The organism is Marinimicrobium locisalis (assembly GCF_039822625.1).
Classification (GTDB): Bacteria; Pseudomonadota; Gammaproteobacteria; order Pseudomonadales; family Cellvibrionaceae; genus Marinimicrobium; species Marinimicrobium locisalis.
This window is the reverse complement of record NZ_JBDLLG010000033.1, coordinates 1-42,748: the sequence shown is the minus strand read 5'-3', so window position 1 is coordinate 42,748 and position 42,748 is coordinate 1. Positions and strand designations below refer to the sequence as shown.

Sequence of the window (42,748 nt, the reverse complement as noted above, 5' to 3'; positions counted from 1 at the left end):
CGAAATAGTCTCTACGTTTAGGCCGAAATTATACTGGATTTCCACAGGAATTTACGAAGAGCCTTATTCTTAGAAACTCATCTTCGGCTTCTTGCGCCACGTAAACATTGCGACCTGCTCCCGAAAAGGACGAGTAAATCAATGTATAACCTGTATAACCGCTCATTTTCTATTCCCTCTAGCTAGTTTTTACAACCCGAAAACTTCGACCCATAATTCTACGATACCGAGGTAGGATTTATATTCGGCGCGAGTTCCAATGGATAGCCACCATTTTTCTCCTCCTTAGATTCAGGGTAGACCCACGACTCCACACTTCGACTTTCAGAAAAGACATCCGAGGGGCCATAGTGCTTCTTAGCTTGCTCCCTTTGCTCTAAACTAGCATCTGACAGATTAAGCCTAACTGACGCCATTACTTCCTTGATAACACTTCGCGTCGCTTTGTTGCTTTCTTTAGCAGAGGCACTCCCAACGGCCCAAAACACCAAGGCCACATACTTCGTTCTATCTATGGGAGAGAAAAAACAAGAAAAGAAGGTGGACTCGCTATTTGATCGAGCAGAATCACCCGTTTTGTCAAACCAAACTTCGAAGTTAACCCAGTCATTTCCTTCGCTTTTATAAACACTCCAATTTACAGGGAATAGCTTAGCTTGTGTGGTACCACTTCCTGGCCCAAAGGAAAAGTACGCATCATAGATAAGCACCCTCTCTAAGTCCCTGTTACAAAAACAGTTCAGGCCTTTCTTGAGCTGGGAGGTATCGTTTACAGAAACAACGCAATCCAAGTTACCAATAGGCCTAGAGCGCCAAACCTCTCCATACATGCGCCACGATCGGTTTACAACGTATTTTACTCCAATACTCCCTTGCCCCTCGTCTCCCTGAGTTCCTTTCTCATCGTAATCATATATTCCGTTATCAAATATATTTATGTCGGGGCCGTCGTTTCTTTCCGTAAAGGGACAATCTTGTGGAGGAAGATCCAATTCCAAGCGCGTACCCGAAAGATCAAGTGAAAGGTGATCAAGACGGTCTAGGTTTTTGAAATAGGGGCGTTTTCGGGAGGCAAACAATCGCTTAATGGACACAAGTCACCGCCTTATCATCAAGTATCGGGGTATACCGCTTCGACGCATGAGCGCGATACCGCCGAGAGAAAACCGAAAGTGTACTACGCACCAAAGAGAAATGCGACAGAGGGGCCTTCCCCCTTCTCGGAGAGGCTGCGGGAGAGTCTATTTGTATCAGGATTCCAGACCCTGGCATAGTTTGATTCCTTGAATTCCCTGAGCGGACCCACGGCGGGATTAATGGGGCCATCTCTATTCGACCAGAGTGATGCTAGAGTTTTTCAGACGCCAAATCAATTATGAATGGAAAGTGGTAGTTTTCCGTGAACGGGTTCACACAGTTGACGCCAAAAATTACCTTTAAAATGGGGCCAATGACCCGCAAGAAGGACGACTCCTGAATGACGGAAGCCATCGTTCAATTAGATTACTGCCATGTGTCAAAAAAGGCCGGGCGCCTGCCTGTTTCGTTCCAAGTTGCTTTTCTAATGGATCGTGGGGTTAAAACGCAAGACGGGCGTTCCCTGCCCATTCTGCGCGTTACCTTAGGTGCATAACACTTCGGCCCTTTCTGGCGTTTTAGTAGGGGCAAGTTTCCCGATAGTCAGAGAAAACCCCGCTGACCAGTTCGTCTTCATGTTCGGCGCCGCATAGAAAAGGGCTGTAGCGTGTATCCTGGTCGAGGAAGCGCTTCATCCACGAGACGGCATACTTGCCCAACACGTTTTCGCCCGAATCGGAGAGCACGCAAAAGTGGCTGCCGTTGCTTACTTCCAGATAGGCTTTATCCAGACTTGATGGCAAGCTTTCGTAAAAGGCGAGTGCGTGGCGGCGAACCGAAGCGGTGGCGTCGTTCTCGCATCCAACAATTAGAGTGGGCACTTCCGTCGAGGAAAAACGGGAGCTGGAGTTCCAGGGGGCCAGCGGTACCGCTGCTTTAATTAGGGAGGGGTTGTCCTGGGCGGCAATCAAGGCGCCGCCGCCTCCCATGGAATGACCCATCACGCCCATTCGGTCAGCGTCGATCAGCCCTGCCAGAGGGCCCGCCCCTTGGTTCATATTGGCCACTTGGTTGAGTGCCGCCACTAGCTGCTCGGCACGCCGGTTGGGAGTATCGGAAGTACTCAGTGTATCAATGGTCACCGCGATAAACCCATGGGAGGCCAGAAGGTTACCCCACCAGCGAATGCTCGACTGCCGGGCGGTATAGCCGGGGGAGATGGCGATGACCGCGAAGGGCCCCTGAGCATTGTCTGGATAATATACAGTGGCTCCGCCAAAACCGGAGGCGGCAAAAGAGGAAATGCTTTCACTGCCGATGGAAAAGGGGCCCCGCTGCTGTTCCAGTAAAGCGTTCGTGGGGTCGGGGCCACGGGCATGCCCCTCTCCCCCGCTGCCATCGCCATTTCCATCATCGCCACCATCTCCGTTGTCACTGTCATCTCCGCCGCCGTTGTCGGGCTCTCCATCGTCGTCCCCACAAGTCGGTTCACAGTCGGGCGGCCCGACCTCCGCCCTCAGAAGAACGTTATCGATGGTGTAACGCTCGAAATAACGACCGGCTTCGACGGAGAAGCGGATATAAACATTGGGTTGATTCTCCGCATCAACGGGCAGCGCCAGCTCGGCTGAGCCATAGACGCTCTGCTCGGCACTGAGACGCATGAAGTTGTGACCATCCAGTGAGTAGGCCACCTCACCAAACTCACCCCGGTCCAAGCCGTAGGTAAAGTGATCAAACTGGAGGGTCAGGCCAGACAGGCCGTGGGTATCCAGCGGCCCCACCACCATGGACCCCGAATTACCGAAATAGCTACCACGTATGCGAGCTCCATACTCACTAAGCTCAACATAGCCTTCGGTCTCAAAAGCTCCGAAATTGTTTTCAAAGTCTTCCTCTAGAAGGACTTCATCGCTCAGTGCCTGAAAAGGCCAGAACAAGCCTCCCAGTAACATTGTCAAACCGAGTCGTTTTAATCCGTTGGTTAGTTTCATCAGTGCCTCCGTTGATAGTCAGTTTAGTTATTAGGACGCACTCCACTTGCGTTAATGTTGCAAAACGCGCCTAACATAAACAAATTGAACAAATATTTATGTGAAGCCATCTAGGTTTTGACGACATTTCGAAAAAAAAGACGCCAAACACTCGGGTCACACATCACGGAGGGGAGGCTTCCGAATAGGAGAACACTGGTACGGTGGCAGGTTTACAGGTGTTTAAAAAGGCCGGGCAGCCTCGGGGTTATACGGGGCTGCCCGGCGAGGGGCTCACGGTGGGGTCTGTGAGCCGGCATCGACAGAGGATCTAGTTTGCGGGTTCTGTCAGTACATCAATCAGTTCCGGTTCAATGATGCTGCCGTTATGGCGATCAAAGAGGGCAAAGCCGCCGTTACCGGCGTAGCCGTTATCCCAGTAAACCGGCACCATGTCGTGCTCGACGGCTGACTGGGTAATGTACTCGTTCCAGTAGCGACGGTATGCCTCGTGACCTTCCACGTTTTCCCGGGAAATCACCCCGTACTCACCGAGAATGACGCCAATGCCCTGATCAACAAACTGCGTCTGCATTTGCTCGAACTGAGAGTCCACATAGGACTCATTGGCCCAGGTTTCAGTGGCATTGGGGTCTGTGGCGATTGAGCCCCACTGGGTGATATCGCTGCTCTCATTCAGGGTAAAGTTGTAGGGGTCGTAGTAATGCACTTCCATCAACAAACGGTCCTCAACGGTATCGTCGGGAATCTCGGCAAAGTTCAAGGTGTGATCGATATTGGTGTTAAAACCCTGAACGACCAGGTAACGGTCGGCGTTGCCGCCGCCGGTGGCTCGCACGGCATCCACAAAGGTTTGGTTAAAGCTGTTTTGTACCGTGTAGTACTCTTCGGTGGGCGTACCGTAGTCCCCTTCCACCATCACTTCGTTGGTGCCGGCGAACAGCAACCGGTGATCATACCCCTGGAAGTGCTCAGCGATCTGAGTCCACATAATGGCCAAGCGGTTGTTCACATAGTCCTGCTCGGCGTAGGTGGGCTGCATCCAGCCATTGTCCCAGTGGATATTCATAATCACGTACATGTCCGCATCCAGGGCGTAGTTCACCACCTCTTCAACGCGCTCCATCCAGCTTTGCTCGATCACGAAGTTTTCAGCATCGGAAAACTTACTCCAGGCGACCGGGACGCGCAGCGTATCGAAACCGGCGGCTTTTACCGAGTCGATCAGTTCACGGGTAATCAGGGGGTTGCCCCAGGCGGTTTCTCCACCAACCGCTTCCAGAGAGTTACCGACGTTCCAACCCACACCCATTTCACCGGTCAACTCAACGGCGGTCAGGCCGCTGGGGACCGAGGCGGCGGAACTGGCGCTGCTGGATACACTGCTTGCACTGCTGGATACGCTACTGGCAACTCTGGAGCTGCTAACGGCGGAGCTGACGCTGCTAGAAGCACTGGAACAGCCCGCGCCCTCTTCAATGCCGTAAGGCGCCGGTTGGCTGCCGCAGGTAGCCGGGGACACACAGCTTTGCTGGTTTTCCCAGCCCCAGCCGGAGTCGGTTTGTTCACACAAAAGGTAGGAGCTTCCATACCAGTTGCAGCTATCACCACTGCTGCATTGGGCCACGGAACTGGCGGAGGAAGCGCTTGGTTCGGAGGAGCTGGATTCCGAGACGCTGGAAGAAGAGTCCGCCGCGCTGCTCGATTCTCCCGAGCTGGAGCTAGTCGCGGAGCCGCCGCAAATATCGCCCGTCACCGTCGGGGTTTCGGCGCCGTTGCTGGACTCAACCTGAAAACCAAAGGCCACGGTTTGCCCGGGCTGTACTGTGGCGTTCCAACCCATATCAGAGGCGGTATAAGGGTTGTCACCGCTGAGGCTGGCGTTCCAGCTGTTGGTTACCGTACTGTTGTCATAAGACCAGCTCACACTCCAGCCATCAATCGCGCTGGAACTGGTGTTGGTAATTTCAATGGCGGCGGTGGCACCACCACCCCAGTCATTCTCAATCAAGTACTCACAGCTGGCCGACTGAGCGCTGGCAAATGGCGTCGCCAACACACCGGCGCTCACTAAAAGCGCACTGCCGAGTTTTTTCAATGCGGAAATCGTCATGGAACGTCTCTCCTGTTATCGTTTTATTCAGGAAGTGAAGAACCGACTTCGCTGCCGCGAAGCAATTGACGCGCAAAATAAAAGGGGGCAGCGACTTGTCGATACAACTCATGGGCCCGCAACGTTGCTTACCACACTTTATTTTTAACCAGATGCAGGCCACTGGAGTATAACCAGTGTATTTTTAAATAAAATAACTTTTTTACTTTTGATCGAGAAATAAGTCACAGATTGGGGGATTGGCAGAAAATTAAACAAAAAGGGAGGGGTTAGGGGAGAAAACTCAAGCGTTTATATTTCGTTTCTAAATATAAACTATAACGGGTAATTATTATTTCTTATTTGGATGGACTTCGGACACCTCTGCCGTGACGTTGGCGGTGGGAACAAGCGGCAGGTCATTGACCTGCCGCTTCGGCTTCAAGACGATGCCTTCCACTTGATATTGCACCCCAGGCTCGGTTTCTGCTGATCGGCCGGCGGCTCCTTCCCCTGCGCCACCTGTTCGGCCGCAGCCAACAAATCGGCGCCGGTAACCGGGACGTCATTGCCGGGACGGCTCTCATCCAACTGCCCGCGATACATCAACCGGCGGTTGCGGTCAAACAGAAAAAAGTCCGGCGTACAGGCCGCATCAAAGGACTTGGCGACTTTCTGGCTCTCGTCGTACAGATAGGGAAACGCCAGCTTGTACTCTTTGGCAAAGAGCGCCATTTTATCCGGCGCATCGTCGGGGTATTCCTTTACATCGTTCGAGCTAATGGCGATGCAACGGATACCCATATCGTTAAGTTTGTCATTGAGCTCCTCTAAAAAGGGCGCGATATGCAGAACAAAGGGGCAGTGATTGCAAATAAACATCACCACCAACCCCTTCTCACCCATACGCTGGCTCAGTTTCCAGGTTTCACCGGCGGGGTCCGGCAGCACCGTATCCGGTAACTCGGTTCCTAGGGGCAACATGTTCGAGGGAGTGCGGGCCATTGAGGCATCCTCCTGTTTATGGGGCTTTCTCGGCGCTTCGGTTCAACGTCTAAGATAACGGCACCGGAGGTGGCAATAGCCTAGGTAGCCGTAAAAGCCCCGGTGAAACGAAAGGCTAAGCGTTAATTGTATACCTCGGGCAGGTCGCTGTTAAACAGGGTGAAGTCGTCCTGATAGAAAGCCCGAAAGTCTTCCAAGGTGCCTCTCTCGCGCTCGTGAGGCAGGGTAGTGGGCACCCAATAGTGCGGCTTACCGCCGTTGACGCCCTCGGGCGCGTTTCGCCAGACCAGCAGGTAAGCGATTTTCCGCGCCTGCTCGTCACTTTTCAGTGTCTGCAGCAGCTTGCGGTACCAGCAGTTGTCGTACTTACCGGCCTCCACATCCGGTGCGCGAATGCCAATTTCGGCGATGGCGGCCACCTTGCCCCGGGCCTCGGCCATGCGTACCACCAGGGCGGCGTTGTCACGGACGTTCCGAAACCAGTCGGCGTTATCGGCTACCGGACCGTAGGTGTCGAAGCCCAACACATCCACCCATTGGTCTCCCGGGTAACGTTCTTCGTAGGCCGCTTCAGTGGCAGGCCAGAAGGCGTTGGGAGAATAGGCGTAGAGGAAGTTGTCGACCCCCCGCACCTGGCGCAGATAATCGACGGTAAAGCGATAAAGGGCCTTGTATTGTTCAGGTGTGGATTGGTCCGCTCCCCACCAGAACCAGTTGCCGGTGTTTTCATGAAGCACCCGGTAAATAACAGGGACGGCGGTTCCGTCCTCGGCCTTCAGGTTCAGAGCCCACTGAGCCAACTGATCCAGATAGCCGGTATAGACCTCGTGCGCTTCTCCCCCGGGCAAAGCCGCCTCCACGGCTGGGGTGGTATCCCAAGAGGTGCCGGCGGGGAAAATACCTTTTTGATCTTCAGTCAGAGGGTTGTCCAGGTGCGTGCTGATGGTGATGATGCCGCCGCGCTCATAGGCTTTTATGGCCTGCTCGGTGATGTCCCCTTCTATCTTGGGCTCCACAATGGAGAGGGTGTCCCAGCCGTAAACGGCGGCGAAATCTCCCACCGAGTTGTAGGTATCGGACTGGGTACCATCGGTCGTTTCTATGGTGAGCCCCTGAGTGGTCTCATGCTGATGCCCGAAAAGAATACCTTCTCCCATCTGCTGGCGCAGAAAGTGGAACAATGCCCGGGTCTGCGGGCTAGCGGCGGAGTCGACCGGGGAGGGCTCTGCCGGGGCGGGCCCAGCACTGACGCAACCGCCGAGAAGCAGGCCAACCAAGGCGCCGATGGCGGCTTTTTGCATAATTTGCATTGAGGTACCTCGCCCAGGTTTGGCAGCTTAGCTTAGGAGGATAGATTCATCTCTGCCATTGCGCAGCCCCCGATTATGGCTGCCTCGGCTTCTCTGCGGCGGAGATCTATGGCAATTCTTTAGGGTAGCAGGTTCTAGCCGGGCGCTCGGACTGGCGGCTAGCGTCGCCGGAAGCGAGCATGCCCAATCGCTCTGACAATGTAAAGGCGACTCCCTATCGATCCAGCCCGCCAGCTTTATTTCATTATGACTATAACTCTGCTACTATTGCCCCTTGTCGTTAGCAGGCACTTACAGTTCGGCCACACTCCTGTTAGGTACGGTTTATATTTGCGGGAACAGGGGGTAAACTCCTAAAAGACCGCGTTATAAGCGGCGTCGGGTGTTTTTAATAAGCCCGGAATAACCAGTGACGGACGAAGGGCGTAAACACCGCTCTTTGAGCCGGTACGCAATAATCAACCTTGGCAGTAACAGAGCATGACTGTACCGAGTCAGGCTATTGTGCCGCCCGCTGTGTGCGCTGCCTAAACATCTACACAACCGACATCAGGGGGCTACCGGTCTCCCGTGACGGCCTTTGTGTGTTGAGAGGAAATGTGAGAATGACTTTTATCAACGACGATTTTTTGCTCGACACCGAGCAAGCCAAGGCGTTGTACCACGACTACGCCAAAGACATGCCCATCATCGATTACCACTGCCACCTTCCCCCGGAGCAGATCGGTGAAAACAAACAGTTTAAAAATCTGAGCGAAGTCTGGCTGGCGGGCGATCACTACAAGTGGCGAGCCATGCGCTCCGACGGCGTGAGCGAGAAATATTGCACGGGCGATGCCAGTGACTGGGAGAAATTCCAGGCGTGGGCGCAAACCGTGCCCAACACCCTGCGCAATCCCTTATACCACTGGACCCATCTGGAGCTGAAAAAGCCCTTTGGCATTACCGACAAGCTCCTCAGCGGCGACACCGCCCGCGAGGTCTGGGACCAGTGCAACGAGTTGCTGGCCACCCCCGAGTTCAGCGCCAAGGGGCTGATTACCCAGGCCAACGTGAAGGTCATTTGCACGACCGATGACCCGACACACGACCTGCGACACCACCGGGATATCGCCGCGGACAGCCACTTCAACACCAATGTGCTGCCCACTTGGCGCCCCGACAAGGCCATGGCGGCCGAGGATACCCAAGCCTACAACACGTACTTGGACCGCTTGGCGGAAGTCAGCGATACCGAAATCAGCAGCTATGACGACCTGATGTCGGCCTTGCAAAAGCGCCATGACTTCTTTCACGAGCAAGGCTGCCGTCTGTCGGATCACGGCCTGGAAACCGTGCATGCCGCGGATTACACCGAGGCGGAGATCAAGGCCATCTTTACCAAGGTTCGCGGTGGTACCGACCTATCAGAGAACGAGCTGGAGAAGTTCTACTCCGCCATGCTGGTGGAATTCGCCCGCCAGGACCACGAGAAAGGTTGGGTGCAGCAATACCACATCGGGGCTATTCGCAATAATAATCCGCGCTTGTTCCGCACCGTGGGCGCCGACGCCGGCTTTGACTCCATCGGCGACCACAACTATGCCAAGCCTTTGGCGAAGTTTCTGGGCCGGCTGGACAATGACGACCGCCTGGCCAAAACAATTCTGTACAACCTGAACCCGCGCGATAACGAAATGATCGGCACCATGATCGGTAACTTCCAAGACGGCTCCGCGCCGGGGAAGATGCAGTTCGGCAGTGGCTGGTGGTTTATGGATCAGCTCGATGGCATGAAGCGGCAAATGGAAGCGCTGAGCCAGTTGGGGCTCCTCAGCCGCTTTGTGGGCATGCTGACCGATAGCCGCAGCTTCCTGAGCTATTCCCGGCACGAATATTTCCGCCGGCTGCTGTGCCGCACGCTCGGCCACGACATTGTCAACGGGCTGGTACCCAATGATTTGCCGATGATCGGAGGCATGGTGCAGGACATTAGCTTCAACAACGCCCGGGATTACTTCCCGTTTGAAGTTCCGAAGTAAGCCGTCTTAGCCCTTCGGTGAGAAGCTTTAACGCCCGGCTCCGCGCCGGGCGTTCTGCTTCTCCAGCCTCGCCCGGTTTGTGACCACCCACCCATCTTAAGAGTGTGACTTGACAGCCCTAAAGCCGAAAGCGGAAGCTACAAAAACACTCTGACCCCCGTGGTAACCCCGTGAACAACAGCGACCTATTCGCCACTTTCCTATTTTCCCTGTCAGTGACCACTCCGATCTTTCTGATGGTGGCGCTCGGCTCGGTGTTGCGCCGCGTGGGCCTGATTGACGAGACCTTTATTAATACCGCCTCGCGTCTGGTTTTCTCCGTGGGGCTGCCCGTTCTTCTGTTTTTCAGCAATGCCACGGCGGATTTTGGCTCGGCCACCGACGGACGTATTCTTATTGCGGTGGTCGCCGGCGCAGTGCTGATTTTTGTGCTGAGTCTCGCCACCGCCGACTGGTTCGTGCGAGACAAGCGGGACCGAGGTGTTCTCACTCAGGCGGCTTTTCGCGGCAACCTGGTCATTATCGGCCTGGCCTATTGCGCTAACGCCTACGGGGAAAGCGGTGTTGCCATGGCGGCACTTCCCCTGGCAGTCACCATCGTCCTCTATAACGTCCTCTCCGTGGTGGCTCTCAACCGGGATCTGGACCAGGAGCGCGGCCTGCACGGGGTCTTTGTGGGCATCGTGCGCAACCCACTGATTATTGGCATTCTCGCGGGTCTGCTTTACGGGGCGGTGGCCCCACCGATTGCCGAGCCGATCCGTCGGGCAGGCAACTATTTGGGCGAGATGACCCTGCCGCTGGCGTTGCTGTGTGTCGGGGGCTCGCTGGATCTGAAGTCACTGGGGCAAATGGGCGGGGGGGCGCTCGCGGCCAACTGCTGGAAGCTGATTCTCTCCCCGCTGGTCGCGGTGGCACTGGCACTCGTGTTGGGGTTGGAAGGGGAAGCGGTGGCTGTGGTGTTCCTACTGGCGGCCTCGCCGACCGCCACGGCGAGTTTTGTCATGGTGCGTGCCATGGGCGGTAACGCCGCCCTGGCCGCCACCATGATCGTTCAAACCACCCTATTCGGGCTAATCACCGTCACGCTCGGACTCTGGCTGGTGGAAGCCTTCCTGCCGGCTCTTTGAGAACCGCCGGCTAGTTGTCGTCCTTAATCTGCTCCTGGATCTCATCGTACGTCTCGTGGCGAACATCCTCGCCTTTGACCAAGTAGACGACGTATTGAGCCAGATTGCGGGCGTGGTCACCAATGCGCTCCAGAGCCCGCAGGCTCCACATAATGTTCAACGCGCGGGTGATGGACCGAGGGTCCTCAATCATGAAAGTGATCATTTCACGCATGGCGGAGTTGTACTCCATATCCACCGTTTTGTCCGTTTGCACCACGCGCAGTGCCAGTTCCAGATCAAGACGAGCGAACGCGTCCAGCGCATCACTGAGCATGCGCGAGACGTGTCCGCCGATGTGCCGCACTTCCACGTAACCTCGAGGCGAGCCCGAGCCCTCGCCGCTTAACGCCAGAGCCTGACGGGCGATTTTACTGGCCTCGTCACCCACACGTTCCAGATCGGTAATCGCCTTGGTCACGGCAATGACCAGACGAAGATCACTTGCCGCCGGCTGGCGGCGGGCGAGAATACGAATGCACTCTTCGTCGATATCCAGCTCCATGTCATTGACCTCGTCATCGCCTCGAACCACCCGCTCGGCGGTTTCGGCGTCGACGTCAATCAGGGCCTGGATGGCATCGTTGACCTGGCGCTGCGCTAGCCCACCCATCTCGGAGAGCTTGGTTTTTATTTCGTCCAGCTCCTGATTGTATTGCTGCGAGATATGATGGGTGTGAGATTTAATATCCATAACCATAATGAGCGCCCCTCCTAGCCGTAACGGCCAGTGATGTAATCTTCAGTTTGCTTGTTGTTCGGATTGGTGAACAACGAGTCGGTATCCCCGTACTCAACCAGATCCCCCATATACATAAACGCAGTATAGTCCGACACTCGCGCGGCCTGCTGCATATTATGGGTAACTATAACAATGGTGTACTGATTCTTCAGCTCGTAAATCAGCTCTTCAATCTTGAGTGTTGAAATCGGGTCCAAGGCCGAAGCCGGCTCATCCAACAGAATCACTTCTGGTTCAATGGCGATGGCGCGCGCAATAACCAATCGCTGCTGCTGACCGCCGGACAGGCCAAAGGCATTGTCATGCAGGCGGTCTTTCACCTCCTCCCACAAGGCGGCGCCCCTCAGTGAGTTTTCCACCACTTCGTCCAGCACCCGACGAGACTTTACCCCCTGAAGTCGAAGACCGTAGGCCACGTTTTCATAGATAGACTTAGGGAAGGGGTTGGGTTTCTGGAACACCATGCCCACCTGCCGGCGCAGCTCGGCGACATCCACCTTTTTGTCATAGATATTCTTACCGTCCATCAGCAGCTCGCCCTCAATACGGCAGCTGTCCACCAGGTCGTTCATCCGATTGAAGCAACGCAGCAATGTAGACTTGCCACAGCCGGAAGGACCAATAAACGCCGTTACCTTCTTTTCCGGAATTTTCAAGTTGACGTTCTTCAGAGCCTGATCATTGCCGTAAAACAGTTTCAGGTTGTTGATCTGGAGTTTAATGGACTCGTCTTCCAGTGCCATGGGGGTACCCTGTATTTGCGGTCGGGGCGCGGCGGCCCCCGCTGCGTCAGCGGAGCGGCTCTGTGCCGATTCATCGTTTCGTTCAGTTGTCTGTTCTAGCATGGTTCGCTCCCGCTATCAATCCGAGGCGCTGCGGTATTTCTCCCGCAGGCTGTTGCGAATTTTGATCGCTGTCAGGTTCAACACAATAATCAATAGCACCAGCGTCAGCGCCGTGGCGTACACCAGCGGACGAGCGGCCTCTACGTTGGGGCTCTGAAAGCCTACATCGTAGATATGGAAGCCCAGGTGCATGATTTTCTGGTCCAGGTGCAAGTAGGGATAGTTGCCGTCAATCGGTAGGCTGGGCGCCAGCTTTACCACGCCCACCAACATCAGTGGTGCCACTTCCCCGGCGGCGCGGGCAATGGCGAGAATCAGCCCGGTCATCATGCCGGGTGTCGCCAGGGGCACCACCACCTTCCAAAGGGTTTCCGATTTGGTGGCCCCCAGCGCCAGGCTACCCTGGCGAATGGTGCTGGGAATCCGGGCCAACCCCTCCTCGGTGGAGACAATCACCACCGGAAGGGTCAGCAGCGCCAGTGTGAGCGACGCCCAAAATAGACCCGGCGTACCAAACGTCGGGGCCGGAAGAGAGGCGGGAAAGAACAGTTCATCGATATTCCCGCCGAGAAAGTAGACAAAGAAGCCCAGCCCGAAGACGCCATACACAATTGAGGGCACGCCGGCCAGGTTGTAAACCGAAATTCGTATCAGCTTCAGGAAAGTGCCCTGGTGGGCATACTCACGCAGATAAATGGCCGCAAGGACGCCCAGAGGCGTCACCATGATGGACATAACCAAAACCATGGTTACAGTCCCGAAAATAGCGGGGAAAATGCCACCCTCGGTATTCGCCTCTCTGGGTTCCTCGGTCAAAAACTCCCAGAAACGTTCCATGTAATGGCCGAGTTTGCCAAACAACCCCAACTGATTCGGACGGGTTACCCGAACAATGTTGTCAAGCCCAATGGTGCGCTCAGTGCCGTCCACGGTCACCACCTCGAAACTGTCGCGTTCAAGCTGCCGATAGAGGGCATCGCGCTCCTGTTTGATCTCGGCGTACTGGGCGTTGAGCACCTCCCGCTCCTCGGCGATACGCGCCTGCGCTTCGGCCAACTCCTGACCGGATACGCCTTCCAGCTCAAGACGTCGCTCCTCGAGCCGCAATCGCTCCAGTTCATGGTTAACCGCGCCAATTTCCGACTCTTCCATATGGTTGATTTTCGCGTGCAACTCTACGCTGCGGTCCACCCGTTGATGCAGCTCCTCCCAGAAGCGATCATCGCCCACACGAGCGACTTGTTCGCCCTGTTCATTGAGAGCGACCGGGAAGCCGTAAAAGTTACCCCACTCCCGCCTCTCAATCATCATGGCGTTATCCGGGTAGCTCCACGGGCCCATTCCCACATCCAGGTACCAACTGAAGTCGGCACCTAAGTCCCGGTTACCCTCTTTAATCAAGTAACGCGTCACCAATAACACGTCCTCATCGACGGCATAACCGTTGGTTCGCGCCACTTCTGCGGAAATAACTTCCTTGCGAACCATCTCGCCCAACACCGCTTCCGTCTCGCCGGACTCGTTAACGGAGGTGGTTTTTAGAATATCGGCCGGCCAAAAATGACCGAAGCCCCGCACGGCGATTAGGCCAAGCAGCCCCACCACCATAATCATACACAGGGCCACCGCGCCGCCATTCAGCCAGACCCAGGGGGCACCACTTTTAAACCACGCTTTCATCTATCAGGCTCCCGAATCGTTACAGATTGCTGTAGCGTTTGCGTAAACGCTGGCGAATGACTTCCGCAAGGGTGTTGACCAGGAAAGTCAGTGACAGAAGCACCAGGGCCGCCAGGAACAAAACCCTAAAGTGAGTACTGTCGATGGCGGTTTCCGGTAGCTCCACGGCGATATTGGCGGACAGGGTGCGCATGCCCTCAAAGATGTTGAAGTTCAAAACCGGACTGTTACCGGTCGCCATCAACACGATCATGGTCTCCCCCACGGCCCGGCCAAAGCCCATCATCACGGCGGAGAAAATCCCCGGACTGGCCGTCGGTAATACAACGCCAACAACCGTTTGCCAGCGCGTCGCCCCCAATGCCAGGGACCCCTGCGTCAGGTGACGCGGGACATTGAACACCGCATCTTCGGCAATGGAGAAGATCGTCGGGATCACCGCAAAGCCCATTGCCAACCCCACTACCAGTGCGTTCCGTTGGTCATAGTCAATGTTGTGGTTCGTCAGCCACTGGCGCATGCTGCCATCAAAGAACCACACCTCAATGTAGGGACTGAGCGCCACGCAGGCCCAACCGATCAAGATCAGGGGAACAACCAGAATAGCCGCTTCCCACCCCTCGGAAATACTATTACGAATAAACGAAGGTAAGGTGCTCCACATCAGGCCCACCGCTAACATGGTCACCGGCAACATGATCAAAATACTGAAGATAGCGGGAAGGTGATTTTCCAGAAACGGCGCCAACCAAAGGCCGGCAAGAAAACCGAGAATCACCGTGGGCAACGCTTCCATAATCTCAATGGTGGGCTTGACCACACCGCGCAGCTTGGGGGTCATAAAGTACGCGGTGTATACCGCGCCCATGACGCCCAAAGGAATGGCAAACAACATGGCGAAGAACGCCGCTTTGAGCGTGCCGATGGACAGCGGCACCAAGCTCATTTTGGGCTCGAAGGACTCCGAGGAACCCGAAGCCTGCCATACGTATTCCGGCTGCTGGCGCCCTTCATACCAGACTTTCTGCCACATGGAACTGAACGACACTTCCGGGTGTTTATTCCACACATCGGCAATATGCAGCCGCTGCTGGTCATCAAGCGCCAATAACCGGCCGTTAATGGGTGAAAGAGCCAGTTGTTCGATCGAGTTGTCCGCAACCGACTTGATCACCAGCGTATCGGATGAGGTACCGTAAAACAGGCCGACTTGGCCCTGCGAGTCGGCGGCGGCGAAACCCTTGCGGGTATATTCCGGCGCGATGGCGGTAACCGGTCCGGCGAGGGACTCGAAATCCCTGACCGGCTGGAGGTGAAAACGGTTGCTGTCATCGCGAATCAGGTACCACTGGCTGACGGAACCGCTCTCCGTGCCCACAATCACCGACAGCGTGCCCACCAGAAACTCCATGGAGGTGACCTGGCCACGTTCAGTGGGCACCGTTTCGAGCAAGTGGGCATTACTGGGCATTTCAACATTGTAGAAGTGCAGCTGCGCTTGGTCGTCCGCGACGACCAAGAACCGTCCGGAGTCGTCCACCAGCAGCTTCTGGACCTCCGCTCCGCCTGGCAGAGGGGGCAGAGTAAAGCGAGTCGCCTGTACCGAGCCACTGTCCCCAAAGAGGCTCTGACTCATACGAAAGCGCCCCAGCACCAAGCGCCGGTCCTCCGCAACGCCGGCCAGCATGATTCCCATGTCGGTGTTCTGCACACTGAGCTTGGTAACCGGCTGGCCGCTTTCAGCAAGCACCACCGGCTCTTCACCCAGGGGATACTCAAGCCCTGGCGTGACCAACCGCTGGTCACCGGGGTAGCTCAGCTCGTAGTCTTCCCGAACCACCGACGCCTGACCGTTGGAGAAGCCGTACGCCACCAACTTATCATTCGGCACACTGTGCCCGACCGCGCTGACGGTCAGGCTTTCCGAACCCGGCGCTTGGAACGAGGCCAGGACCTGACCCGAGTCCACATTGAAAAAATGAATATCTCCAGAGGCGCTGAAACTCGCGCCCATTTCCTCGTAGCGCTCAAGCACAAGATGGCGGACACGGTCGTCACCCTCGGAAATGTCGAACCGGTAGTCGGAGGTGACGTCAATGCTGCTGCCGCGCAGTAAGGGCGCCACTTCGGAGAAAAGGTATAAAAAGATCAACGCCAACGAGGCCACTACCATCATTCCCGCGGTACCAACACCGTAGCGGGACAAACCATCCTTGAACCGTCGAACTTTGCGCAGGCGGGCGCGTTGCTCGGCATTGGGCATCAAACTCTGGCGAGCGTGGGGGTTAGACTGTCGCTCTGACATAGTGCGTGAATCCTGGGCCGGAGAATCTCGGTCAAAGCTCTCAAAAGGAGGACTCTGACGAAAGCGCGTGCATCCTAACAAGGTAAGATGACATTTTTGTGACAACCATATGACAAAGGGGCATCCCGCCACGCGGTGATGCCCCTTCTTCTGTCCATCCAGCTCAATGGACGGCCAACAGCCCCTGCTGACCTATCCGTGCTGGGCTAGGGTTTTATAACCCCAGTTCCTTGTAGACCCGCTCCACTACCGTAGCGGGCAGCGGAATGTACCCATCCCGAACAACCACTTCCTGCCCCTGCTTGGAAAGCACCATCTTCAGGAACTCCGCCTGCATCGGATCCAAATCACGGTTGGGGTGCTTATTGACGTAGATATAGAGGAAACGAGAGAGCGGGTAGGAACCGTTTGAGGCGTTTTCCGAGGTGGGAGCGGCGAAATCCTGGCCTTCTTCACGTGCCAGGGGAACGGCGCGAACACTGGAGGTCTTGTAGCCGATGCCGGAGTAGCCGATGGCATTGCGGCTCTCGCTCACGCCCTGTACCACCGAGGCCGAACCGGGCTGCTCGTTGATGCCGGCTTTGTAATCACCGCCACACAAGGCATGTTCTTTAAAATAGCCGTAAGTGCCTGATACCGCGTTGCGGCTGTACAGAGCGATATCGCGGTTTTCCCAGTCCCCTTCCAGACCGACCTGGCCCCACCGGGTAATGTCTTCCGGATAGCCGCAGCGACGGGTTTCCGAGAACATCGCATCCACCTGCGGGAGGGTAAGACCTTTGATCGGGTTGTCTTTGTTCACATATACGGCCAGAACATCCACCGCCACTGGCACGGCAGTCGGCTTGTAGCCTTGAGCCTTCTCAAAGGAGCGAATTTCAGAGGATTTCATCTCGCGGCTCATGGGGCCGAAATTCGCCGTTCCCTGCGTCAGAGCGGGCGGAGCGGTTGAGGAACCCGCGCCCTGAATTTGAATGTTGACGTTCGGATAGAATTTGGCGAACTCCTCCGCCCAGAGCGTCATCAGGTTATTCAGGGTATCGGAGCCGATGCTGGTGACGTTGCCGGAAACGCCTGACACCGCCTCGTACTCCGGCAGGTTCGGGTCAACTTCGGTTTGTGCCTGGGTAGCGGCGGCACACACCATGGAGCCGGCCAGGGCCAGACCTTTGAAGAATGTAATGGCGTTCATAGAGCGCTCCTCTCAATCAGTGAATTGGGTCCCCCGATGTGGGTCATACCCCATCTGAAGCGGCACTCTACCGGCCTGACATGACAGTTCTGTGACAGCAGCGCCATAAATGTGTCAAAAGTTTGCAATAAATAACAAGCGGCGCCTCACAAAAAAAGCGGCCCTTGGGCCGCTTTTCTAGGTTCGTTTGTTACTGCCGATCAGCTGGTATAAACCGGGCCCACGCCTGAACTCCATACGATAACGGTGGAGACCATCACCACGACCGCCAATACCAGTCCAACGGTAATCACGGAGCTGGCATAGATGAAACCACGCTCTTTGGGGATATTCATTAAAATGGGGATGCCTTCGTAAATCAGGTATACCGAGTAGCAGGCCGCCAACACATACACCGAGACCACCAGCCAAAGCTGCGGATAGACCAAAACTACCCCTGCCAGCATCATCGGGATGGCCGAGTAAACCGCCAGTGCCGTGCCTTCAAAATGCCGCTGCTTGGCATCGTCCGCGACCCCAAAGCTTCGGGACATCCAGTTAATGTATTCGCCCAGCACGTAGATCGCCACCAGTTGGGCAATGTAAGTGGCGGCACACATTAAGAGCGCGCTCTGGCTGGTTAGGCGAACCATCCCGCCGTTACCCACACTCCAACCCACCTCGGTCACACCGAAATAGGCGGCAATGCAGGGAATCAGCGCCAGCAAAGGCACATGACGAAGGTAAACCGCCAGAAAAGATTCTTTGTCGCTGCGAATACGCTGCCACTCGCGATCGGGATTGGTGAAAATACCCAGGGTGTGTTGCAACATCGCCATACGATCGTACTCCTGTTACTAATTGTTATATACCCACAGTATCCAGGAGTGAGGAGGGAGCCGCAAATAAGTATTCGCAATAACTAAAAGCTGTTAATCGGCTTAAGTTATAAAGAAACCACTATTTGACGACTTTCAGATTGGGGCGTTTTGCACCTTCCTTTTGAGCCGGCTTCTTACCTGAGTCAGGGTCGGGTTTCGGCGGCTCGGGGTTGGGCTCGGGCTCAAAGACCATGCCCTGTCCATTCTCCCGCGCGTAGATACCCAGCACCGACCCGCAGGGAATGACCAAGTCCGTCGGAATACCGCCGAAACGGGCATTGAAGTTGATTTGCTCCAGCCCGATAAAGAGGTCTTTGACCGCCGTGGGGTTAATATTGAGGACGATCTGGCCCTCCTTATTGACGTGCTGTTGCGGCACCTCAACGCCCGGGCCCTGGGCGTCCACCAGGATGTAAGGGGTACAGCCGTTGTCGACGATCCACTCGTAGAGCGCGCGGATCATGTAGGGCCTGCTGGAGGTCATTGCCATAAGACGGTCTCCCCTCGTAACTGCGTGGGATTTCCCCAGGAATGCAAAGTGTGAATGTGAGGTTTAGCGGGCTTGCATGTCCCGTTCAACCTCGGTCAGGCTTTTGATAAAGCCGTCACGGGCGAATAGCCGCTTTTGGTAAACAAGCAGCGGCTGGGCCTGCCGACCTTTGCCAAGATCAATCTCAAGCATCGGCAAACGCCACAAAATGGGCGCCAGGCAACAGTCCACAATAGTGAACTCCTCGCTCATAAAGAACGGCATTTCCGCAAAAATGGGCGAAATCGCCAACAGGCTCTCCTTAAGCGCCTTGCGTGCCTTGGTCACCGTTTCCTTGCTCTTGCTGTAGAGTATGGTGTCTACCAATGGCGCCCAGTCGCGCTCCAGGCGATACATCCAGAGCCGGCTCTGAGCTCTAGCCACGGGGTACACCGGGAGCAAGGGCGGGTGCGGGAAGCGCTCATCCAAATACTCCATGATGACTTTGGACTCATACAGCGCCAGGTCACGGTCCACCAGCGTCGGCAGGGTATTGTAGGGGTTAAGCTCCGCCAGTTCCCGAGGCTTGTTTTTGGGGTCGACATCGATCACATCGGCCGACACCCCTTTTTCCGCGAGCACTATCCTTACCCGATGGCTGTAATGGTCACCGCCGTCGGAAAACAGAGTCATGGATGAGCGTTTAGTCACCACACCCATTGGCAAATACCTCCCCAGAGATCAAACCGGGGCGCCGGAAGGCGCCCCTTGATTACCCAGTCTAGTGAATTCCCTTCCAGTACTCGCGATTGAGCAGGTACACGAAAACAAACAACACTGACAGGAATAGCAGCACAAACACACCCATGCGCTCGCGTTCCATAGCCGCGGGCTCGCCCAGGTACTCCAGGAAGTTCACCAGATCATAGATCACCTGGTCGAATTCTTCCTCACTCATACTGCCTTCAATTTCCCCAGGCTCCAGACTACCACACTCTTCATCAATCACAGGGTTTCCCGCGCCATCGCGGACAATATGTCCATGGCTATCGCGCTTGGGGCCGGCGGCACACACCGGCAAACCCTGTAAATCAATCATCACATGGGGCATGCCCACATTTTCAAAGACGCGGTTGTTGACCCCGAAAGGACGGCTGTCGTCTTTATAGAAGTTGCGCAAGTAGGTGTAGAGCCACTCCGGGTTGCGCGAGCGGGCCACCAGCGTTAAATCCGGAGGCTGAACACCGAACCACTGCTTACCTTGCTCTTCGGTCATGGCCGTGGTCATCAGGTCACCGATGGCCTGGTCGCCAAAAATCAGCTGTTCCCTGGCAACCTCCTCGGGAATACCCAAATCGTCAGCCACCCGGCCGTAGCGGGAAAACTTGGCCGAATGACAACTCATGCAGTAGTTCACGAAATACTTGGCCCCGCGCTGGAGGGACTCTTTGTTGGAGAGATCCGGCTCCATCACGTCACAGGGGATGGAGCCACAGCCGCCACCCCCGGCGCCGACCGCTTTAATCGGCACTACCACCAGGATGGCAAACAACGCCAGTCCGCCCAGCACCAGCCGTAGCGGCAAGCCTTTGGACTGCACGCGCTCGGGCACGGGTTGCTCGCCATCGCGATCAGCCAGCCAAGGCAAGGCGACAAACACGCCGGCCAGCACCAGGCCAAACAGGCGCAGGAAGACCGGTACATCGCCCTCTTCCAGAATGCCGTTGAGCGTCATCGCCAAGAACATCAACGCAAATACCCAGCAAACGGCAAACGACAGGATTCGCGCCACCTGGCTGCGCTGCTCGGGCGGGCGGTTGCTGGTCCAAACCGGCATGGTCAGGAAGTAGGCAAAATAAAAGACGGTGCCAATTTGGGATAGAACCGTACGGCCCGCGGTCGGTGACTGAACCCCCAGATACCCCAACACCACGAACATGGCGGCAAATACCATCAACATTACCCGGGGAATGTGCCCCTTGTAACGCATGGACTTGGCGTTCGCCCGGTCCAACCAAGGCAGCACAAAGAGAATGGCAATAGCCGCGCCCATGGCTATAAGCCCGAGGAATTTCGCATTCAAGGGCCCGATTTCGATGGTGACCGCCCGCAAAATGGCATAAAACGGGGTGAAGTACCAAACCGGCGCAATGTGCTCGGGCGTCTTAAGGTTGTTCGCTTCCTCAAAGTTAGCGTACTCGAGGAAAAAGCCGCCCATCTCGGGCATAAAGAACATGACAAAGCAAAAGGCGAACAAAAAGACCGTCACACCCACCAGATCGTGCACGGTGTAGTAGGGGTGGAAGGGAACCCCGTCTTTGGGGATGCCGTTTTCGTCTTTGTTCTTCTTGATCTCGACCCCATCAGGGTTGTTGGAGCCCACTTCGTGCAACGCCAGAATGTGCAGGACCACCAGCCCCAACAACACGATGGGCAGCGCCACCACGTGCAGCGCGAAGAAGCGGTTTAGGGTAATACCGGAAATCAGGTAGTCACCGCGAATCCAGGTGACCAGTTCATCCCCAATGCCGGGAATTGCCCCGAATAGCGACACAATGACCTGAGCCCCCCAATAGGACATCTGTCCCCAAGGCAGCACATAGCCCATAAAGGCTTCGGCCATCAGGACCAGATAGATGGTCATGCCGAAAATCCACACCAGCTCGCGCGGCGCTTTATAGGAGCCGTACATCAACCCGCGGAACATATGCAGGTACACCACCACAAAAAAGGCAGAAGCGCCGGTGGAGTGCATATAGCGCAACAGCCAGCCGTACTCCACATCCCGCATGATGTACTCGACCGAGGCAAAGGCACCCTCGGCGGTCGGGGTGTAGTTCATGGTGAGCCAGATGCCAGTCACCAATTGGTTGACCAACACTAGAAGAGACAGTACCCCGAAGAAGTACCAAAAATTAAAATTCTTGGGCGCGTAGTACTTGCCCATGTGGGTATCCCAGGCGCGCTGCACCGGGAGGCGCTGATCGACCCACTGCCACATTCCAGTTAACCAGTTCATTCTTTTAAGCCTCCTGATCCTCGCCCACGACGAGCAGTGAGTCGCTCTCGTAACGATGCGGTGGTACTTCGAGGTTAGTCGGGGCGGGCACGCCCTGATAAACGCGGCCTGCCATATCGAATTTGGAGCCGTGGCAGGGGCAGAAGAAGCCCCCCTGCCAGCTCTCGCCACCGAGGTCGGCGCTACCGACTTCCGGGCGGAACAGAGGCGCGCAGCCCAGGTGGGTACAAAGGCCTAGAAGCACCAAGTATTCGGGCTTGATTGAGCGCGTTGGGTTTTGCGCGTACTCGGGCTGTTGAGGTTCCTCGGAGGCGGGGTCGCGCAGTTCATCCCGCACCTTTTTCAGGCCCTCGATGGCCTCCTCGGTGCGGCGAACGATATACACCGGCTTGCCCCGCCATTCGACGGTGATCATTTGCCCGGGCTCCATCTTGCCGATATTAGCCCGAACCGGTGCGCCGGCGGCTTTCGCCTTGGCGCTGGGGTTCCAGGACCCCACAAAAGGAACGGCGGCACCCACGACACCAACAGCACCCACCACTGAGGTGGCTGCTGTCAACACGCGGCGACGCGTTTTATTGACAACGTCATCGGTCATGACGATCTTCTCCCCTAACAGCTTCCGACGGCCAGTAAATCACTGAAATTCAACGATTTAGAATGATGTTATTGATACTCAAAAAGTGGCCAATCTTAAAGAAATTGCGCGCCGCTTACAAGAATAAGCCGCGCTCCGGCCTCCGGGCCAACACGCCAACGGTCGAGCGGACATAAAAAAACGCCCGGGCCAGCAGACGGCCTGGGCGTTTTCTCGCTCGGAGGTGCCGCGCCTCTTCCACAGACCGTGAAAGAGGCCACTCCCATTAACGCTTGGAGTATTGCGGACGCTTACGGGCTTTGCGCAGACCCACTTTCTTACGCTCAACGGCGCGAGAGTCACGAGTCACGTAGCCAGCTTCACGCAGGGAGCCGCGCAGCGCTTCATCGTATTGCATTAGAGCGCGAGTCAGCCCGTGACGAATGGCGCCGGCCTGACCGAAGCTACCACCCCCCTTGACGGTAACCTGCACATCGAAATTCTCGGTCATTTCCACGTTTTCCAGCGGTTGACGCACAATCATCTGTGCCACTTCGCGACCAAAATACTGGTTCAGCGGGCGGCCATTGACGGTGATAGTACCGCTACCCTGGGTAATAAATACCCGGGCGGTGGAGGTCTTGCGGCGACCGGTACCGTAATATTGAGTAACTGCCATAATCAGCTTCCCGGTTAGATAGTCAGTTCTTGAGGCTGCTGCGCGGTATGAGGATGCTCATTACCGGCGTAAACCTTGAGTTTTTTGAACATGGCGCGACCCAGCGGCCCGCGGGGCAACATACCCTTGACGGCGCTCTGAATGGTGCGCTCGGGGGCCTTGGCGATCAGCTTTTCGAAGCTGATGGACTTGATGCCGCCGATATAACCGGTGTGATGATAGTAGATCTTGTCTCTTGCCTTCTTACCGGTCACTCGAACTTTCTCAGCGTTGATCACGACAATGTAGTCGCCCGTGTCCACATGGGGGGTGTACTCGGGCTTGTGCTTGCCGCGCAGACGATGGGCAATCTCCGAGGCCATACGGCCCAGGGTTTTGCCTTCGGCGTCAACGACGAACCAGTCGCGAGAGACGGTTTCAGGTTTAGCACTGTAAGTCTTCATGTTATTTCCTGCCTCAGGAGGTGCTTCCCACAAAAAGAGCGCGAATACTATAGAATTCCCGCCCGGTTTTCAAGGGGATACCGGGGATTTTCACCTGTCGCCTCCCTTCGGATCGGAGGCTCCGTCGGAGCTTGTACGATGAGGAGGCCCCGTTGCGGTAAATAAAGACCGATCAAGGCTTGTGCGGCTGAGCCAAGTAGTCGTGGCTCTGCATTTCCAGCAGGCGGCTAATCGTCCGCTGGAACTCAAACGCCAGCCGGCCCTCGCGGTAAAGCGCGGTCAACGGTGTGGCTGCGGATATTACCAGTTTGACCCGCCGATCGTAAAACTCGTCCACAAGGCTGATAAAGCGCCGGGCCTGATCCTCATTGCCCCACCCCATTGCCGGTACATTGCTCAAAATGACGGCATGGTATTCCCGCGCGAGCTCGATATAATCATTCTGGGAGCGGGGACCATCGCACAGGGCGGTAAATTCGAACCAGGCCACATCCTCTCCCAGGTAGCGAGCCCGCAGGCGTCGCCCTTCCACCTCCAACACCTGATCCGCGCAGATTTCCCCCTCCGCCGGCACCAGACTTTTAAAGCTGGCCATCAAGCTCTCGTCCGCCGCTTCGTCCAGGGGCGTATGGTATAGCTCCGCCTGCTCCAGCGCCCGCAGCCGGAAATCATTGTCGCTGTCGAGCTCAATGACGCGGGCATGGCGCTTAATCTGGTCGATGGCGGGCAGGAAACGGGCACGCTGCAAACCGTCTTTATAGAGGCCATCGGGCTCTATATTAGACGTGGCGACCAAGGTAACCCCCCGGCGGAACAGGGCCTGCATTAAGGTCCCCAGAAGCATGGCGTCGGTGATGTCGGAGACAAAGAATTCGTCAAAGCACAGCACCCGGGCCTCATCGGCAATTTTGTCGGCCACCTGCTCCATGGGATTTTTCTGGCCGTCCAGTTGCCTGAGCTCGGCGTGAACCCGGCGCATAAACCGGTAAAAGTGCGCCCGCAGCTTGCACTCAAAAGGCAGACTTTCGTAAAAGGTGTCCATCAAATAGGTTTTGCCCCGGCCGACACCGCCCCATATATATAAGCCGGTCACCGGCGTTTTCGGCGCTCCGCGTAAGCGTCGCCACCAGGCGGCCAGCGCAGGCTCTCGCCGGGGCTCGGCCAACAAGCGCTCATACAGGGCCTGCAGCTCGGCCACCACGCGCATCTGGGCCGGGTCTCGGACAAAATCGGAACGCTCCAGGTCGCGCTGATATCGGGCTTCAGGGCCGACAGCGGTATCCAGCATCAGGAGGCCTCCAGTTGCTCGGGGATGACCCGCAACAGGTCGCGTTTGAGATCGGTCAAGCGGCCATGGAAGAAGTGGCCGGCCTCCTCGTACCGCAAGAGGCGCCGGGGCGAAACGAGGTGGTGTTCATACCATTCGAACACACCCTCGGGAAGAACCACATCGTCAGCACCGCCCTGAACCACGCAGACGGGGCAAGGGAAGCGCCCCTCCCGATCATAGTCATAACGCTCCACGGGGGGAGCGACCAGGGTGAGGTGATCCACACCCACCGACGCTCGGTAGAGCGCAGCGGCGGCCACCGCTGAGCCGAACGAGAAGCCGGCCAGCAGCTGCCTGGCGTCGGGACGCTGGTCCCGGGCCCAGGCCTGGACGGCGAGCAGGTCATCCACCTCTCCCACGGCCCGGTCATACCGGCCTTGGCTTTGCCCAACTCCACGAAAATTGAAGCGTACCGTATTGACCCCTAGCTCACCGTATACCCGGGCCAGAGTCGATACGACTTTGTTATCCATGGTGCCCCCATGCTGAGGATGGGGATGGCAAATCACCGCGATTCGCCCCGGGTCGGCCAGCACCCCATCGGGATCGCCTCCCCGGGCACGAGCTTCAATGGCTCCCGCAGGGCCATTGATGGTAATTGCGGTCTCGGTTTGCGAAAATACAGACACGGGCACCTCAGTTGCCAATACCGGCTTTGCACTGGCGGACAATGCCCACCGGCGGCGAGCCGGACGAAGAAGACTTAAACCCTTAAAAACTGTGCCGCTGGAAAAAAAGCGAAAACCACCGGGTGTAATGACGCCCCAAACGGCAAAAGGCCGTATAATAGCGCGAGCGCTCGTTAATTTGCAGGCCAACCCGTGATTGATTGAGCGATTGATCGAGCAATGAAGCGACTTACTTGGGCCATAGAACGGCATCCACCGAGAGGAGAAATTTGTGTTTTCATTCGGCACCCTGATCATCACCGCACTCCTTTGCCTTCTGGGCGGCGCCGCCCTGGGCGCAGTTCTGTTTAAACTGGTCAGCCCGAGCGGCCAGAATCGAGAACTGGAAGAACGGGTGCAGCGCGCCGAAAATGAGCTTAAGCAGTATCAGCAGGACGTTGCCGAGCATTTTGCCCAAACGTCCAGTCTGGTCAATAACTTGACCCAAAGCTACCGCGAGGTATACGAGCACTTGGCCAATAGCGCGCTCAAGCTCACCACCCCCGCGCTCAGTCGCCAAATTCTGGAGTCCGCCAACACCGAGCTACTCGGTAGCGAAAAAACCTACCTCAGCGAGGAGCACGTGGAGGTGCCCCGCGACTGGGCCCCCAAACAAGGCACCGGCCAACTCAGCGAAGAGTATGGCCTGCACGAAGACACCGAGCACCCTTCCCCCTACCATTTTGGGAGCACCACCGCCTATGTGGCAGAAGAGGACTCGAACCGGGAGGCCCCGGAGCCCGCACCGGCCCAGCGAAACCGCTGACCAGCCCCGAGCACCCCTGTCATGGAGGCAGGGGTTTGTCTGACAAGAACCGCCACCCCAAAACGCGGAGATAAAATAATGAGCGCAAGACGCCTGTTCCAGTCACTCGGCTGGCCGGTCGCTACCGGGCTCCTCATTGCACTCATTGCGCTAATGGCGTTCCCTGAGCTACGCCCTCCGAGCGGGTCAGAGCCACAACCACGGCCTCCCGTTCAAACACAGCAGATTACCTCCTACGCCGATGCGGTCGACCGGGCAGCGCCCGCCGTGGTAAGTATTTACACCCAGAAAATGCGGGAAGAGCAACGCCACCCGCTGGCGGACCACCCGTACTTCCGCCGTTTTTTCCGCAATTCCGACCGCCCCCAGCAGGAACGCATGCAGTCCGCCCTGGGCTCCGGTGTCATTGTCGATGAACGCGGCTACCTGCTGACCAACGAACATGTTATTGAAGATGCCGAAGAGATACTGATCGTGCTGTATGACGGCCGGGAAGTCCGGGGCGAGCTGGTAGGCACAGACCCCGAGAGCGACCTGGCGGTACTGAAGATCGAGATGGATGACCTCACCGCCATCGAAGTCCCGGAGCCCACACAGGCCCGAATCGGGGATGTGGTGCTGGCAATCGGCAACCCCTTCGGTATGGGCCAAACCGTCACTCAAGGCATTCTGAGTGCGACCGGGCGCTACAACCTCAACTTGAGCGAATATGAAAACTTTCTGCAAACCGACGCGGCGGTGAACGTGGGGAACTCTGGAGGAGCGCTGATCGACATCCACGGCCAGCTACTCGGTATTAATACCGCCATCCTGGGTGAAGGCAATACCAATGTGGGGATCAGCTTTGCCATTCCGGCGGACTCCGCCATGGACGCACTGCGCCAAATTATAGAGCACGGGCGAGTGGTGCGAGGTTGGTTAGGGCTCGCGGTACGGCCATTCACCAGGGGCGTTCAGAGCTCAAACGGCACAAAAAACAATGGCGTACTGGTGACCGAAGTCATGCCCAACAGCCCCGCGGAACGGGCCGGGCTCAGGCCCGGGGACATCCTCACCCATATTGATGATGAAAATGTCGGCAACGGCCGCCGGGGGATGGACAAGATAGCCGCCACTGCGCCGGGCAGTAAGGTCACCCTAAGCATTCGCCGCAACGGCGAGCCCATGACGCTGACCACCACAATTGCCGAGCGGCCGGTGCCGGCCAGTTAAGCGGTAGTTCCGCCCACAAAAAAGCCCGCATTTCGCGGGCTTTTTTGTGTTTGCCTTCTTCCCGTGTTGGCTTACGCTTTTGAGGTGGTGCCTCCGCAGGCGAAGTCAGTCCTCCCGGTAGCGGTACTCGGCGGAGCGAGCGTGGGCCTCCAACGCCTCCCCCCTGGCCAATACCGAGGCAGTGCGCGCCAGTCTCGAGGCGCCTTCGGGGGAGCAGTAAATAATGGAGCTTCGCTTCTGGAAATCGTACACCCCCAACGGCGAAGAGAACCGGGCCGTACCGGAGGTGGGCAGCACGTGGTTGGGGCCGGCGCAGTAGTCCCCGAGCGCCTCGGGGGTGTGGCGCCCCATAAAAATGGCACCGGCGTGCTCAACCTGCGGTAACAGGGCTTCGGGGTCCTCCACGGACAGTTCCAAGTGCTCCGGCGCCACACGGTTGCTGACCGCCAGAGCCTGGTTCATATCCGCCACTTTGATCAAAGCGCCACGGTTGGCCAGGGAGGTTCTGGCGATGCGCTCGCGCTGGAGCGTGGGCAACAGACGCTCCATGGCCGCCTCAACTTTATCCAGAAATTCGCCGTCGGGGCTGACTAGAATCGACTGGGCCTGCTCGTCGTGCTCGGCTTGGCTGAACAAGTCCATGGCAATCCAGTCGGGATCGGTTCTACCATCGCAGATCACCAAAATCTCCGACGGGCCGGCAATCATGTCAATATCCACCAAACCGAAGACAGCCCGCTTGGCGGTGGCCACATAAATGTTCCCGGGCCCCACGATTTTGTCGACCTTGGGCAGCGTTTCGGTCCCGTAAGCGAGCGCGGCCACCGCCTGAGCTCCACCAATGGTCACGACCTTATCCACCCCGGCAACGGCGGCGGCGGCAAGCACCATTTGATCCAGCTCGCCCTCGGGCGCCGGCACCACCATTACCAGTTCCATGACCCCGGCCACCTTCGCCGGGATAGCGTTCATCAATACCGAAGAGGGGTAAGAGGCTTTGCCTCCCGGCACATAGAGCCCCACTCTGGCCATGGCGGTCACCTTCTGCCCCAGACGAGTGCCATCTTCCTCGGTAAAATCCCAAGACGGCTGGCGCTGGTGTTCGTGGTAGGCGCGAATTCGCTCGGCCGCCATCTCCAGCGCCTCCCGTTGCTCGGCGGGAAGCCCCTCCAGGGCGGAGGTCAACTGCGCCTCGGGCACCATGAAGTCCGCCATCGTCTCCCCATCACGCCGATCCAGCTTATTGGTGTACTCCACCACGGCGGCATCGCCTCGGTGCTTCACCGCCTCGAGAATTTCCTCCACCACCTGTGCCACGCCGGCATCGGAGACGCTGTCCCAGGCGAGAAGAGCGTCCAGGTGCGCATCGAAATCGGCGTTGGCGGCGTCCAAACGGGCGATCAAGGGCGTTTTTTCAGACATGGTTCTTCTCACCTTCTAAGGCTATTGGGCTGGATGGTCGGGGCTTTTTTACTCGGCTTTCTTTATTCGGCCTTGCTGGAGCGCGCTGGCCGAAAGCGTGGCCTCGGCTCAGACGTTCTCGGGTTCACGCTGGGCATCCACGGCGGCACCGACCGCGTCGATAACCGACTGAATGATCACGTGCTTCATCTTCATGGACGCCTTGTTTACGATCAGCCGGGAACTGATATCCGCAATATGCTCTCGCGGCTCCAGACCATTGGCCCGCAGGGTATTTCCGGTGTCCACGATATCCACGATTTCGTCCGCCAGATTCATGATGGGCGCCAGCTCCATGGCACCATAGAGCTTGATGATATCGGTCTGGCGGCCACAGGTGGCGTAATATTGCTTGGCGACATTCACGTACTTGGTCGCGACCTTCAGGCGCCCCTGGCTCGGCGGCGACCCTTTGATGGCGGCGGTCATCAGCCTGCACCGGGCAATGTTAAGGTCGAGCGGCTCGTACAAGCCTTCGGCCCCATTTTCCATCAGGGTATCCTTGCCGGAAATGCCCATATCGGCCGCGCCAAACTGGACGTAGGTGGGTACATCCGCCCCGCGCAATACCAGCAGACGTACTCCCTCGCGGTTGGTTTCAAACACCAGCTTACGGCTTTTGTCGATATCTTCCGCCGGCTCAATGCCCGCCGCCGCCAACAGGGGCAACGTTTCTTTCAAAATCCGGCCCTTGGTCAGGGCAATGGTCAATGTCTGGCTCATGGCTCTCGTCTTACTTAATTGGCTTTCGGCGAACTCAGTTGGGCACCCGGCGAATGTTGGCGCCCAACATTTGCAGCTTTTCTTCGATGCACTCATAACCGCGATCGATGTGGTAAATGCGATCCACCAGCGTGGCACCTTCTGCCACCAAGCCGGCAATCACCAGGCTGGCAGAGGCCCGCAGGTCGGTGGCCATCACCGGGGCCCCTTTCAGCTTCTCCACGCCTTGGATCATGGCAGTGTTGCCTTCCAGGGTGATTTTGGCGCCCATGCGATTGAGTTCGTGTACTTGAATCAGCCGGTTTTCGAAAATGGTCTCGGTCACCGAGCTCGACCCTTCGGCCACCGCGTTCATGGCGGTAAATTGGGCCTGCATGTCGGTGGGAAAAGCCGGATAAGGCGCGGTACGCAAATTCACCGCCCGCGGGCGCTTGCCCTTCATATCCAGCTCAATCCAGCCTTCGCCATAGCTCAGATGGGCACCCGCTTCTTCGAGTTTGAGCAACACCGCCTCAAGAATGTCCGCCCGGGTGTCCTTTAGGCGCACCCGGCCGCGGGTGGTCGCTGCCGCCACCAGATAGGTACCGGTCTCAATCCGGTCCGGCATAACGCTGTAAGTACAGGGGTGCATCCGCTCCATACCGTGGATGGTCATCGTGGGCGTACCGATGCCCTCGATCTGCGCACCCATGGCAACCAGGCAGTTGGCCAAGTCCACCACCTCCGGTTCGCGGGCGGCATTTTCCAGCACGGTGGTGCCTTCAGCCAGCACCGCCGCCATCAGTAGGTTTTCGGTGCCCCCCACGGTGACGGTATCCATCAGAATATGCGCCCCTTTCAGGCGGCCGTTGCTGCGGGCGCGAATATAGCCCTCATCCACGTCGATCTCGGCCCCCATGGCCTCCAAGCCACGCAGGTGGATATCCACTGGCCGACTCCCGATGGCACAGCCCCCGGGGAAGGATACGTTGGCCTCCCCAAACCGGGCCAGCAGCGGTCCCAGAACCAGAATCGAGGCACGCATGGTTTTTACCAGCTCGTAGGGCGCGGTAAAGTCATCAATGCTGGTAGGGTCGATTTCGACGCTCATTTTCTCATCAATAGTGACCCCTACCCCCATGCAGCGAAGCAACGCCAGCATGGTGGTGATGTCGTTCAGGTGCGGCATATTGCACACCTTTACCGGGCCGTCGGCCAGCAGCGTTGCCGCCAGAATCGGCAGAGCCGAATTTTTGGAGCCGGAAATCCGAATCTCGCCATTGAGCGGTGGCCCGCTCTGAATCATCAGTTTATCCATAGATCGTCACTTGTGAGTCACCGGTCTGGGAGACGCGGATTTATTGCTGTTGCTGCCACTCTTCCGGCGTGAGGGTCTTCATATGGACCGCATGGATGGTCCCCTCGGCAATGCTTTCAGACAGGGCCGAGTACACCAATTGCTGCTTCTTCACGGTGCTCATATCGCGAAAGGCCGGGCTGACCACCACAAGGTTAATATGGCTGCCATCAACACCCACCTCTACCTCGCTGTCGGGAACCTGGGCTTCCACCAATGCTTTAATCTGTTCGGGTTGCATACACTATCCAAAATTGTAGGACGCCTCAGGTAGCTGTAAGGCGCCCGGAAAAATAACAGGGCGAAATCTTACCTGAATGCGGCCTCAGCCGCATCCCATAAACGGTGGCCCCCGAAAACAACAATGCCGCCACCTCTCGGCGACGGCATTGCGGGCTCGGCACTGGGCCGGTTACATCTCATCGAGCCAGTTGTCGATCACCTTATCGATGTCACCATCGTACTTCTTCGCGGCCTGGCCAAACTGGCTGCGGAAAGAGCGCCCCAGGTTGACCCCGTCGAGCACCAGGTTAATCAGCTTCCACTCACCCTGGCGATTCTGCGCCATGGTGTAGGACAGATTGTAGGTCGAGCCTTCGTGGGTCACCTTTTGGTCTACACTGACACGCCGTTTGTCTGAAACATCCTCATCCGGCGCTTCAATCTCGATATCACTATCGATGTAACTGGCAATCCCCTTGGCATAGGTGGTCACCAGTCCCTTCTTGAAGACGCCGACAAAGCGCTCAATCTGCTCCTCGGAGGCTTTTTTACGATGATCCCCCATCACGGCCTTGGCGATGAATTCAAAGTCCACCACCGGCTCCAGGGTCTTCTGAATGGCCTGATAATACGCTTGCGTATCCTCTTCACCGCCTTTGTATTCTTCGACAGTCTCAAACATAACCCCGGTGACTTCCTCCACCAGAGCGTGTGGCGTTTCCTTTTTTGGGTCCACGGACGATGCCGCCGTGACACCCGCTGACAGCAGGCTCAACCACACCAGCATTCCGACGGTACTGACCGCCGCTGACCACTTGCGTAAAATTGCCATACAAAGTTCCTTAAAAGCCTCATTACCAAACTGTTCACTGCATCGAGCCCTGAGCCTTGGCTCGGTCGCTGACAATGCAATGGATACACTATAACATTAGGGCGTACCCAAGACCTACTGGCCGAGCGTAAAAGAATGTTAGAGCGGGCCGCCGGTGTGCGGCTTCCCTCTTGACAAGCGCACCCCATTCAAACACCGAGCAGCACTTATGACGCAACTGTGGCTACCTTGCCTGGGCATAATTATCGGCTTTATCGGCCTCGTCTGGAGCGCCGACCGCTTTGTGGGCGGCAGTGCCGCTCTCGCCCACCGCCTGGGAGTCCCTAAGCTGCTGGTGGGGCTCACCATTGTCGCCTTCGGCACCTCGGCGCCGGAAATCGTGGTGTCCATCAGCGCCTCCCTTCGAAATGCCGGCGAACTGGCGGTGGGCAACGCCCTGGGTTCCAACCTCGCCAATATGGGGCTGGTGCTGGCCATCACCGCCCTTGTCGCGCCCCTTCCCATTCACAGACCGCTGCTAACCCGAGAAGTGCCCACCTTGCTGGTGATTACCGCCCTCGCCGGGGTGACATTGCGCGACGGTTACTTGGCTTTCTGGGAGGGCACCCTGCTGCTATTGCTGCTTCCAGCGGTGCTGATGCTAATGATCAAAACCAAACGCGAGACCGGCGCCGCGCTGGCCGAAGAGGTGCCCCGCTACGGCCTCAATCAGGCCGTTATGTGGTTTCTGGTGGGGCTGGCGGTGTTGGTGGGCAGCTCGGAGGTGTTGGTTTGGGGGGCCAGTGAACTGGCACTGGCGCTGGGGGTACCCCCACTGGTGGTGGGGTTGACCGTCATCGCCCTTGGCACCAGTTTGCCCGAGCTGGCGGCGTCCATTGTCAGCGCCCTCAAGGGGCACCTGGAATTGGCGCTGGGCAACATTATCGGCTCCAACCTGTTCAACCTCTTGGCCGTCATGGCCATCCCGGCGCTGATCCAGCAACCCCAAATGGAGGCCGCCGTCTTTGGCCGCGACTACCTCGCCATGGCGGCGGTCACGTTTATGCTCGCCGGAGCCATCGGCATCGATTACCTACTGCGCCATCGAACAACACGGGGCGAGGCACCCACCGCGGGCCGACTGGGCCGCCTCATCGGCACGCTCCTGCTGGCCAGTTATGGCGGCTATTACGTCTGGCTATTTACCTCACTGTGAGAATAGCGAGCCGAGCATTCGTCACAGCGCCACCCGAACCGTATAATGGCCGGCTTTAAACCCCAGAGCGAGCCCCCAGCGCATGAGCGACTTTGATTTCATTCACTCCGGACGCCGCACCATCGACATTGAGCAGCAAGCCGTCGGTGCCCTGCGGGAGCGAATCGACGAGCGCTTCACCCGGGCCTGCGAGGTACTGCTGGGCGTACCGGGGCGGGTGATCGTGACCGGCATGGGTAAGTCCGGGCACATTGGCAAGAAAATCGCGGCCACTCTGGCGAGCACCGGTACCCCGGCGTTTTTTGTTCACCCCGGGGAGGCGAGCCACGGTGACTTGGGGATGATTACCCGGGGCGATGCGGTCATCGCCATCTCCTACTCCGGCAATTCCGATGAAATTATCACCCTGCTGCCGCTGATCAAACGCCTGGGCATTCCGATCATCAGCATGACCGGCCGAGCACAGTCCCCATTGGCGGAAGAGGCCGAGGTTAACCTGGATATCAGTGTCGCCACCGAAGCCTGCCCCCTGGCGCTCGCGCCCACGGCCAGCACCACCGCCACGTTGGTCACCGGCGACGCGCTGGCGATCGCACTGCTGGAGGCGCGCGGCTTTACCGCCGAAGACTTCGCCTTTTCTCATCCCGGCGGCACCCTCGGGCGCAAGCTTCTGCTTCGGGCGGAGGACATCATGCACCGGGGCGCGGCCATACCTCGAGTGGCTGAGGGCGCCAGCCTCTCTCAGGCCTTGCTGGAAATGACCCAAAAAGGCTTCGGCATGACCACCATTGTGGATGAGGCGGAGCACTTGCTCGGCATCTATACCGACGGGGACCTGAGGCGCAGCATCGACCGGGGCGCGGATTTGATAGGTGCCCGAATCGGGGACTTAATGAACCGCACCCCCAAAACCATCGACGCCCACACCCTGGCCGCCGAGGCGCTCAAGATTATGGAAGACAAGAAAATCACCGCACTGATCGTGCTGGACGAACAAAAACGCCCGAACGGAGTCGTACACATGCACGACATTCTGCGGGCCGGTATTATTTGATTTAAGGTAACTTCCTGCACATGACAGATTCCAGCTTCGAGCAACGGGCTCGCAGAATCCAATGGCTGTTCCTGGACGTCGACGGTGTTCTCACCGACGGTCGCCTTTACTTTAGCGAGAATGGCGATGAGCTAAAAACCTTTAGCACGCTGGACGGCCTGGGCATCAAGCTGCTCCGTCGCAGCGGCGTTAAGGTCGGCATCCTCAGCGGTCGCAAGACCCGCCTGGTGGCCCGCCGGGCCAAGAGTCTGGGGCTAGACTTGGTCATTCAAGGCCGGGAAGACAAGTGGGAGGCTTTGAGCGAGTGGCGGCGCCAGTCTCCCGTGCCGCTGGAGGCGATTGCCTTTATGGGGGACGATTGGCCCGACTTAACCATTATGACCCGCGTGGGCCTGTCCCTGACCGTGGCCAACGCCCACCCCGCGGTGGTGGAACGCTCACACTGGCAGAGCACGCTGGGCGGGGGCAACGGTGCTGTACGCGAGGCCTGCGATCAACTGCTGCGCGCCCGCGGCGACTACGAACGTCTGTTAAGCGACTACATTGCCCCACCCGGCCAAGACACGGTGGGCGAAAGCGAGCCAAAGGAAACCTGATATGTGGAAACACCCGCTAACCTGGGTCGGCCTCTTCCTGCTAATTGCGGTGGTCGCCGTCTGGGACTACTCCCCGGAAGATCTCCTGCGCGAGAAAGAGACACAGCAGGAGCGCTTTCCCCAAGCCTATATGATTGACTCGCAAACCCGGCGGTACAACAAAGAAGGCGAACTTCACTACCGCATGTTGAGTGAGCGAGCGGATTTTTTTCAGTTCCTGCCCGAGCGCAGCAGCCCCCGGGACTATTCCCTAATTCAATCCCCGGAGGTCACCGTGCACGGGGAAGGTGAACATCCCTGGCGTCTGACCTCCCGAGTGGGGCGCAGCAATGCCACGGGCGATGAGCTACGTTTTAACGGCAATGTTCGCGCCTGGCAAAGCCAGCCCGGCGGCGAGCTCGTACTGACGACGCCGGAATTACTGGTGGAGCCAAACCGCCAATACGCGCACACGAGCAAAGCTGTTAAGATGCGCTCCCCGCGAGGCCAGCACGAGGCGATCGGAATGCGCGCGGACCTGAGTAAAGACCACATCGAACTGCTATCGGAGGTGCGGGGCACCTATGAACCAGAAACGGAGAATTAAGTGTCCGCGGGCAGCGGCCGGACTGACGCTCATCGCTTGCCTGGGGGCCTTTCTGGCACCCTCGGCACACGCCTTGCCCGAGGACCGGGAACAACCCATTTACATCGAATCCGATCGCGCCGAGCGCGATGGGCTCAACGGCGTGACCACCTACGAGGGAGACGTCCGGCTGCGCCAGGGTAGCCTGAATATCCGAGCCGAGCGGCTCACCGTGCACACCGGAGAGGACAACCAAGTAAAGCGGGTGATCGCCGAAGGCTCACCGGCGCACTTTGAGCAAAAACCCAACGCCGAGGACCCGCCCATCGCAGCCCAGGCGCTGACTATCCGCTATGAGGTGGACCGGGAGCAGCTAAAGCTTCTGCGCAACGCCTGGATGGAACAGGGCGAGGCCACCATGAGTGGCAACCGCATTGACTATGATATCGCCTCCGAAGTACTGAAAGCCGAAGGCGACTCCGACAGCGAGCGCCCCCGTATCGAAATGGTACTGCCACCGCAAAACGACCGTTCATCACAGGACTGATTCATGCCCAGCTTGCACGCGCTGAACCTGGCCAAGAGTTACAAAAGCCGAAAAGTGGTTGTCGATGTTTCCCTCTCCGTCGCCACGGGGCAAATTGTGGGGCTTCTGGGCCCAAATGGGGCGGGTAAAACCACCTGCTTTTACATGATTGCCGGCTTGGTGGGAGCGGATCATGGCCGCGTTCGTATCGACGACCGGGATATTACCCACCTGCCCATCCACGGTCGCGCCCGGGCCGGCATTGGCTATCTCCCCCAGGAGGCCTCGGTGTTTCGCAAGCTCAGCGTGGCGGATAACATCATGGCCATCCTGGAAACGCGCAAGGAACTCAACCGAAAACAGCGCCTGGCCAAACAGGACTCTTTGCTGCGCGAGTTCCACATTACCCACATTAAGGACAACCTCGGCATGTCTCTCTCCGGAGGGGAGCGCCGACGGGTGGAAATCGCCCGGGCCCTCGCCACGGAGCCGGAATTTATTCTGCTCGATGAACCCTTCGCCGGGGTGGACCCCATTTCCGTCAACGATATCAAGCAGATCATTCGCCACCTCAGAGACCGCGGCATCGGCGTGCTGATCACCGACCACAACGTGCGGGAGACGCTGGATATCTGTGAAAACGCCTATATCGTCTCCGAGGGCCAGATTATCGCCGAGGGAGATACACAGACGGTGCTGGCCAACCAACAGGTGCGCGAAGTCTATCTGGGCGAAAATTTCCATCTTTAAAGGAAACGTTTGTGGTACACGACCTTCTGTCGCTAAAGCCCCACAGGCGAGAGACGACACGGCCCGAAGCGGACTTGACAAAACGGCCATTTAGCGCTTTAGGCACAAACATTGCTTTAAAATGTGATTGAGGTTATTGCCACTGGGCGCCAGGCTGACTAAACTCTGAGATATTCGGCACATTTCGTTTCGACCGGGGTTCAAGCAGCACACCCATGAAACAATCCCTACAGCTTAAGCTGGGCCAACAGCTGACCATGACACCTCAGTTGCAGCAGGCAATCCGCCTGCTGCAACTCTCGACCCTGGACCTACAACAGGAAATCCAGGAGGCACTTGACTCCAACCCCATGCTGGAAGTCGAGGAGAGCTCGGACACCCCCGAGGAGAAAAGCAACGACGACCGGGAGTCCGAGGCTCGCAGCGGCACGGACACCACCGACACTCGAACGGCGAGTGCCGATGAGGCCGGGCAGGCGGACGGGGACTGGAATGAGGCCATCCCCAACGACTTGCCGGTCGATACCAGCTGGGACGATGTGTACCAGTCAGCGCCAGCCGCGGCTTCCTCTACACCCTTTGAGGGGGATGAGAACAGCGACTACGACAGCCGTCGCGGTACCACCGACTCCCTGTACGACCACCTGATGTGGCAACTCAACCTCACCCCCATGTCCGACCGGGATCGAGTCATTGCCCTTACCCTAATCGACGCGATTGAGCCCAGTGGCATGCTCTCCAGCAGCCTGGAAGAGCTTTTCGACGGTTTGAAAGACGACTGGGAAGAGCTTGAGTTTGACGAGCTGGAAGCCGTTCAACACCGCTTGCAGCAATTCGACCCGGTGGGGGTCGGCAGCCAGAACCTGTCCGAGTGCCTTCTGGTGCAGCTGCAGCAGTTTCCAAAAGACACCCCTTACCTGGAAGCGGCCAAGACCATTGCGCGCCAGTACCTCCCCCTACTGGGCAGCCGTGACTACCGCCAGTTGATGCGCCGCACCCGCCTCAAAGAACCGGAGCTGCGCGAAGCCATTGCCCTGATTCAAAGCCTCACCCCCCGCCCGGGCGACCAGATTGCCAGCGGCGATGTGGAGTACGTCGTGCCCGATGTCTTCGTGGAAAAACGCGAAGGTCGCTGGATGGTAGAGCTAAACCCGGACATCGCACCCCGGCTGCGGATCAACTCCGACTATGCTTCCATGGTCAAACGCGCCGACTCCAGCACGGACAACACCTTCCTGAAAGACAACCTTCAGGAGGCACGCTGGTTTCTCAAAAGCCTGCAAAGTCGCAACGAAACCCTACTGAAAGTCGCCAGTTGTATTGTCGAAAAGCAACGCGGCTTCCTGGACCACGGCGCCGAAGCCATGCGGCCCCTGGTGCTGCATGACATCGCCGAGCTGGTGGATATGCACGAGTCCACCATCTCGCGGGTGACCACCCAAAAGTACATGCACACCCCCCAAGGTATCTTCGAGCTCAAGTACTTCTTCTCCAGCCATGTGAGCACTGAGTCCGGGGGCGAGTGCTCTTCTACCGCAATCCGGGCTATGATTAAGAAACTAGTGGCATCCGAATCGCCCCAAAAGCCACTCAGTGACAGCAAAATCACCACGCTGCTGGCCGAGCAGGGCATCAAGGTAGCCCGGCGGACCATCGCCAAATACCGTGAATCGCTGGGTATCCCCCCATCGAACGAACGTAAATCTCTCGGCCCCACCTGAATTGGGGTTTATCGGGTGACGCCGCCCCGGTGGCGCTGATACTCTAGCGCCTTGTATCTAGGTCTGGTATCTAGGTCTGGCGAGGCTCGCAGCGGGCCGATAGGCCGTGCGGCGCGCGGAATGCGAATTTGCAGGATGGGCCCAACCGTCAACCCGGATGTTGCAAGCGGTCGGTCGGGGCTCAATCAATTGTTATGCGATAGCCACGCTACAAAAAGAGGACGTTGCCATGCAAATTAACATCAGCGGCCACCACCTGGACCTGACCGATGCCCTTAAAGATTACGTTAACACCAAGCTCGAACGGCTGACACATCACCACGATAAAATCACAAGCACGGATGTCATCCTGTCTGTAGAGAAACTTGAGCAAAAGGCCGAGGCCCGCGTCCACGTCAGCGGCAAAGACCTGTTTGCCGATGCCACCGACCTGGATATGTACGCCGCGATTGACCAGCTGACCGACAAGCTGGACCGGCAATTAATCAAACACAAAGAGAAACTACGCAGTCACCGATAACCTATGGACATCAAAAGCATTATTACCCCCAACCGTACGCTGTGCGGCATTGAAGGGGTCAGCAAGAAACGTGCGCTGGAAATTCTGGCCAACACCATCTCGGAAGATTGCCCCGAGATTGATGCTGACGACCTGTTCCGGCGACTCATCGGCAGGGAGCGGCTGGGCTCCACCGGCATTGGCCACGGCATTGCGATCCCCCACTGCCGGGTCAGCAACTGTGAGGGCACCCTCGGGGCCCTCATTACGCTGAAAGAACCCATCGATTTCGATGCGATCGATTCTGAGCCCGTCGACGTACTCTTTGCCATGTTGGTACCGGAAAACGCTCACGGGGAGCATCTACAAACCCTGGCGGCGCTGGCCAGCATGCTTAACGACGCGGACTTAAGAGGCCGGTTGCGCGAGGCCGACACCAACGAGGCCCTGTACCAGGTCGCGGTGGGCGAGCCGGCGGCCACGTCCTGAAGCCCAAGTTAACGCCCCCCGGGGCCCACATCGTCTCTCAGGAAAGTCAGACTCATGCATTTGATCATCGTCAGCGGCCTGTCCGGCTCGGGTAAGAGTACGGCGCTGCATGTGCTGGAGGATGTCGGCTACAACTGCATCGACAACCTACCGGTCAGCCTATTGCCCGCTCTGGTAGCCCAAATACAGATTCACCGGGATGCCGACGACCAGCGGTTCGCCATTGGCGTTGATGTGCGCAACGCCTGGCAGGACCTGAACATTTTCCCCGAGATGATTGGCACGCTCAAAGAAGCCCACATCCCGATCCATGTCCTGTTTCTCGATACCGGGCTGCCGGTATTGATGCAGCGTTTCAGCGAAACCCGACGCAAGCACCCGCTCAGTGATCGCGAGACCAACCTGCAGGAAGCCATTAGCAAGGAACAGACACTGCTGGAGCCGATCCGGGACACGGCCGACCAGGTACTGGATACCAGTCACCTGAATCTGCACGAGCTACGGGACTTGGTCAAAGACCGGGTGGTCGGTCAGCACGACGCCACCATGGCCATCCAATTCGAATCCTTCGGGTTCAAGCACGGCGTACCGGTCAACGCCGATCTGGTATTCGACGCCCGCTGCCTGCCCAACCCGCACTGGAAACCCAACCTGCGGGCTCATAGCGGGCAAGATGCCGAGGTGATTGCCTTCCTTGAAGGAGAGGAAAAAGTACAGGCCATGTACCGGGACATCGAGAACTTTTTAAGCCGTTGGCTGCCCCACTACCAAGCCAACAGCCGCAGCTATATCACGGTGGCGATTGGCTGCACCGGCGGGCAACACCGTTCGGTGTACCTGGCCGAACGCCTGAAAAAACAGTTCGCCAACCTCTACGACAACGTTCTGGTGCGTCACCGGGAACTTAATGAAGCCGAGCAGCACTGACTCCAATGCCGTCAAAAACGATAATGCTGATCAATAAAAAAGGCCTGCATGCGCGCGCCGCCGCCAAGCTCGCCACCACCGCGGGTCAGTATCAGTGCCCCATTGAGGTACGCTGCCTCGGCGAGAGCAACTGGGTGGACGGCAAGAGTGTCATGTCCCTGATGTTGCTGGCCGCCGCCTGCGGCACCGAGCTTGAACTGAACGCCGAAGGCGAGGAGGCTCCCGACGCGTTGGCAGCCCTCTGTGATTTAATCAATGACCGGTTTGACGAGGGCGAATAGCCTCCTTAGTCACACCCCGTTTCTTTAGGACCAGACCCCGATGACACTGACCTCCCCTTTAGTTCGCTTACTTTGCGCCCTGAGCCTCGCCACTCTACTCACCGCCTGCGGTGGCGAAAGTAGCGGAGTCGGTCGCCTGGACCTGCGTGCGCCCGACTCCGGCATGCGCCCAGCCCGGCCCGGCGCCTCCTACGCCCACGCCCTGGAGCCCTGCGCCCGCCTGTACGTTCGGGGAGGCAACAATAGTTTCGACCCCTGCACCCTAGAGCAGCTGCCCCTGCTGGGCCAAGCCCAACGCGACATTACCGTAGAGGCCATTATGGGCCGAACGCTGGTCAGCCACGACTGGATGGCCGAGCGTTTTGAGCAGTCGCTAAACGCCCTACCCCAGGACCTTCGCACCCTGTTCGGCGGCGTAACCGCCGTGGTCATTGGCGCGGAAATCCGGCCGTCTTATTACTGGCTCAGTACCGGCGCCATTTACCTCGACCCGGCCAACCTCTGGCTAACCATCGAAGAGCGGGACACCATTTCCCGGGAACCGGATTACCGCAGCGGTTTCGATGCCGAACTCCAATTCGACACCCTGGGCCGTTACGTTCGCGATGGCGACTACGCCTGGTACAGTGCGCCCCTGAGTGGCCCCGGCGAGGAGCGCCCGTTGGACGCCATCCTCCCTCCGATGGCCGCCCTGCTGTTTCATGAACTGGCCCACGCCAATGATTACATCCCCCCGAGCGAGCACGCCACACTGGATCCGGCGTGGCATGTGGCCGAAGCGGCAACGCAGCTCCAGTCCGAGAGCGTTTCGGCCGCTCTTGCCGGTACCTATCCGCTCAACTCCATGCTCATGATGGACCTGGCCGAGGTCATGTTTCAGGGTCGAACGGCTAGCGACAGTGAACGCGCCCTGAGGGCCCGGGAAGTCGGGCTAGAGTTCGCCACCGACTTCGCCACCGACAGCTATGCTTACGTCAACGGCGGTGACCGGGAATTATTTTTTGAAGACACCGCCATGCTGTTTGAGGAAGCGATGATGCAGCACCACTTCGGCGTAATGCGGGACATGGCTTTTACCGACCGCCCGGAAGAAGAGAACGTTTCTTGCAACGACTACGTGGTCCGCTGGGGGTCCCGAGGCCGAGTCGGCCATGAGCAAATCCGGCCTCGAGTGGCCCTGGTCCTGTCGCTGCTTCTGGATGACCCGGATGTCACCCCCTACATCGACGAGCTTGAACCCGCCGAGCGGCTGACCAACAATATCGGGTGGTGCGCGAACCTTCAGCGACAGGCCATCGGCATACATGGCGAGGCCGGCAGTCGTTGGCAAGAGCCGTTACCCCGACAGCAGCGCGACCGACATGCCCCCGGTCACCCGCATCACAACCACTAGCGCTCAGCGCTTTGACGGATTTTTATGAACACTGACAACGACTACGAATTTGACGATTCCGAGAAAAGCAAAACCCAGCTAAAAAAGGAAATGCATGCGCTGCAAGCCCTGGGCAAGCAACTATCGGAGCTCAATGATGACCAACTGGGCCGCATGCCGCTGGACCCCAAGTTGCACAATGCCCTGCTGGAATACCGCCGGCTGAGGCACAACGAAGCTCGCCGCCGGCAGCTGCAGTTTATCGGGCGACTGATGCGCGAAGCTGATCAGGAGGGAATCCAGAAAGTCATGGATCAGTTCAACCAGAAGAGTCGAGCCAATGTTCAGCTGCACCACTCGGCCGAACAGTGGCGCGACCGCCTGCTGGCAGAACCCGAAGCGGTTCAGACGTTTATTGAGGAACATGCGGTGTCGGACATTCAGCACTTCCGCCAACTGCTGCGCCAAGCCCAGAAAGAAGCCTCTCAGAACAAACCCCCGGCCGCATCGCGAAAGCTGTTCAAAGAAATTCGCGAGATACTCTCTCACGAAATCTTTCCCGAAGACGACAGGGCGTAGAAACTCCAAAGTCCCGGCGGGATTGGCGATATTACGGACAAGCTGTTAGGTGGCGCTGTCGGTCCGCCCCATCGGGACAAGCTAACTAGACGCTAGTAAACTGCGTAGGTTAGGTAAGCGGTAGCGCCACCTAACAGTTTTCCATCCCCCTCCCTACTCATATTG

General features: G+C 57.7%; 42 protein-coding genes. 18 read left to right on the top strand and 24 right to left on the bottom strand.

From position 1 onward, the window contains the following. Nucleotides 1–218: 218 nt before the first annotated feature. On the bottom strand, nucleotides 219–1,094 hold the full coding sequence (locus tag AAE514_RS17335; RefSeq protein ID WP_347332824.1) for a hypothetical protein: 876 nt from the start codon (nucleotides 1,092–1,094) through the stop codon (nucleotides 219–221). Nucleotides 1,095–1,477: 383 nt separating this feature from the next. On the opposite strand from AAE514_RS17335, the gene AAE514_RS17330 reads away from it, so the two are divergent. After that, complete coding sequence (locus AAE514_RS17330) at nucleotides 1,478–1,633, top strand: hypothetical protein (RefSeq protein ID WP_347332823.1); 156 nt, start codon at nucleotides 1,478–1,480, stop codon at nucleotides 1,631–1,633. A 22-nt stretch (nucleotides 1,634–1,655) separates the two neighbouring features. Here the strand turns inward: AAE514_RS17330 and AAE514_RS17325 are convergent, their stop codons facing one another. The 4 genes from AAE514_RS17325 to AAE514_RS17310 all read right to left on the bottom strand — a co-directional run bounded on the left by AAE514_RS17325 (nucleotide 1,656) and on the right by AAE514_RS17310 (nucleotide 7,478). Beyond that, complete coding sequence (locus tag AAE514_RS17325) at nucleotides 1,656–3,071, bottom strand: alpha/beta hydrolase family protein (RefSeq protein WP_347332822.1); 1,416 nt, start codon at nucleotides 3,069–3,071, stop codon at nucleotides 1,656–1,658. Nucleotides 3,072–3,381: 310 nt separating this feature from the next. Continuing rightward, nucleotides 3,382–5,184 carry a cellulase family glycosylhydrolase gene (locus AAE514_RS17320; RefSeq protein WP_347332821.1) on the bottom strand — a complete coding sequence of 601 codons (1,803 nt, stop codon included), beginning with the start codon at nucleotides 5,182–5,184 and terminating at the stop codon, nucleotides 3,382–3,384. A 420-nt stretch (nucleotides 5,185–5,604) separates the two neighbouring features. Beyond that, entirely contained in the window at nucleotides 5,605–6,168 is a 564-nt protein-coding gene (locus tag AAE514_RS17315) for a thioredoxin family protein (protein WP_347332820.1), read from the bottom strand. Nucleotides 6,169–6,290: 122 nt separating this feature from the next. Further along, the gene (locus tag AAE514_RS17310; RefSeq protein WP_347332819.1) at nucleotides 6,291–7,478 is read right to left on the bottom strand and encodes a glycosyl hydrolase; all 1,188 of its coding nucleotides are present in this window, start codon (nucleotides 7,476–7,478) and stop codon (nucleotides 6,291–6,293) included. A gap of 605 nt (nucleotides 7,479–8,083) precedes the next feature. Between AAE514_RS17310 and uxaC the strand changes: the two genes are divergently transcribed. Then, nucleotides 8,084–9,499 (top strand): glucuronate isomerase, encoded by a 1,416-nt coding sequence (gene uxaC, locus AAE514_RS17305; protein WP_347332818.1) that lies wholly within the window; start codon nucleotides 8,084–8,086, stop codon nucleotides 9,497–9,499. A gap of 170 nt (nucleotides 9,500–9,669) precedes the next feature. Further along, nucleotides 9,670–10,629: an AEC family transporter gene (locus AAE514_RS17300; protein WP_347332817.1), complete on the top strand. Its 960-nt coding sequence runs from the start codon at nucleotides 9,670–9,672 to the stop codon at nucleotides 10,627–10,629. Nucleotides 10,630–10,639: 10 nt separating this feature from the next. Here the strand turns inward: AAE514_RS17300 and phoU are convergent, their stop codons facing one another. From phoU to AAE514_RS17230, 14 genes are all read right to left on the bottom strand, one after another. Continuing rightward, the gene (gene phoU, locus AAE514_RS17295) at nucleotides 10,640–11,362 is read right to left on the bottom strand and encodes a phosphate signaling complex protein PhoU (RefSeq protein WP_347332816.1); all 723 of its coding nucleotides are present in this window, start codon (nucleotides 11,360–11,362) and stop codon (nucleotides 10,640–10,642) included. A 20-nt stretch (nucleotides 11,363–11,382) separates the two neighbouring features. Further along, nucleotides 11,383–12,153 (bottom strand): phosphate ABC transporter ATP-binding protein PstB, encoded by a 771-nt coding sequence (gene pstB, locus AAE514_RS17290; protein ID WP_347332825.1) that lies wholly within the window; start codon nucleotides 12,151–12,153, stop codon nucleotides 11,383–11,385. Nucleotides 12,154–12,270: 117 nt separating this feature from the next. Further along, the gene (gene pstA, locus AAE514_RS17285; RefSeq protein ID WP_347332815.1) at nucleotides 12,271–13,935 is read right to left on the bottom strand and encodes a phosphate ABC transporter permease PstA; all 1,665 of its coding nucleotides are present in this window, start codon (nucleotides 13,933–13,935) and stop codon (nucleotides 12,271–12,273) included. Between the two features lie 19 nt (nucleotides 13,936–13,954). Beyond that, nucleotides 13,955–16,240: an ABC transporter permease subunit gene (locus tag AAE514_RS17280; RefSeq protein WP_347332814.1), complete on the bottom strand. Its 2,286-nt coding sequence runs from the start codon at nucleotides 16,238–16,240 to the stop codon at nucleotides 13,955–13,957. A gap of 214 nt (nucleotides 16,241–16,454) precedes the next feature. Then, entirely contained in the window at nucleotides 16,455–17,432 is a 978-nt protein-coding gene (locus AAE514_RS17275) for a PstS family phosphate ABC transporter substrate-binding protein (RefSeq protein WP_347332813.1), read from the bottom strand. Between the two features lie 200 nt (nucleotides 17,433–17,632). Next, nucleotides 17,633–18,250 (bottom strand): Yip1 family protein, encoded by a 618-nt coding sequence (locus tag AAE514_RS17270; protein ID WP_347332812.1) that lies wholly within the window; start codon nucleotides 18,248–18,250, stop codon nucleotides 17,633–17,635. 121 nt (nucleotides 18,251–18,371) lie between these two features. Next, the gene (locus AAE514_RS17265; RefSeq protein WP_347332811.1) at nucleotides 18,372–18,782 is read right to left on the bottom strand and encodes a ClpXP protease specificity-enhancing factor; all 411 of its coding nucleotides are present in this window, start codon (nucleotides 18,780–18,782) and stop codon (nucleotides 18,372–18,374) included. Nucleotides 18,783–18,845: 63 nt separating this feature from the next. Then, nucleotides 18,846–19,481 (bottom strand): glutathione S-transferase N-terminal domain-containing protein, encoded by a 636-nt coding sequence (locus AAE514_RS17260; protein WP_347332810.1) that lies wholly within the window; start codon nucleotides 19,479–19,481, stop codon nucleotides 18,846–18,848. Between the two features lie 61 nt (nucleotides 19,482–19,542). Beyond that, nucleotides 19,543–21,780, bottom strand: a complete 2,238-nt coding sequence (locus tag AAE514_RS17255; RefSeq protein WP_347332809.1) for a ubiquinol-cytochrome c reductase — start codon at nucleotides 21,778–21,780, stop codon at nucleotides 19,543–19,545. 4 nt (nucleotides 21,781–21,784) lie between these two features. Continuing rightward, complete coding sequence (petA, locus tag AAE514_RS17250) at nucleotides 21,785–22,378, bottom strand: ubiquinol-cytochrome c reductase iron-sulfur subunit (protein WP_347332808.1); 594 nt, start codon at nucleotides 22,376–22,378, stop codon at nucleotides 21,785–21,787. A gap of 265 nt (nucleotides 22,379–22,643) precedes the next feature. Further along, entirely contained in the window at nucleotides 22,644–23,036 is a 393-nt protein-coding gene (gene rpsI / locus AAE514_RS17245) for a 30S ribosomal protein S9 (RefSeq protein ID WP_347332807.1), read from the bottom strand. A gap of 14 nt (nucleotides 23,037–23,050) precedes the next feature. After that, entirely contained in the window at nucleotides 23,051–23,479 is a 429-nt protein-coding gene (gene rplM, locus AAE514_RS17240; RefSeq protein ID WP_347332806.1) for a 50S ribosomal protein L13, read from the bottom strand. A gap of 172 nt (nucleotides 23,480–23,651) precedes the next feature. Beyond that, nucleotides 23,652–24,767, bottom strand: coding sequence for a cell division protein ZapE (gene zapE, locus AAE514_RS17235; RefSeq protein WP_347332805.1), 1,116 nt, complete (start codon nucleotides 24,765–24,767; stop codon nucleotides 23,652–23,654). Continuing rightward, entirely contained in the window at nucleotides 24,767–25,438 is a 672-nt protein-coding gene (locus tag AAE514_RS17230; protein WP_347332804.1) for an alpha/beta hydrolase, read from the bottom strand. The genes zapE and AAE514_RS17230 overlap by 1 nt, the downstream gene beginning before the upstream one ends. 271 nt (nucleotides 25,439–25,709) lie before the next feature. Here AAE514_RS17230 and AAE514_RS17225 point away from each other — a divergent pair, with 271 nt between their 5' ends. Continuing rightward, nucleotides 25,710–26,243, top strand: coding sequence for a Z-ring associated ZapG family protein (locus AAE514_RS17225; protein ID WP_347332803.1), 534 nt, complete (start codon nucleotides 25,710–25,712; stop codon nucleotides 26,241–26,243). Between the two features lie 78 nt (nucleotides 26,244–26,321). Then, on the top strand, nucleotides 26,322–27,455 hold the full coding sequence (locus AAE514_RS17220) for a trypsin-like peptidase domain-containing protein (RefSeq protein WP_347332802.1): 1,134 nt from the start codon (nucleotides 26,322–26,324) through the stop codon (nucleotides 27,453–27,455). A gap of 105 nt (nucleotides 27,456–27,560) precedes the next feature. On the opposite strand, the gene hisD is transcribed toward AAE514_RS17220, so the two are convergent. The 5 genes from hisD to AAE514_RS17195 all read right to left on the bottom strand — a co-directional run bounded on the left by hisD (nucleotide 27,561) and on the right by AAE514_RS17195 (nucleotide 32,029). Further along, nucleotides 27,561–28,877: a histidinol dehydrogenase gene (gene hisD, locus AAE514_RS17215; protein ID WP_347332801.1), complete on the bottom strand. Its 1,317-nt coding sequence runs from the start codon at nucleotides 28,875–28,877 to the stop codon at nucleotides 27,561–27,563. 108 nt (nucleotides 28,878–28,985) lie between these two features. Beyond that, the gene (hisG, locus tag AAE514_RS17210) at nucleotides 28,986–29,639 is read right to left on the bottom strand and encodes an ATP phosphoribosyltransferase (RefSeq protein ID WP_347332800.1); all 654 of its coding nucleotides are present in this window, start codon (nucleotides 29,637–29,639) and stop codon (nucleotides 28,986–28,988) included. Nucleotides 29,640–29,673: 34 nt separating this feature from the next. Next, nucleotides 29,674–30,936, bottom strand: coding sequence for a UDP-N-acetylglucosamine 1-carboxyvinyltransferase (gene murA, locus AAE514_RS17205; protein ID WP_347332799.1), 1,263 nt, complete (start codon nucleotides 30,934–30,936; stop codon nucleotides 29,674–29,676). A 40-nt stretch (nucleotides 30,937–30,976) separates the two neighbouring features. Continuing rightward, nucleotides 30,977–31,216: a BolA family protein gene (locus AAE514_RS17200; protein WP_347332798.1), complete on the bottom strand. Its 240-nt coding sequence runs from the start codon at nucleotides 31,214–31,216 to the stop codon at nucleotides 30,977–30,979. 171 nt (nucleotides 31,217–31,387) lie between these two features. Further along, nucleotides 31,388–32,029: an MlaC/ttg2D family ABC transporter substrate-binding protein gene (locus AAE514_RS17195; RefSeq protein ID WP_347332797.1), complete on the bottom strand. Its 642-nt coding sequence runs from the start codon at nucleotides 32,027–32,029 to the stop codon at nucleotides 31,388–31,390. Between the two features lie 208 nt (nucleotides 32,030–32,237). Here AAE514_RS17195 and AAE514_RS17190 point away from each other — a divergent pair, with 208 nt between their 5' ends. The 13 genes from AAE514_RS17190 (at nucleotide 32,238) to yjgA (ending at nucleotide 42,583) form a co-directional block, all read left to right on the top strand. Further along, nucleotides 32,238–33,224: a calcium/sodium antiporter gene (locus tag AAE514_RS17190; protein WP_347332796.1), complete on the top strand. Its 987-nt coding sequence runs from the start codon at nucleotides 32,238–32,240 to the stop codon at nucleotides 33,222–33,224. 82 nt (nucleotides 33,225–33,306) lie between these two features. After that, entirely contained in the window at nucleotides 33,307–34,278 is a 972-nt protein-coding gene (locus AAE514_RS17185; RefSeq protein WP_347332795.1) for a KpsF/GutQ family sugar-phosphate isomerase, read from the top strand. A gap of 20 nt (nucleotides 34,279–34,298) precedes the next feature. Next, on the top strand, nucleotides 34,299–34,874 hold the full coding sequence (locus AAE514_RS17180) for a KdsC family phosphatase (protein WP_347332794.1): 576 nt from the start codon (nucleotides 34,299–34,301) through the stop codon (nucleotides 34,872–34,874). 1 nt (nucleotide 34,875) lies between these two features. Then, nucleotides 34,876–35,460: an LPS export ABC transporter periplasmic protein LptC gene (lptC, locus tag AAE514_RS17175; protein WP_347332793.1), complete on the top strand. Its 585-nt coding sequence runs from the start codon at nucleotides 34,876–34,878 to the stop codon at nucleotides 35,458–35,460. Beyond that, nucleotides 35,438–35,986, top strand: a complete 549-nt coding sequence (gene lptA / locus AAE514_RS17170) for a lipopolysaccharide transport periplasmic protein LptA (protein ID WP_347332792.1) — start codon at nucleotides 35,438–35,440, stop codon at nucleotides 35,984–35,986. The genes lptC and lptA overlap by 23 nt, the downstream gene beginning before the upstream one ends. 3 nt (nucleotides 35,987–35,989) lie before the next feature. Beyond that, nucleotides 35,990–36,715 (top strand): LPS export ABC transporter ATP-binding protein, encoded by a 726-nt coding sequence (lptB, locus tag AAE514_RS17165; RefSeq protein ID WP_347332791.1) that lies wholly within the window; start codon nucleotides 35,990–35,992, stop codon nucleotides 36,713–36,715. Between the two features lie 215 nt (nucleotides 36,716–36,930). Then, nucleotides 36,931–38,436, top strand: a complete 1,506-nt coding sequence (locus tag AAE514_RS17160; RefSeq protein WP_347332790.1) for an RNA polymerase factor sigma-54 — start codon at nucleotides 36,931–36,933, stop codon at nucleotides 38,434–38,436. A gap of 229 nt (nucleotides 38,437–38,665) precedes the next feature. Next, nucleotides 38,666–38,956, top strand: coding sequence for a ribosome hibernation-promoting factor, HPF/YfiA family (gene hpf / locus AAE514_RS17155; protein ID WP_347332789.1), 291 nt, complete (start codon nucleotides 38,666–38,668; stop codon nucleotides 38,954–38,956). 3 nt (nucleotides 38,957–38,959) lie between these two features. Continuing rightward, the gene (ptsN, locus tag AAE514_RS17150) at nucleotides 38,960–39,424 is read left to right on the top strand and encodes a PTS IIA-like nitrogen regulatory protein PtsN (protein ID WP_347332788.1); all 465 of its coding nucleotides are present in this window, start codon (nucleotides 38,960–38,962) and stop codon (nucleotides 39,422–39,424) included. 54 nt (nucleotides 39,425–39,478) lie between these two features. Beyond that, nucleotides 39,479–40,351 carry an RNase adapter RapZ gene (rapZ, locus tag AAE514_RS17145; protein WP_347332787.1) on the top strand — a complete coding sequence of 291 codons (873 nt, stop codon included), beginning with the start codon at nucleotides 39,479–39,481 and terminating at the stop codon, nucleotides 40,349–40,351. 5 nt (nucleotides 40,352–40,356) lie between these two features. Further along, nucleotides 40,357–40,632, top strand: coding sequence for an HPr family phosphocarrier protein (locus tag AAE514_RS17140; RefSeq protein ID WP_347332786.1), 276 nt, complete (start codon nucleotides 40,357–40,359; stop codon nucleotides 40,630–40,632). Nucleotides 40,633–40,672: 40 nt separating this feature from the next. Next, nucleotides 40,673–42,025, top strand: a complete 1,353-nt coding sequence (locus tag AAE514_RS17135) for a hypothetical protein (protein ID WP_347332785.1) — start codon at nucleotides 40,673–40,675, stop codon at nucleotides 42,023–42,025. A gap of 24 nt (nucleotides 42,026–42,049) precedes the next feature. Then, nucleotides 42,050–42,583, top strand: a complete 534-nt coding sequence (yjgA, locus tag AAE514_RS17130) for a ribosome biogenesis factor YjgA (RefSeq protein WP_347332784.1) — start codon at nucleotides 42,050–42,052, stop codon at nucleotides 42,581–42,583. Nucleotides 42,584–42,748: the final 165 nt, after the last annotated feature.

What these genes read in the sequence shown, in the direction of transcription:
- lptA (WP_347332792.1), top strand. Translation starts at nt 35,438, where the DNA reads ATGAACCAGAAACGGAGAATTAAGTGTCCGCGGGCAGCGGCCGGACTG.
- AAE514_RS17190 (WP_347332796.1), top strand. Translation starts at nt 32,238, where the DNA reads ATGACGCAACTGTGGCTACCTTGCCTGGGCATAATTATCGGCTTTATC.
- AAE514_RS17195 (WP_347332797.1), bottom strand. Translation starts at nt 32,029, where the DNA reads ATGGCAATTTTACGCAAGTGGTCAGCGGCGGTCAGTACCGTCGGAATG.
- pstA (WP_347332815.1), bottom strand. Translation starts at nt 13,935, where the DNA reads ATGAAAGCGTGGTTTAAAAGTGGTGCCCCCTGGGTCTGGCTGAATGGC.
- pstB (WP_347332825.1), bottom strand. Translation starts at nt 12,153, where the DNA reads ATGGCACTGGAAGACGAGTCCATTAAACTCCAGATCAACAACCTGAAA.
- AAE514_RS17325 (WP_347332822.1), bottom strand. Translation starts at nt 3,071, where the DNA reads ATGAAACTAACCAACGGATTAAAACGACTCGGTTTGACAATGTTACTG.
- AAE514_RS17260 (WP_347332810.1), bottom strand. Translation starts at nt 19,481, where the DNA reads ATGGGTGTGGTGACTAAACGCTCATCCATGACTCTGTTTTCCGACGGC.
- AAE514_RS17185 (WP_347332795.1), top strand. Translation starts at nt 33,307, where the DNA reads ATGAGCGACTTTGATTTCATTCACTCCGGACGCCGCACCATCGACATT.
- phoU (WP_347332816.1), bottom strand. Translation starts at nt 11,362, where the DNA reads ATGGATATTAAATCTCACACCCATCATATCTCGCAGCAATACAATCAG.
- AAE514_RS17255 (WP_347332809.1), bottom strand. Translation starts at nt 21,780, where the DNA reads ATGAACTGGTTAACTGGAATGTGGCAGTGGGTCGATCAGCGCCTCCCG.
- AAE514_RS17140 (WP_347332786.1), top strand. Translation starts at nt 40,357, where the DNA reads ATGCCGTCAAAAACGATAATGCTGATCAATAAAAAAGGCCTGCATGCG.
- rpsI (WP_347332807.1), bottom strand. Translation starts at nt 23,036, where the DNA reads ATGGCAGTTACTCAATATTACGGTACCGGTCGCCGCAAGACCTCCACC.
- AAE514_RS17315 (WP_347332820.1), bottom strand. Translation starts at nt 6,168, where the DNA reads ATGGCCCGCACTCCCTCGAACATGTTGCCCCTAGGAACCGAGTTACCG.
- uxaC (WP_347332818.1), top strand. Translation starts at nt 8,084, where the DNA reads ATGACTTTTATCAACGACGATTTTTTGCTCGACACCGAGCAAGCCAAG.
- AAE514_RS17310 (WP_347332819.1), bottom strand. Translation starts at nt 7,478, where the DNA reads ATGCAAATTATGCAAAAAGCCGCCATCGGCGCCTTGGTTGGCCTGCTT.
- hpf (WP_347332789.1), top strand. Translation starts at nt 38,666, where the DNA reads ATGCAAATTAACATCAGCGGCCACCACCTGGACCTGACCGATGCCCTT.
- rplM (WP_347332806.1), bottom strand. Translation starts at nt 23,479, where the DNA reads ATGAAGACTTACAGTGCTAAACCTGAAACCGTCTCTCGCGACTGGTTC.
- AAE514_RS17280 (WP_347332814.1), bottom strand. Translation starts at nt 16,240, where the DNA reads ATGTCAGAGCGACAGTCTAACCCCCACGCTCGCCAGAGTTTGATGCCC.
- AAE514_RS17320 (WP_347332821.1), bottom strand. Translation starts at nt 5,184, where the DNA reads ATGACGATTTCCGCATTGAAAAAACTCGGCAGTGCGCTTTTAGTGAGC.
- hisG (WP_347332800.1), bottom strand. Translation starts at nt 29,639, where the DNA reads ATGAGCCAGACATTGACCATTGCCCTGACCAAGGGCCGGATTTTGAAA.
- hisD (WP_347332801.1), bottom strand. Translation starts at nt 28,877, where the DNA reads ATGTCTGAAAAAACGCCCTTGATCGCCCGTTTGGACGCCGCCAACGCC.
- AAE514_RS17220 (WP_347332802.1), top strand. Translation starts at nt 26,322, where the DNA reads ATGAGCGCAAGACGCCTGTTCCAGTCACTCGGCTGGCCGGTCGCTACC.
- AAE514_RS17330 (WP_347332823.1), top strand. Translation starts at nt 1,478, where the DNA reads ATGACGGAAGCCATCGTTCAATTAGATTACTGCCATGTGTCAAAAAAG.
- AAE514_RS17135 (WP_347332785.1), top strand. Translation starts at nt 40,673, where the DNA reads ATGACACTGACCTCCCCTTTAGTTCGCTTACTTTGCGCCCTGAGCCTC.
- zapE (WP_347332805.1), bottom strand. Translation starts at nt 24,767, where the DNA reads ATGCTGGATACCGCTGTCGGCCCTGAAGCCCGATATCAGCGCGACCTG.
- lptB (WP_347332791.1), top strand. Translation starts at nt 35,990, where the DNA reads ATGCCCAGCTTGCACGCGCTGAACCTGGCCAAGAGTTACAAAAGCCGA.
- yjgA (WP_347332784.1), top strand. Translation starts at nt 42,050, where the DNA reads ATGAACACTGACAACGACTACGAATTTGACGATTCCGAGAAAAGCAAA.
- AAE514_RS17180 (WP_347332794.1), top strand. Translation starts at nt 34,299, where the DNA reads ATGACAGATTCCAGCTTCGAGCAACGGGCTCGCAGAATCCAATGGCTG.
- AAE514_RS17265 (WP_347332811.1), bottom strand. Translation starts at nt 18,782, where the DNA reads ATGGCAATGACCTCCAGCAGGCCCTACATGATCCGCGCGCTCTACGAG.
- lptC (WP_347332793.1), top strand. Translation starts at nt 34,876, where the DNA reads ATGTGGAAACACCCGCTAACCTGGGTCGGCCTCTTCCTGCTAATTGCG.
- ptsN (WP_347332788.1), top strand. Translation starts at nt 38,960, where the DNA reads ATGGACATCAAAAGCATTATTACCCCCAACCGTACGCTGTGCGGCATT.
- petA (WP_347332808.1), bottom strand. Translation starts at nt 22,378, where the DNA reads ATGACCGATGACGTTGTCAATAAAACGCGTCGCCGCGTGTTGACAGCA.
- AAE514_RS17160 (WP_347332790.1), top strand. Translation starts at nt 36,931, where the DNA reads ATGAAACAATCCCTACAGCTTAAGCTGGGCCAACAGCTGACCATGACA.
- rapZ (WP_347332787.1), top strand. Translation starts at nt 39,479, where the DNA reads ATGCATTTGATCATCGTCAGCGGCCTGTCCGGCTCGGGTAAGAGTACG.
- murA (WP_347332799.1), bottom strand. Translation starts at nt 30,936, where the DNA reads ATGGATAAACTGATGATTCAGAGCGGGCCACCGCTCAATGGCGAGATT.
- AAE514_RS17270 (WP_347332812.1), bottom strand. Translation starts at nt 18,250, where the DNA reads ATGGCGATGTTGCAACACACCCTGGGTATTTTCACCAATCCCGATCGC.
- AAE514_RS17200 (WP_347332798.1), bottom strand. Translation starts at nt 31,216, where the DNA reads ATGCAACCCGAACAGATTAAAGCATTGGTGGAAGCCCAGGTTCCCGAC.
- AAE514_RS17275 (WP_347332813.1), bottom strand. Translation starts at nt 17,432, where the DNA reads ATGAACGCCATTACATTCTTCAAAGGTCTGGCCCTGGCCGGCTCCATG.